The following is a 55796-nucleotide window of genomic DNA, read 5'->3' as shown; positions in this document are numbered from 1 at the left end:
CCCCCGACCCCCGACCCCCGACCACAAGACCGGCGAACTGCCGAAGATCTGCCACCAGCACACCATCACCCTGAACAAGGACGACCTCGGCCACCTCGACAAACTCCGCCAGGACCTGACCTACCTCAGTCCCGCCTGGATCGGGACCTACAAGTCTGTCCGCGCCAACACCGAAGGCATCAACGGCCGTCTCAAGGGACACGACCTCGACCTCGGCGACCCCAAGATCCGGCTCGCCCACGGCCGCGTCGCCCAGACCATCCTGGTCGCATTGCTCGTCACCGTCGCCAACGACCACTTCCTCGACCGGTGGCGCCACACCCACCAGCCCCAAAACGAGCCGATCACACCCGCCGACACCCCGCAGACTCCAGTCGAGCCCTTCGACGACACGCCACCCGCAGGCCAGAGCAGACCACCACCCGCCCCATAAGCCGCAAAACCCGCCACCCCACCGCAGCGCCCAGCCCACCGTCGGCTTCGCCATGCCCAACGGCCGGATCTCGGTCCTCCACCAGCGGCCTGACACCACCCGGGCCTCCCCAGGCACCTGCTCCGCGGCCCCCAAACCAGGACGAACCCGATTCGAAAACCCCTGAAACGACAAGATCCCGCCTGATCTCGATGATCAGACGGGATCCCGTCAACTTCAGTCCAGCCGTCTCATGAACGGCCCTGGGTGGAGATGAGGGGATTCGAACCCCTGACCCCTTCGATGCGAACGAAGTGCGCTACCGGACTGCGCTACATCCCCAAGGACTCGACCAGATTAGCAAACTCCGGAGGGTCCTCGCGCCACCGTTTCAGTCGCCCACCGCTCGCTTGGGCGGTTCGGCGTACTGATCGAACAGCACATCAGAGTGGTGCGAGGCGAGATCGATGATTTCGGCCTCCGCCTCCTCGACGACCCGCCGCTGCTCACGTGCCCGCCGCAGCCGCTCGGCGCGCGCCTGGCGGGCACGTTCGCGCCGTTCCCTGTCGACCTGTACGGCGATGCGGAGAAAGGCCATATACGCCAGCATGATGACGACGGAGGGGGCGACCCCCCACCATGGGATCATCTTGACCGCTGCCGTGACGACCGAGGCCAGCACCAGCAGGGCGGTGAAGAAGAGGAGGCGGCGCCGGCGGGCCACGATGATGGCGCGGCGGCGGAGCCGGAACTGGCGGACGTCGACCTTCTCGACCTCCATCGGCACCGCCCCGTCGTCCTCGTCGGCGTCGGAGGGGTCGAGGTTGTCGAGGTCGGGCAGCTGGTGCTCGCCGGTGTAGTGCTCTTCGAGTTCGGCGAGTTCGGCGAGGTTGGTCTTGTCCCTGCGCAGCCACATCGGGATCAGGACGCAGAGCCACATCACGACGATGGCGAAGTAGAGGAGGATGCTCATGGGCACCTCCGGGCAGCACGAAGACGCGAGTGTGCTGGTTGCGTCTTCAATGTGCTCACGTCACGCACCGTAAGACCGCGTGTCACTAATTGACGAGCATTCGGTGCGGTGTGTCGCGAGATCGTCAAACCTCTTCGACGGGAGAACCGCCGTGAGTTGCCGACTCACGTGCACGACGCCACTGCACGAGAAGGCCGCCAGGAACGTCCTCGACGGTCAACGCGTAACAGATGTGGTCGCGCCAGGCTCCATCGATGTGGAGTTGGCGCCGCCGAATGCCTTCTTCCCGGAATCCGAGCTTCTCAACCACCCTGCGGCTGGCTTGGTTCTCGGGACGGATGTTCGCCTCCAGCCGGTGCAGGCCGGTGGTGAAGAAGCAGTGGTCGACGGCCATGGCGAGCGCGGTGGGGGTGATGCCCTTGCCGGCCAGCGCGCCGTCGATCCAGTAGCCGACCTGGGCGGAGCGGGCGGATCCCCATACGATCGCGCCGACGGTGAGCTGCCCCGCGAAGCGCCCGTCGTACGTGACCACCCAGGGCAGCGCGAGCCCCTGCCTGGCCTCGCGGCGCAACGTGCCGACCATGGAGATGTAGGGGCCGAGACCGGTCCTGAACAGCGGCGTCTCCGGGTTGCTCGGCTCCCATGGACGCAGCCAGTCGGCATTGCGCAGCCGGGTCTCGCGCCACATGCGCACGTCGCTCAGCCGCAGCGGCCGCAGGCCGACCGGACCTTCCCTCAGAGTCGCCGGCCAGCCACGAAGTCGATCCACATTCTCATCATCCCCCTATCGGCCATGATGTCGCCACGGGGTCAGCGATCGAGGATGCGGATCGTGGTCAGCGCGGGTGATCGCCGCCCTGGATCTGGTCGACCGCGTGCCGCAGAATCGGCGCGAGTACGGCGATGCCGTCGCGTACGCCGCCGGAAGATCCTGGCAAATTTACGATCAAGGTTTTGCCCGCCTGTCCGGCCAATCCCCGGGATAGTACGGAAGTAGGCACTTTTTCGCGATTTGCCTGGCGAATAGCCTCGGCTATCCCCGGAACCTCCCGGCTGATCACTTTGGCCGTCATTTCGGGCGTCAGGTCGAGCGGCGTCAGACCGGTGCCGCCGGTCGTGACGATGACGTCGAAGCCTGCCGCCACGCCGTCGCGCAGCGCCCGCTCGACCGCCTCGCCGTCGGGCACCAGCACGGGGCCCTCGACGGTCTCGCAGCCGGCCTCGCCGCGCAGCAGGTCGACCAGGATGGGGCCGGATTTGTCGGCATAAACCCCGGACGACGCCCGGTTCGACACGGTGATCACGAGAGCCCGGATCACGCCGGATCCCGCGTCCAGCGGCCGGTCTTCCCGCCCAGCTTCTCCTCCACCCGCACGTCGGTGATCACCGCGCCCGGATCGACGGCCTTGACCATGTCGATCAGCGCCAGCGCGGCCACCGAGACCGCCGTCAGCGCCTCCATCTCCACGCCGGTGCGGTCGGCCGTCTTGACCCGGCACGTGATCGCCACGCCCCAGTCTTCGACCTCCAGCGTGACCTTCACGCCGTGCAGCGCGATCGGATGGCAGAGCGGGATCAGGTCGGGGGCGCGTTTCGCCCCCATGATGCCCGCGATCCTCGCCACGCCCAGCGCGTCGCCCTTGGGCACCTCACCCGACCGCAGCAGCGCCACCGTCTCGGCCGTCAGCAGCACCCGGCCGCTCGCCGTGGCGGTGCGGGCCGAGACGTCCTTGGCGGAGACGTCGACCATGCGGGCGGCGCCGGTCTCGTCGATGTGGGTCAGCTCGCTCACAGCTTGATCACCTCCACCGTGGCGCCCGCAGCCACCTCGGTGACCTCCTCGGGAACCACGATCAGCGCGTCAGCCACCGCCAGGGCGGCAAGTTGGTGGGAGCCCTGCCCGTGCACCGGCGTCACCGTGCCGTCGGGCGCGAGCGCCCCACGCAGGAACGACCTCCGCCCGGACGGCGAGCGCAACGGACCCGCGGCCCTGGCGGTCACGAGCTCCGGCATGCCGCTGGGCAGGCCGCGCATCTTGTCGAGCGCCGGGCGTACGAACAGCACGAATGACACGAAGGACGACACCGGATTGCCCGGCAGAGCGAAGATCGGCACCTGGTCGTCCCCCAGGACGCCGAACCCCTGCGGCATCCCCGGCTGCATGGCCACCTTCTCGAACCGGACCGTCCCCAGCGGCGACAGGGCCTCCTTGACCGGTTCGTACGCACCCATCGAGACCCCGCCGCTCGTGATGATCGCATCGGCGCGCACGAGGTGGGTGTCGAGCCGGTCGAGCAGCTCGGCCGGATCGTCGGCGACCGAGCCCGCGCGGTAGCCTTCGGCGCCCGCCTCCCGCACGGCCGCCGTCAGGGTGTAGCTGTTGGACTCCCAGATCTGCCCGGTGGCCAGCGGCGACCCCGGCTCGACCAGCTCGGCGCCCGTGGAGAGGACCACGACCCTGGGCCGCGGCCGCGCCAGGACCCGGCGCCGCCCCACCCCGGCGATGATGCCGAGCTGCGCGGGGCGGATCACGGTGCCCGCCCCGAGCACCACGTCGCCTGCCTGGACGTCCTCTCCCGCCCGCCGGATCGCGTTGCCGGCCTCGGCGCGGCGGTCGATGCGCACGGAGACGGTGCCGCCGTCCGTCCATTCCACCGGCACCACGGTGTCGGCCCCGGCGGGCAGCGGCGCCCCGGTCATGATGCGTACGGCATGGCCGGGCCCGACGGCCCGCAACTCGGTCGACCCGGCCGCCACGTCGTCGATCACCGGCAACGTAACCGGAATTTCCGACAGATCCTCAGCGCGTACGGCGTACCCGTCCATGGCCGAGTTGTCGAACGGCGGCAGCGGCACGGGCGACGACACGTCCTCGGCCAGCGTCGCCCCCAGCACCTGCTCCAGGTCGAGCTCCAGGGGCGCCAGCGGACGCACAGTGGCCAGGATCTCGGCCAGATGCGCGTCAACCGATTTCATCGAGGAACTCCCGCAGCCACGGCACGAAATCCGGCGCCAGATCCTCCCGGTCCGCCGCGAACTTCACCACCGTCCGCAAATAGTCGAGCTTGTCGCCCGTGTCATAGCGCCGCCCTCTGAACAGCACGCCGTGCACGGGCCCGCCCTCCGAGGAGCCGCGCGCGGCGAGCGTGCGCAGCGCGTCGGTGAGCTGGATCTCGCCTCCGCGCCCCGGCGGCGTGTCCTCCAGCACCGTGAACACCGCGGGATCGATCACGTAGCGGCCGATGATCGCCCAGTTGGACGGCGCCTCGTCGGCCGGCGGCTTCTCCACCAGGTCGGTGACCCGCACGACGTCGTCCTCGGCGGTCGCCTCGATGGTCGCCACGCCGTACTGCGAGACCTGCTCCTTGGGCACCTCCATCAGCGCGATCACGCTTCCGCCGAACGTGTCGCGCACCTGGATCATGCGCTTGAGCAGCTGGTCGCGGTGGTCGATCAGGTCGTCGCCGAGCAGGCAGGCGAACGGGTGATCGCCCACGTGCTGCTTGGCGCAGAGCACCGCGTGGCCGAGACCCTTCGGCTCGCCCTGGCGCACGTAGTGGAGCGTCGCGAGCGAGGCGGGCTCGCGAACCTGGGACAGCCGATGCTCGTCGCCCTTGGCCTCGAGGGCCCCCTCCAGCTCGAACGCCCGGTCAAAGTGGTCCTCGATTGACCGTTTATTCTTGCCGGTGACCATGAGCACGTCGAGGAGCCCCGCCGAGGCGGCCTCTTCAACGACATACTGGATCGCGGGCTTGTCGACGATGGGCAACATCTCTTTCGGTGTCGCCTTGGTCGCCGGGAGAAACCGGGTGCCCAGACCCGCGGCGGGCACGACGGCTTTCGTCACAGGGTCGAAGTCAGCCATGAGTAGACCCTAGTGGAGGCACCTGTGGACAAGTTCAACCTGCGCCGCGAGCTTAACGCGGCGCGTAGTGCACTCTCCCCAGAGCAACTACGGGCAAACGCCGTCAAGGTCCGTGAAACCCTGCTCGAACAACCGTGGGTCCAGATGGCCGGTCTGGTGGCCTGCTACTGGTCAACGGGGTCGGAGCCGGATACGCACGGGCTGGTGTTCGCCCTGTGGAAACACGGCGCCACCGTGATCCTCCCGGTGCTTCGTGAGGACGACGACCTCGATTGGGCGGTCTATGACGGGCCCGGCACGCTCGCCCCCGGCCGCTTCGGCATCATGGAGCCCGTCGACACCCGCCGCGGCGTCGACGCCGTCCGCACCGCCGCCCTCGTGATCGTGCCCGCCCTGGCGGTGGACAGGAAGACGGGCGTACGCCTCGGCCGCGGCGGCGGCTCGTACGATCGAGCCCTGGCCAGAGTCGGTCCCAATGTCCCCACGGTCGCTCTTCTCCACGACGGGGAGGTGATCGACGATGTCCCGTCCGAACCACACGACCGCTACGTCCGCTATGCCATGACACCGTCAGGCCTTACTAGGCTTATGTGACCACAGGGATGAGAGAGGGCTGAATGACGCTCAATGTCTGGCTCCTTCTCGGAGCCGCGATCGTCATCGCCGCCATCGCATCCGTACGCCTCGCCCATCGCACCGGCCTGCCCAGCCTGCTGGTGTTCCTAGGCTTCGGCATCCTCCTTGGCGACTCCGGATTCGGCATCCCTTTCGACAGCCCTCAGGCGGCCCAGCAGATCGGCCTGACCGCGCTGGCGGTGATCCTGGCCGAGGGCGGGCTCACCACCAACTGGTCCCATGTGCGGCGGTCCGTCCCCATAGCCGTGGTGCTGGCGACCGTGGGCGTGGCGGTCAGCATCGTGGTGCTCGCGCTGGTCGTCCAGGGCCTGCTCGGCATCGACCAGAACACCGCGCTGATCCTCGGCGCGGTGCTGGCCTCCACCGACGCGGCGGCCGTCTTCTCGGTGCTGCGCAGGCTGCCGCTGCCGCCCCGTCTGGCGGGCGTGCTGGAGGCGGAGTCCGGCTTCAACGACGCGCCCACCGTGATCGCCGTGGTGCTGCTCAGCGGGGCGGCGCACTCGTCTCCCAGCCTGGGAACGTTCCTGCTCGACACCACGATCGAGCTGCTCATCGGCGCGGCGGTCGGCCTCGCCGTCGGGCCCGCGGGCGCGTACGCGCTGCGCCGCGTCGCCCTGCCCGCCTCGGGCCTCTACCCGATCGCCGTGCTCGCGCTCACCTTCGTCTCGTACGGCGGCGCGGTGCTGCTGCACGGCTCGGGATTCCTGGCCGTCTACCTCACCGGGCTGATCCTGGGCAACTCGCGGCTGCCCCACAGGGCGGCGACCAGGGGGTTCGCCGAGGGGGCGGCGTGGCTGGCGCAGATCGGGTTGTTCGTGATGCTGGGGCTGCTGGCCAGCCCGAAGGAGATGCCGTCGGCGATCATCCCCGGCCTGATCACCGGCACCGTCATGGTGCTCCTGGTGCGTCCGCTGTGCGTCATGGCGAGCTCGGCGGTCGCATGGGTGCTGCGGATGGGCTGGGTGAGCTGGCGCGACCAGGCGTTCCTGTCGTGGGCGGGGCTGCGCGGCGCGATCCCGATCGTGCTCGCGACCATCCCCTGGGCCTCAGGTGTCGAGGGCTCCAAAGAGATCTTCAACCAGGTCTTCGTGATCGTCATCGTGTTCACCCTGCTCCAGGGGCCGACACTGCCGTTCGTCGCCCGGCGGCTCAAGGTGACCGCACCGGCCGAGGCGCACGACCTGTCGGTGGAGTCGGCGCCGCTGGAGGAGCTCCAGGCCGACCTGCTGCAGATCACCGTGCCACCGGGCTCGCGACTGCACGGTGTGGAGATCTTCGAGCTGCGCCTGCCCGCCGGAGCCGCCGTGACGCTGATCGTGCGTGACGGCAAGTCGTTCGTGCCCGCCACCACCACCAGGATCAGGGTGAACGACCAGCTCCTGGTCGTCGCCACCGCCTCCTGCCGCGACCAGGTCGAACGCCGCATCCGCGCCGTGAGCCGCAGCGGGAAGCTGGCGGGCTGGTACGGCGAGCGGGGGCTGGAATAGGTGATTGACGGCATCGGTTAGCATTAGCAGTCGCATCCCTCGAGTGCCAAACCTGAAGGAGAAGCGCGTGCCGACCTACCAGTACGCCTGCAACGACTGCGGTGAGCAGCTCGAGGTCGTCCAGAAGTTCACCGACGACGCCCTCACGGTCTGCCCGAGCTGCGAAGGAAACCTGCGCAAGGTCTTCTCCGCCGTCGGCATCGTGTTCAAGGGCTCGGGGTTCTACAAGACCGACAGCCGCTCGTCGACCTCTGGCGCCTCGACCTCCTCCGCAGCGTCCTCGTCGTCGTCCACGAAGCCGGCCGACTCCTCGTCGAAGTCCTCGGAGAGCAAGTCGGGCGACTCCGGCTCCTCAGCCCCGGCTCCCGCGCCGGCCGCCGCCTCCAACTGACCGCGCCGTTCTCCTGGGCGGGTCCGCCCGGGCCCTCGGCATGCTCCGGCCGCGCCCGCGGTTCCAACCCGTGCGGCGGCCGTACGAGTCGCGGGCCGGGCCCTCTGCCGGCGACCAGCCGACAGAGTCCGTCCCGCGCGCCGTTCCGGCCCGTGCGTTGCGCGCGCAGCGGCCCGTCCGCGTGCCTGTGCGGGGCGTCCCCCCGTTATCCACAGAACCGCATTCTGCTCCCCACCGCCCTTCCCCGCTCCGGATACTCTCTGCGCCATGGTCACTCGCGCAGACATCGGCGTCATCGGCGGTTCGGGCTTCTACTCCCTCCTCGACGACGCGGAGGAGATCGAGCTCTCCACCCCCTACGGATCGCCCAGCGATGTCGTCACGGTCGGGCGCATCGGCGCGCGTTCCGTGGCGTTCATCCCCCGGCACGGCCGCAACCACCGTTTCCCGCCACACCGCATCCCCTACCGCGCCAACCTCTGGGCGCTGCGTTCGCTCGGCGTCCGGCAGGTGCTCGCGCCCAGCGCCGTGGGCTCGCTGAAAGCCGAATACGGCCCTGGCACCCTGGTCGTCCCCGACCAGCTCGTCGACCGCACCTCAGGCCGCGTCCAGACCTATTACGACACCGACGGCGCCGTCCACGTCTCCTTCGCCGACCCCTACTGCCCGTCCGGCCGGGCCGTGGCCGTGCGGTCCGCCAGAGCCGGCGCCTGGGAGACCGTCGACGGCGGCACGCTGGTGGTGATCGAGGGCCCGCGGTTCTCCACGCGGGCCGAGTCGCGGTGGTTCGCGTCCAACGGCTGGTCGATCGTCGGCATGACCGGCCACCCCGAGGCGATCCTGGCCCGGGAGCTGGCCCTCTGCTACACCTCGCTGTCCCTGGTCACCGACCACGACGCCGGGGTGGAGACCGGCCAGGGCGTCACCCACGACGAGGTGCTCAAGTTCTTCGCCCAAAACGTCGCCCGCATGCGCACCCTCGTGACCGAGACCGTCCAGGCGCTTCCCGAAGAGCGCACCTGCCCGTGCCCCACCGCCCTCGACGGCATCGACCACCCCTTCGAGCTGCCGTGATCCGGGCCTGGCTGAGCCGCTACGGCCGTCGCCGCCGTCTCATCGCGGCGGCGCTGGCCGCCGTCGCGATCCTGTCCGCCTACCTCGCCACCCGCCCCGCCTCCGGCCCCGCGGTCCTGGTGGCGGCCCGCGACCTGTCCCCAGGCCCGCTCGACCCCGACGACTTCGACCCCGTCCCGCTCGCCCACCCTCCGTCAGGAGCGGTGCGCACCGCGCAGACGGGCCAGATCCTCGCGACCCCCATGCGCAAGGGCGAGCCGCTGACCGACGTCCGCCTCCTCCACTCGTTCCGCCTGCCGCCCGGCATGGTGGCCGCCCCCGTGCGCATAGCCGACGCCGCGGCGGTCGAGCTCATCTCCCCCGGCTCCACCATCGGCGTGCTGGCGTCCTGGCAGGAAGGCCGGCCGGCCAGCCAGATCGCGTCGGAGCTGACGGTCCTGACCATCCCGGCGGCCCCGAGAGACTCCGGCGACGACAACGGCGCCCTGATCGTGCTCGCGACCACCCCCACCCAGGCGGCAGAGCTGGCCGCCGCCCAGGCCGGCGGCCGTCTTTCGATCATCATCAATCCGGGCGGCGGCCCGTGAGCGTGCGGCTACCATCCCTCTGCATGAGTGGATTCAAGAAGTTCCTCATGCAGGGGAACGTCATCGACCTGGCCGTGGCCGTCGTCATCGGGGCGGCCTTCAACTCGATCGTGCAGTCGTTCGTGAAAGACCTGCTCACACCGCTGATCTCGGCGTTCGGCGGCCTGCCCGACTTCTCGTCGCTGAGGGTCACGGTCGGCCGGTCCGACTTCATGTACGGCAACTTCATCAACGCGGTGGTGTCGTTCCTGATCGTCGCCGGCGTGGTCTACTTCCTCGTCGTCAAGCCCTACGCCCACGTCAAGGACCGTCTGACCGCCAAGGTCGAGGCGACGACCCGCGACTGCCCTGAATGCCTGTCAGAGATCCCCAAGGCCGCGTCCCGCTGCGCCTTCTGCAGCGCGCAGGTGGTCACCGTCTAGAGTGCCGAGTCGATGTCGGGATCATATTCCCAGTGCCACGGCTCGAACGGATTGCTGTAGGCCCAGGATGGGTGGAACCACCCATACCTCTTGGAGTTCTTCTCCATCCAGACAAACTCCGCCGACCCCGACCGCTCCACCCCGCCACACAGGTCGACGGCCAGCCCGAGCCCGTGGTTGCTCCGCCCCGGCACGGCGGCGAACCCCGGCCGCCGGTAATAGACGGACTGCTGCTCGCCGAGGCTGCGATAGGCATCGGTCACGCACATCGACTTACCGAACTGCTTGCGATAGGCCTCGTTCAGGCTCACGAACGCGATGGTGGCGTCGGCCCTCAGACTGTGCCCCTTCTGCTGCAACGGGCACAACATGCCCTTGGGGATCAGCCCGTTGGGATAGTCATCGGCCGTCGCCGCCCGCAGCGGATTGCACCCCAGCGCGTCCCGTCCCACCTTGTCAACCTTGATACCCAGCTTGACCAGCGCCGCCGTCAGCGACTTCACGATCTTGTCCGACCGCTTCCGCAACGTGTCCACCTCGGCCGCTATCTGCGCCTCGGCCAGCAGGTTGCCGGCCCGCAGTTCCTGCGCCTCGGCGGCCAGCCGCTCGGCCTCCTTGTAGAGCACGCTGGTCTGCTCGACCGCCTGCTGCCGCATGCTCACCATGTGGGTCGCGTCCGTCAGTGCCCGCAGCTTCCGCTGGTCCGACCCTCCGGACAGGAACGGAAGCACCCCATCCGCCGCGACCGGCTGCTCGTACATCAACTCGACCATCTCGGCCACGGGCCTGCGCATCACCGCGAGCCGCCCTTCCATCTCCTGCAGGGCGGTGAGCTTGGTCTTCAGCTCCTTCTCGGAGGCGGCGATCTGCGACCGGCGTTCCTCGAGCGCCTTGGTGGCGTCCTCGAGTTCCTTGGCCGACTTCTCGGCCTCTTTGCGCAACGCGGTCAGGCCGGCGGGATCACGCGGCTCCCGTTCCAGAGCTTGAGCCTGCGCGGACGGCGTAACAAGAGAAGCCATGGCCATGACGACCGCGATCAGACCCGCTGACCGAGGGGCTGGCACGTTCGACTCCTCCGTTTGCAAACTCGTTACCGGGGTCAGGCACGCACGTTACTACAGCCCTCAGAGAGTCCGGAGCGAACTCCGAAGAGCTGTTATGAGACAAAAGACCCACTTTGTACGGTCAACCCCCACAACACGCCACACCACGAACGCCCCCAACACACAGGAGCCCTCAACACGCCCTACCAACGGGTACGCCGCCCACCGGGCCACGGTTCAGATCCCCGGCAGCAGATCCCCGCCGTCCGCGTCCGAATCCGCAGCCTGCTGCCGCGCCCGGCACAACTCCCACAACCAGGTGTCCGCCCACTCCCCCGGACACGACGACGTCTCCGTCCGCACCGGCGCAGGCGTCACCGGCTCCTCAACCACCACCCGCTCGGACCCGGGCTCCGGCCCACCCTCAGACCCAGACGTGGCGACAGCCGGAACCGGCCGAACCGGCTCAGGCGCCTCCCGAACCGGCGCCGGCACCACGCCCTCGTACACACGATCCGGATGCGCCGGAGCAGGCAAGCGCACCGGCGCCAACACCACCATCCCGCCCCCGCGCTCGACCCCGGCCGCCCGTACGTCCCGCTCGAGGCCCTTCATCTCCCCCGCCAGCAACCCACCGGCAAGGATCCCCGGCGCCAGCAACGCCCCGAACAACACAACGGGCCGCCGGCGGGCCCGCGCGCATCTCCTCCTGGTCACAGGCAGACGCTATCCACGCTTGCCGAGGCACAATCCGATCACTTGCCATGCCTTTACCGCAGCTCAGGACGCCCATAACCAACCCGACCAAACTCACCCCGGCTCCATGTCACACGCAGCGCCAGACTTTCGCTAGGCTTACCAGGGTCCGCCTCCGTAGCTCAGGGGATAGAGCACCGCTCTCCTAAAGCGGGTGCCGCAGGTTCGAATCCTGCCGGGGGCACTCATCTGACCAGGCGTTTTGGCCCCTGACCTGCGGTTCTACGGCCGCAGGTCATTTGCTTGGTGGACCTTCATAGGCAGCCGAGAGCGCCCGGATGCAACCGTAGGACCATGATCAGGGGACATAGTCGGAATGATCTTGGCAGTGTTTTCCCAGGTCAGACCCCGATTCTAGGCGACCAGGCCTCTCGTAACCCGCTACGACGGCTCGGCATGCGACGAACATAGCCGTTGACCATGCCGAATACATGCGTAAAACTGAGCGTCATCCCTCCATGCGAAGCCCGTCCGCACCCGTCGCCGGCAAGAATGACATCGCCCGGCATGTCGGTGCCGCTCGCCCCCTGCCCCAGCGCCGGGTCTTCCGGGTGATTCACGTGTGGGCGCGCCGGTACGCTTCCCAGACCTGCGGATGAAGCCGCCCCTTAGCCGGCACCTCCAGACCGTTCTCGCGAGCCCATGCACAGACCTCGGCCGTGCTGGGCTCCGGCATCGTCGCAGGCTCATCCATCGTCGACACGATCGGCGCCGCCTCGGGCGAGTGGTCCGCGGCGACCCTGCTCTATCGACCTCGAAAAACAAGGGCATGAGCTGGGCGGTCAACGACACGACCACCGCCTTCGGCGCACTCGTCAGCTGGTTCGTCGAGATGGGCCACGAGCGCATCGTCTGCATCCGCGGCCCGGCGGGCTCCTGGCAGGACCGCCGGCGCCAGGCGCAAAAGGCCACCGCCCGCCCACCAGACGCTGCCTCACCGCCCCATCAGCCGGGCCAACCGGGCATCACCATGGCTCGTCCCACGTCCCCTCGGGGATCCGGTACGCGGTCCGGGTCGACGCGAACCATTCCCGATCGAGGAAGCGCCCTGTGATGCGGCCTACCATGCACAACATGCGGTGGATGTCATGCTCGAGGCCGGAGCCCTCGCCGAGCGCGAGCCCGCTCGCGTAAGGCCGGTAGTCAGCGAATTTCATGTATCCGCCTTCCTCGTACGGCGGAGTGACGTGGCCGAGCTGCTCGCCGTCGTAGTAGAGGTACAGCGGATCGAGCCTGCCCAACTCCTCGTCGCAGTGGATCTCGAAGACGCGGCGCTTTCCCAGATTGATGACGCCAAGACGGTAAGGGTCCATCCCGAAGGCGAGGACATGTGTCCAACCGGGCGCGTGCGGGCCGATCCAGACGACCATCTCCGGCGGCCCCGGGTACATCCCGACAGCCGTTTCGAGGTCGCAGTCCAGACGCGAGCCCGCATCCGCGCGCAGCAACCTGGGGAGTTCAACGGAACGAATGCGCGCGTCTTCAACTGCCCACGTGCCTCGCTCAGAAATGCCACGATGTCGGCGTCGTCGGAGATGAACGCCGGGATGACCCGGTCCACCCCCGCCGTGCGCCCTCCCTTGTTACTCCGCACACTCCTCCAGGCGACCGTGAGGAAGTCCGGGTGATAGATGAGGTTGAACAGATCATCAAACCGGCGACCGGGATCATCGATCGCGCCGGCTAAGCCGCCCCCTCGCGGGGGCGGCTCGCCTACAGAACCGGACGTGAAACTCTAGCTTCATCCGGCTCCTCAGTCATGCGGTTCTTGTCGTGAACACCCTGGCGACGTTCGCGAGAGTGGCTTCTCCCGCTATGTCGCTGACTTTGCTGTGGCAATGTCGATGCACGGCACGCATGCCCGCCAGATCAGTCAATCCCTTCCAGTTTGGAGGGGAGAACCGCTTGACGGTGATGGTGTCGGCTTCGGTGAACAGCAGTCGGCAGTGTGCGCAGGCCCCTCGTTGACGGCGAAGCAGGATAGCAATTCTGCTTGTGGTCAGCGGATGGACCCGTAGCCTGGTGGCCCAGTAGACAAGGTTTCCGTCATAAGGGCTGGCGTCACCGCGCACCTTCACATGGCGCTTGATGGGAATGTCCGCGTGAACGGCGAGGCGTGGACCATCTGGGATGGAAAATTCCCAGCGGCCCCGTTCGCTTCGCCGCCAATACTTCGCGAACACCCAACCCGCGCTCTTCTTCGGATGGCGGCGGCCTGCCCAGTGCATCAACGTGGAGAACAGCCGGTAGTCACAGGAGGCAAAAACCTTCTTGGAGACCACCGTGCGGTAATACATCGACCACCCCCGGATGACCGGGTTAACGTCGCTGATCAACGCCTCATGCGGAACGGTCTTGCGTGCACGGACGATGTCCCGCATGGCTCGATGATGCCGTTTGATAGATTCCTTGCTGGGTTTGATGAGCGTCTTGATGACGGGCTGCTTCCGTCCATCGCTACCTGGCCGGTATTCTCCGGTCACGTATCGACGCACATGAAAGCCGAGAAACTCGAATCCGGCTCGCCCGTCTAGAGCAATCCGGGTGTGAGCAATCCGGGTCTTGCTCGTCTTCAAACGCAGCCCGATGCCCTTCAACCACTCCTCGGCGATAAGCCGGGCCCTTTCGACGCCTTCCCGAGTTGGATGCAGGACCACGAAGTCGTCGGCGTAGGTCACAACCTGAGGACGGTCGCGACTGCCAAACGCTGATGTGATCCTCGTCTCCAGCCCATGAAGCGCGATCAGTGCCAGCAGCGGAGAAATGACCCCACCTTGCGGGCTGCCCCGCCAGGTGTCCTCCATGACTTCGCCCTCCATGACCCCCGCAGTGAGCCAGCCCTTGATGAGGCGCCTCAGCATGGGGAACGTGGCGAGCTTGTCCAGAAGAGGCTCATGAGCGATGTTGTCGAAACAGCCTTTAATGTCCGCGTCCAGGACATACTTGTCCTTCTTGCATGTCGCATCGAAGATTGCCGCGATCGCATCATGAGCCGAGCGGGCCGGGCGGAAACCATAGCTGTTGGGCTCAAACCTTGCTTCCCATTCAGGCTCCAGAGCGAGTTTTACTAGCGCCTGCAGCGCCCGATCCAACATCACAGGAATGCCCAGAGGGCGCTTCACGGTTTTCCCGGGCTTGGGAATCCAGACCCGTCTCACGGGCCTGGGTTTGATCGTCTCCGGTTCTCGCAGGCGCTCCACCATCAGCGAGCGCTGACTAGGTAAGACGGAGGCGACTCCATCAATCCCGGCCGTGTGCTTGCCTCGATTGTCCTGCGTCACCCGGCGTACTGCCAGACAGCGGGCAGCTTCCGATTTCATCAATAGGCGTTGCAAACTCCACACCACCGACACATCGCCACGGCGCGAGGCTCGGAAGATGCGCTTTTGCAGGCGGTACACCGTGGTCTCCAGCTTCCGCCAGGGAATCGATGCCCAGTCTTCGATCGTCCGGCCCTCATCAGGAACGTCGTCGCTTCCGTTACTTCCCACTACTCACACCCCTTTCCGTCCACATGACCGTGCCCGCGTCGGCTTATCGTGGGCATTACCCCACGCGTTTGCTTCTCGGGCAATCCTTCCCTGCGCGGGCATACGGCCCGGTCGCCTGCTCACCGTTTTGATGAGAGCCCACACAGGGTTACTCCGTTCCGATTCATCCGTTTGACGCTGCCCTTAGGTCCGCACTGTCTGCCGGGCCACCAGGTGGATGCATGGGCGGACACCATTGGACCTGTCCGCCCCGATGACCATGCCCTCTCGGGCCAGACCCTCTACCTCGCGTGGGTCTGTCACTGCTAACGACAGTTCGGGCGTGCGTTCGTCTCCTGACCATAGGCAGCTTGCTTGGGGCGTCACGAACGTCGAGGTCGCCGCTTATCCCCTTTACATCCTTGCTCCCATAGCGTTGATGACCAGTCGCAGCCATGAGGATGTTGCTTTTCCTCCATGCATCATGAGGGGCCGGGATTACACCGACCATCGGACAAATCAGTTGTGACCGGGAAGAGAATCCCCGGCCCCCTCCATCCCCCGCCAAAGGCGGTTTCGGAGGAACGGATCACAGCCATTGGCGCAGCTTGGTCTGCATCCGCCGTACCCGCTGATAGGCCGACCCAGGGTCTGGCCACAGCAGTTCACCGGTATTCACCAGCGTCTCCGTCCCTTGCAGTACGTCGCGTGCGTGAACCCGCTGGACCCCTTGGCCATGTACACGGCTTTGTCGGGTAGCCCCGGCGCATTGCTGCGCCGAGGCCCCCTCAGAACCGGACGTGCGGCGCCAACCGCATCCGGCTCAAGCAAGCCCTTGAAGGCTCACAGGCGTTGCAGAGCTGGGCCTCTGCTTCGGTCGGCATGGTGCCGACGGCGGCAGGAAGCGTGCACGAGGCGGATGGCCATGTCCGACGTTCCGCGCCCGCGATCGACGGCGAGGCTGTGCCTCGTGATCGCCTGGCGGGTCACCATCGCCCAGCGTTCCCACTCGTGTGGATGCTGGGGCTGGTGATCGGCGTGCAGCAGGAAGTCTCCGCAGAGTGGGCAGCGTCCAGCTTGGATCTTGAGCATTCGCAGGCTGAAGGCGTCCAGCGGTGGAGGTGGTCCCTTGTGCCGCCGCGCGGACCAGTATTCGGTGAGGGACGGGTCGTCCGGGGACGAGGTTCCCGCGACCATCTGGTGTCGGACTATCTTCGTCCAGGAGAACTTGCGCAGGTGAGCGCCGGTATTCCGGTCGCCGAACACCCACCGGTCCTGCCTGTAGAAGTGAACCGGCCGAAGTACCGATCGACGATCCAGCGCCTCGGCTTGTTCTGATGGCCGTGTTTGGCCCACTTGTAGGTGAGCTTCCACATGTAGTCATCCAGCGCCGTGAAGGCGTCGCTGGAGACCACTGTCCGGTAATAGGCCGACCAACCCCGCACGATCGGGTCGATCTTGTGCAGCACCGCACTGACGTTGGCCCCACGCAGGGCTTTCATCTCGGTGCGCAGCCGTTCCCGGATCCGTCTCAAAGCCGCCGGGCTCGGCTTGATCAGCAGCTTGCCGTCATAACGGCGGACGCGAAATCCCAGGAAATCGAAACCGGCATCCACGTGGACGATATGAGTCTTGTCCTCGTTGAACGTCAGTCCCCGGGGCGCCAACCAGGCAGCGAGCCGGGCCTTGACCTGCTCGGCCTCGTCGTGGCTGTGACACAGCGCGACCAGGTCGTCGGCATATCTGATCAGCGCCGGAGAGCCTTCGACCGACTCGGCGGCGTGCGTGCCAAGCTTGCGATAGCGGACTCCGGCGGCTTCTTCCATCCCATGTAAGGCCACGTTCAGCAGCAATGGGCTGACGATCCCGCCCTGCGGGACGCCCTCCTCGGTCGGGGCGAACTGCCCGCGGTCAAGCACGCCCGCCTTCAACCAGCCCGCGATCATTCCCCGTCCGGGGAAAGTGCCAAGCCGAGAGAGAAGATGGGCGTGATCGATGCGGTCGAACGCCGCTTTCAGGTCCGCGTCCAGCACCCACACACGCTGCGGGTTCTTGCCCTTCAGCGTGAGATAGATCGCTGAGATCGCGTCCTGACAGCCGCGCCCGGGCCGAAAGCCATACGACTTCGGCTCGAACCGCGCCTCCCACTCGGGCTCCAGCGCGTTGACCACCCGCGCTTGAAGCACCCGATCGGCGATCACCGGGATCCCGAGTGGACGCTGTTTCCCGCCTGCCTTGGGGATGAACACCCGCCGGACCTCCCGGGGCGTCCACGACAACGAGCGGTACTGCACCCAGTCGGCCAGATCGGCCTTCATCTGCGGTAACAGCGCGGTCCGCCCGTCCACTCCGGGGGTCTTGCGGCCAGCATTGATCTCCGTCACCCGACGCACGCTGACCAGCGTGTTCGCCCGCGAGCGGAGCATCAGTTTCTGCAGGTTGCGCACCCGTTTGAGATCGCCCGCCTGCGTCGCCGTGAAGATCCTCTGCCTCAGACGCCGTACTTGCTCCTCGGCCTTGCGCCAGTCGATCGACGGCCAGTCGAGGAGTTCGCCCTCCGGTCCGTTCACCACGCCGTCGCCGGCCGCAGCCGTAGTGGTCATGGCGTCCAACTTGCCCTTCGGTTCCGATGTCGTCCTCATCACCTCTTCACAGGCTCACCTGGCCCGCGTCAGCACCCTTTCGGGTTCGAGCAGCGCTCGTATCCGGCCGGTTATCCGAGACAGCCAGCGGAGGAGCTGGCCATGACGTCCCGGTTTCCCGCTGCCTTTCGGCCACCGGCATTGGCTTCTCGGGCCATCCTGCGCCCGCTGGGGAATCGGGCCTTCCTCACGGTCGGCTTGCCGAGCGCCTTGCGGCTCTCGGACCCCAACGGGGTTGTCACGTTCCGCACGAGTGAGATCCGACCGGGTTGGGTGCCCCCTATACCCCGAGGACGACGGTGTCCTCCCGACCGGCTTCGAGTCTTCCGATCGGCGCCCGCCGCTTCCCAGCGGCCAGTCCTTGACCCCGCTGCTGCAACCCATCTGCGGGGCTTCCGATGACGAGGCATCATCAGGGGTTCACTCGCGTTCACCCGTCCGGTCTTCCCCGTGGCCTGTGACTTCCGGATGGAACGGAAGTCCTTGGGCTTGATCACCTGGGCTTCGCACCCCACCGTTACCAGTGACGCACGCCAGGCCGGGGACAGATCCACGGACACTGATCCGAAGCTGCACCTACGGCCCCACGGCCGACCTCCCTTGATGAAGCTCACTCACCTCGTGCGACCTCGTGTCGCACCCCGCGCTCGGACTACTACGGGTCCTCCGCCCCACCTCCAGGTCATCGGCGGACGACGCGCCAACCCGCCCCGATTCCCACTGGTCGTGGGGCTGGGACGGGAACTTGGGGGTGGTTCCCACGTTCACTTTGAACCGATCGTCGGGGTAGGTGGCCAGCTATGCCCCTGCGGGCCTCGTCACGGCTACGCGGCAGACCTTCACCGTGACCTCCCGGACGGAAGGACGATGGTCTGGGATCTCGAATTCGACCGGCACACCTTGCCCGGCACGCTCACCGAGCTGATGATCGCCGATCTGACGAGCAGGCTGGCCCAGCCGCTCACCTCGCTGGATCCGTCAGATGACGGGCCCATGATGCGGCCTTGAGGGCGAGCACGCATCAAGCGTTCTACTGCTGGCGCCGGTCAGCCCAGGCGAACCCTGGCGAGCGCGGAAGCCCGCTCCCGCCACCATGGCCGAACGTCGCGGGTGGTAGCGGTCGATCTGCGCGAAGTCATGGTCAGCCGACTCGCCCCCGCCGTGGACCACTTCCCGATCGCGCGGATGGTGGTGTCCAAGTCGAGGTCGTAGACCTGCGGGTCCTCCGCGTACACATCCGACTGGCTGAACCCATACACGACGAAGCCCTCGACGGCGTCTTCCGGTTCGGCCGAAGGGTCCAGCTCAGGCTGGATGGCCCTGGGCCAGGGCGATGAGCGCTCAGCCCTTCTCACCAGGACGATCGACGATCGCCGACGCCAGCAGGGCAGTGCTCCACACCGCTCCCTTGCGGGCAGAGGGCGTGGAACTGCCGCTCATGAACTGGTCGCGCAACCAGAGCGTCTGGCGGCCAAGGTAGCGGTAGGTGCGCGCATCCAGGATGTCGTAGCGACGGGTGGGCGCATCGCCGGGCCCTTCCATCCAGACGCCCAGGCCGCTACGGCCTGCGGCGTCGCGCACTCCCTGATCGATGCGGACGCCCGGGACGAGTGCCAGGGCGCGGAACATGGCCGCTTCCAGTTTGGGCGGCATCGTGCCGTAGCGGCTCAGGTAGAGCATGATCACGTTGTAGGCGCGGAGGTTGGCGGGCACGTCCTGTGCGGCGACGCCCTCCTCGCGGGCTCCTTCGATCCAATGACGATCAGCCGTGATCTTGGCCAGCAGCTTCCTCGGATCGGTCGGCAGATCGCGGAGCTTGGCATCGTACTGCTGCGGCGACAGGTCGTCGTCGTTCGCATCCATTGGATTCCATACGGGGCCGACCTGCAGTTCGCCGTCCTCGCCGAGGGAGGCGGCCTGCATGCCGTCGTAGCGCCTCCAATGCTCGTCGGTGGTGGTCGTGTCCGAGTTCGGCTGCTTATCCAGGGTCTTCGTGTAGTGCCACTGCGTGGGCAGGGGCACCGGGGCGTTCATGCGCCTGCTCGCCACCTCGGCCGCGCCCGCCAGCACCACGCTGGAGTCGAGCCGGACGACCGACTGCGTGCTCGCCGGGCCCGGGGCGAGCGGTTCCGGCCACAAGGTGGTCAAGGCGAGCGCGGCGGCGGTCCCCAGCGCGCCGACCACGAGCAGGCGGCGTACCAGCACCCGCCTGCGTCCCCGGATCCGTGTCAGCAGCCGCCGACGCTGCGGGACGATCCACTCCTGGCCCGGCTCGGGGACCTCGGCGCGCCACTCGCGCAGTGATCGCAGGTCATCCATCGAAAGACTCCTTCCCGATCGCCATGGGGTTGGCTCCGCCGAGCGCCTGGCGCGTCCTGGCTCTGGCCCGATGCAGGCGGGACCTGACGGTGCCGATCGGGATGTCCAGCGCGCGGGCCACGTCCTCGTACGACATGTCGGCCCAGGCCACGAGCAACAACACCTCACGGTATCCGTATGACAGCTCCGCCAGCGCCGCCGCCAGCCCGGCCTGCTGGGCGGCGACCCGATCGTCGACGCGGTCGGCGTACGGCTCGGCGATCTCGTCGATGCCGCTGCGGACCCGCGCCCGGTAGAACCGGACCTCCATCCGTCGATGCCGGCTGATGAGCCGGGCGGTGATGCCGTACAACCATGGCCGCGCGTCCAGATGATCGGCGTCGTAGCGGTGGCGGCGCCGGAAAGCGGTCAGGAAGGCATCGGACACGATGTCGTCGGCCAGGGAAGGTCCCAGCCGCCGAGCGACATAGCGCCGTAACGCGGGCGCGTGCCGGTCGAAGAGGTCGGCGAAGGCCTCTGGGGTTCGCTCCGAGCGCCGGATCAACTCGGCGTCGTCGGCCCTGCCGGATTCTTCGGCTGTCACATCACGCTCCCGTTCCTACGTTGCGGTTCATCGGCTTTCGCCCGTACGACCGATGCGGGTTCACGCTGCAGAATGTGATTTACGTCATATAGGCTCGCGTAGGCGATGTCCGCGGACGCCAAGGAGCTCGCCGAAGAACTGCGCCGGGCGGCCGAGCTCCGAGCGCTGCACAGCGTCCGGGCAGACAACGGCAGCAAGCAGGCACAGGCCGCGGCGACGCTGATCCAGGTGCTCGACGGCACCGAGCAGGCGGTGGTGATGGTCGGGTCGGTCCTGGTCATAAAGGATGCGGGCGATGACCCGCGCCGACGTGAGAGCGCTCCTGCCATCCGGGCGAAGATGATGACTGATCTGAGCGGTGTCGCGTTCGGCAACTTCGGCGACGACGGCTCTCTGCGGTGAAGCGTCTGTTCCTAGCCGGGCAGGTTAGCGTACGCGGCTCGCGCCGGCGTCTGGACCATCCGCTGCCGCCCGAGGTGTTCCCCTACGCCAAGGCCACCGTCGGCTAATGGGAGCTACCGGGTCGGTTGATCGGGCAGACTCGGTGCCTGGTAGCCGCTGGTGAGTGAGCACTTTCGTCGGCTGGACCGATGGTCGAGTCCTGAGGTCAGACCGTACGGAACGCGACCGGCGTCCAGATCGCGCTTGAACCGCTCGAACGCCCCCGGAACGGTGAGATCGACGCCCTGACCGAGAGCCGTGTGCGCCCAGAACGTCGCCACCAGCAGGTCCTTGGTGGCCTCGAACTCCTCCGCCTCTTCGGGCTCGAACCAGGTACGCACCGTCCAAGCCTGCCATTCCTCCAGGGTCACCGTCTCGCCTGTCGAACCGATACGGCTCGCCGCTGTCGTGCGGGATGCGGGAGGACGGGGCGCTGAGGTGACCTGACCGCCGGACGGCCGGGAGTGCCCGCCTTTACCGGCGGTTCGCGAAATCTGTGACCGTTGCCGACCACCGATCGGCTCGCGGACCCGCGCGATTGCCGTTGCCCGGACAACCCTGGCCGACGATTTGGCGGATCGCCCACCACCGCCTGTACGAGGTGAGGCAGCGGGTGCACGCCGTGGACCTGCGGTGGGTAGAGAACGCCATCAAGCCGAATCGGTGTCTGGGAGAGGGCTGGGATGAGGGAGTACTTCGTCTGGGTGACGACGCGCCGCATCAGGCCGGGCACGTTGGAGGAGTTCGAGAGGGCCTGGCGCCCCGAGCCGTACCCGCCGGGGCTGCGGCAGGCGTACGCGTACTGGTCCGAGGACGGGCTGGAGATCACCGGGGTGTCGTTCTGGGACACGAAGGAGGCCTGTGGCTCCTGGCGGGGCTCTCAGGCTGAGACCCGTCGCCGTGAGGCGATGTCGTCCTACGTCGTGGAAGAGCGGGAGGGCTTCTACCTCGGCCGCGAACTCGGCATCCCCGCTCGCTAGCGTCAAGCCAGAACACAGGTAACGCCATTCCTTCCCGTCGGGTGCGGTAACGCCGGTGAGACGGTCGTCGGAGCTCCAGGTGTACCGCCACGTTTCCATACGCCCCGGTGACCTCTCCGGCGCTGTTACCTTCTTCCGTTGACACTCGTCATAGGGGTGCGACCGAGACGAACGGTCGTCGCACCGACGAGTGAAGTGAGAGCAGGATGCTGACCAACATCATGTACACGACGGTCTACGTCACCGATCAGGACCGCGCGCTGGAGTTCTACACCGAGGGACTCGGCCTGGAGAAGCTGGCCGACTACGCGGGTCCCGACGGGCGGTTCCTCACGGTCGGCGTTCCCGGCAGCCCGGTGCAGATCCTGCTGTGGTCGCATGCGGCGGCCGCGGGCCAGCCGGGCGACACGGGCGCGACAGGCCGGCCTGTCGCGCCCGGTCCGTTGATCCTCGAATCCGATGATTTGCGCAAGGACTTCGAGATCATGCGCGAGCGCGGCGTCACCTTTGAAGAGTGGGAGCCCGTGGACTATCCGTTCGGGGTCCGCATCGAGGCGGTGGACCCAGACGGCAACCGGGTCTCGCTGCGTCAGCCGCGAAAGCCGCGCCAGTCGTGACCACCCACCCCTCCGGCCTCGCGACCGAGGCGTTCGAAGCCCAGCGCGATCGGCTGCGGGCGCTTGCCTACCGCGTGCTGGGCTCGCACGCCGATGCCGAGGATGTGGTCCAGGAGGCCTGGATGCGCCTGGTCCGCCAGGACGAGGCGGCCATCGGCAACCTGGCGGGGTGGCTGACCACCGTGGTCGGCCGGATCAGCCTGGACCTGCTGAGATCCCGCCAGGCCCACCCCGAGACCGGCTACGGGCACGAGTTCGTCGATCTTGTGGTGACGCCCGCCGACGAGCCCGCGCCGGACGAGCAGGTGGCGCTGGCCGATTCGGTCGGCTTCGCCCTGCTAGTGGTACTGGACTCGCTCAGCCCCAGCGAGCGGCTGGCGTTCGTCCTGCACGACATGTTCGCGGTCCCGTTCCAGGAAATCGGCCACATCCTGGGCAAATCCGCCGACGCGACCAAGATGATCGCCAGCCGCGCCCGCCGCAAGGTCCAAGCCACGGACCGGCCGACGGGCCCCCGCCGCGAGCACGAAGAGGTCGTCCAGGCCTTCCGTGCTGCCGCCCTCGGTGGCGACTTCGAGGCGCTCCTGCGCGTCCTCGACCCGAACGTGAAGCTGACCGTCGACACCCCCACCGGCATCGTCGTCACCCTCGGCGCCACCGAGGTGGCCGCCGGTGCCCGGATGTTCTCCGGCGAGGTCGCCCGCCAACGGCCCGTGCTGGTCAACGGCGTCCCCGGGCACATGTCCTGGCGCTCGGACGGAACGCCGCTGTCGGTCATCGCCTTCACCGTCGCCGAAGGCCGGATCACCGGCATCCACATCGTCGTCGACCCGGCGAAACTCGCCTCGATCCAGCTGCCCGCCCCGGCCTGAGCCGGTGTCGTCCCCGGTCGGCCCGTGCATGGCAACGCATCCCGGGCCGACCGACCGAATTCCTCACTGCCTGTCTGAGATGCCGATCTTGGAGAGCTCGAGCCGGAGCGAGGTGTCAGGACGCGGAATCCTCGCCCCGCTCCCCCCTTCGAGGTCGCGCTACGCCGCCTGTCCCGCTGGCCCGCACATGGAGGCATAGCAGCTCCGGCTACCGCGGCCTCGGCCGCAGCGCTGGCCACTTCCTCGGCTGCGCCGACCAAGGCCAGCAACGTCAAGACCGAGGTGTACAGCTACAGGAGCGGTCTGGGCACGCTGCAGATGCGCTACGGCAAGTACAACAACAAGACCTGGATCTGGGCCCATGTCGAGAAGCCGACGAAGCTGGCCAACGACAAGTATGAAATCACAGTCGCCACCCAGGGCACGTACCTCCACAAGAACCATCAGCGGTACAGCTGCACCACGGCGTTCGAGGCCAAGGACGGCGTGAAGTGCAAGGTGTGCATCGCCAAGATCGACGCGCAGCTGTGCACAGGCCCCGATCTCTCGTGGGTCTACTGACTCGTTGAAGATCGGGGGCCAAGGGCGAGGTCAGGACGGCGGAGAAGCGGGGCTGGATGCGTCACGCCTTGTGCATCCGCCGGGAACACGCCGGGCGCGGGCTGCTGCGACACCAGCACCAGCCCCATTTAGCGCTTGCGGCCGCTGCGCGCCCCGGCTTGCCACGCGCGACGTCGACGGACGCCGACGCGGGATCGATCCCGGTGACCGCAATCCCGGCGTTCGGCGAGTAGCAGCGCGAGTACGCCCGTACCGCACCCGATGTCCAGCACGGATCGCGCGCCGAACTCCTCCGCCATCGCAAAATACGCGTCGAGATCGCTGCGGTCCGGATCGAGTGGGTCGTAGATGGCGGTGAGGCGCGGAGCCCGAACGTTGCGTCAACCATGAGGGCGAACGTATGTGGCCCCGAGCCCGCGCGCGGCCACTGCTTTCTCGGGCTACGGCGCCAAGCGGGCACGGCGAAGTGCGCCGCTGATCCCGGCGCCCTTTCGAGCACGGCCGTACCGGCCAGCTGTCCGTCTACCTACCCTGACGGCGGCAGATCCCCGCTACGGACGTCGGCGGGCGAAGGCGGGAGCATGCTCCGGCAGGGGACCGAAGCCCACCGGCCGAGCCGGCAGTGCGCGGAGCCCTGGAACCACCCGGCTGACGTAGAGCAGCGCCTTGGGCGGACCCGCGAACTTGCCCTTGAACGCCGACTCGAAGACGGCCCGCTGGAACGCCTGCATGATCGCGGTGGGTCGCTGCCTGCGCCGCTGCACGGCGGCCAGGTCAGCGCGAGTGATGGCGTGCCGCCGCAGTGGCCGGGCCAGGATGGTGGCCGCGGCAACCGCGTCCTGGACGGCGAGGTTGATGCCCACGCCGCCAGCCGGCGACATGGCGTGCGCAGCGTCGCCGATGAGCAGCAGGCCGTCGGTGTACCAGCGGTCCAGGCGGTTCAGCTTCACATCAAGCATGAACACCTGATCCAGGCTCTCCAGGTGGTCCACCCGGTCGGCGAAGTCAGGACGCAGGCGGGCGACGCGCTCGCGGAACCACTCGATTCCCTTGGCCCGCAGCTGCCCGTCCGCGCCCTTGGGGATGAAGTACGCCACCTGGTAGAAGTCCTCGCGGTTCAACGAGAGCAGGATCTCCTTGCCCTGCGCGACCGGCAGGATGCCGGCAGGCGCGCCCCCTTCGCTCTCCCACTTGGGCAGGCGGAACCACCAGACGTCGAACGGCACGGGGAACTCCTTGGGCACCAGCCCCGCGTCCCGCCGCAGTGTGGAATGCCTGCCGTCGCATGCCACCGTCAGCTCGGCACGGATCTCTCCCTCGGCGCCGTGCGCCGTGCGATACGCAACGCCGACGACCTTCCCGTTCTCCCTGAGCAGTGCGGTCACCTCGGTGTTCATGTGCAGGGCGAACCTCGGCTCGTCGCCTGCCGCCTTGGCGAGGAAGCTGAGCAGGTCCCACTGGGGCACCAGCGCGATGTAGTTGTACGGCCCGGGCAGCCGGCCGAACTCGGCTAGAGGGCTCTGGCCACCGTCCGGGGTGGGGAACGCCACCCTGTTCAGACGGCTCTGCGGCAGGGCGCGGAAGCCCTCGCCGAGGCCGAGCTCGTCGATGATCCGGATGGTCGAGGGATGAACGGTGTCCCCCCGGAAGTCGCGCAGAAAGTCGCCGTGCTTCTCAAGCACGGTGACCTGGACCCCCGCTCTGGCCAGCAGCAGGCCGAGCATCATTCCCGCCGGACCGCCTCCGGACACCAGCACGCCGGTACGTTCGATGATCATGGATCTCCTTCCCGTGCCTCTAATTCATCGTATGGTGAAATGATGCGAAAGCAAGCCCGAAATCTCTTGCGAGATCCCCGCCCGCGCACCGCGAGCGCACGTCGCCCAGCATTACCGGAGAGGGCGTTGCCTCCCGTACCTCGGCTCCGTCATAGCCTTTGAGCGCGATATAGCAGGTGAGGATCACAACAGGGCTCACTGCGCCGGCTTCTCCCCGTTCGGCGAGTCGACAGGACGGATCACCGGGGGGTACAGGACCTCGCGTGGACCGGCCCTGAACAGCCGAGCCGGTCGCCCGGTCGCAGCCTTACGCGCCGAACCGGCCGGGACGATGAACCCGTCGGTTTTCTTGATCTTTCGGTAGAAGTTCCGGGGGTCGAGCGGCATCCCCCACACCGTCTCGTACACGTCCTGAAGATCGGTGATCGTGAACGTCGGCCCGCAGAAGGCCGTGGCGAGCACGGAGTGCTCGAGCTTGACGCGGACGTGCTCGATGCCGTCGCTGACGATGCGCCGGTGATCGAACGCGAGGTCCAGCTCACCGGCAAGCCGGAGTGTCTCGACGTTCAGGTCGGCCAAACTGACAAGAAGTAGCGCTGTGGTTCGCTTTAGCCATCCACCGGTGGTGCGCATGGCGCACGGTGATCATGTCCGCCTCGACCCGGCGGGCACGCTGACGCTACGCCCGCCGCTCCGCATCTCGGCCGCGCTCGACGTGCCGCTGCCGATCGGGCACGACGACATCATCCGGTACGCCACCGCCCGTCCGCTCGACCACGCCCCGGGCACCGAGATGGTCTACAGCAACTACGGCTACCTGCTGCTCGGCCGGATCGTCGAGAAGGTCTCAGGGCAGCCCTACGAGACGTACGTCAAGACCAAGCTGCTCCAGCCGCTCGGCATCACCCGCATGATGCTCGGCAGGAGCCTGCGGAGCGAGGCCGCGGCCGGCGAGGTTCGCTACGAGTCGCAGTACACGAACAAGACCGTCCTCGACACCTCCGGCGCCACCGTCCCCTACCCCTACGGCGGTTTCAACATGCCCAACGAGGACGCCAACGGCGGCTGGCTGGCCTCCGCCGTGGACCTGGTCCGCTGGACCCTCGCCTTCGACCGGCCTGGCACCGTCCTGAGCTCCACCTCGATCGCCAAGCTGGTGGCCAAGCCGGAGATCGGCGTCAACGAGTACGGCTCCTGATACGGCGGCGGCTGGTGGTGCCGCCAGGTCACCGGCCACCCCAACACCTGGCACAACGGCTCGATGCCCGGCACGTTCGCCTACCTGGCGCGGCTCCAGAACGGGTTGAGCCACGCCCTGCTGTTCAACCGGCGCGAGGAGAGCGGTTCGCTGATCTACGACGGGATCGACGACGACATGAACAAGGTGACCGTGTCCTCCTGGCCCACCACCGACCTGACCTCGAAGCACTTCTGACCTGCGCGATCGGCTCCCCGAGGTCCGGTGCGGAAGTTCTGTCGTTCGCCGCTGCTATAGATGACGCCAACACCTGATCTCGACGACAAGCGGATGGCTGATGGCATCGGTGACGTTTCGCGACGAGTCCGCGACCGGCCGGGCGTTGGAGGAGTTCTCCCCGCCCGGCCTGCCCGACCGGATCTCGGCCCGCGAGCTGGTACGGCTCCGCGTACGCGAGGAGGTGGCCCGCCACAACTCCTGAGCGTTCTTGACGGCGTCCTGTCCCCTCTCGCGCAACGCCTGCTCCACCTGATCACCGGCACCACGAACGATCCCACCCACTGGCCCGCAGCCTACCGTCTGAGCGTCGGCCTCGTGGGCGTGGGCTTCGGAGCGCCCATCGCCACGGTCGGAGCCCGGTACGCGCTCGACGAGCACACCAGGCGGCGGCTGGTCGAGCCGGCCCGTGAGCTGGTCGAATTCCTGCTGGAGGAGAACGGAAGGCACGCGTACCACCGCCTCCCCGTGCTGGTGGCGGCGGGGCTGGCGGGCATGGACGCCGACGTGCGCGCCGCGCTTGCCGAGGGCTGTGGCCCGATCGCGGTTTCCGAGATGGACGTGCTGCTCAGCTGGGACGTGGAGCTCCGGGCGCTGTTCCATGAGGCGCAACGTTTCCCCGAACTGGTGCCCAGCCTGCCCGAATGGCTCGGCGGGCTGCCCGGTTATCCGGACTTCGCCCGTACGGCGCTGGACATGGCGCGGGCCCGCGTCGCGGCGATCCACGCGGGCGAGATCCCGTACAAGGCGGAGAAAGCCTTCGACGACGGCGAGAAGCGCGCTCTCGGCCGGGCCGTGCGGCTGGCGCTCCACCGCGACGAGACCTGGCTGCCCGAACTGCTCGACGAGCTGGTACGCGGCATCGCGGTCGCGCCCACCCAGGCCAAGACGCTGCCCTCGCAGGCACTGCTGTTCGAGATCGCCCGCGCGGTCGAGCAGTATCCGACGCCCGAGGCGATCTCAGCGCTGCGTACCGCCCGCCGCATCACCCGGCACGGCGGGGTGCCCATGCAGCTCGACCGCAAGTTCAAGCGTATGGAGCCGGCTCTGGCCGAGCGGCTGGAGGTGGCCTTCAGGAGCCCCCGACGGGCGGGTACGGCAGGCGTTCGGCGAGCACACGGCGGTGATCTCGACCGACGGCGGGGTCGAACTGTCGTGGTGGCACGGCGACAAGAGGCTCAAATCGGTCCCGGCGGTGGTCAAGCGGGAGCACCCCGACGAGGTCAAGCGGCTGCGCGAGCTGGCCAAGCTGACCCAACAGCAGCAGGTGACCTTGGGCAGGGCGCTGGAGGCCGGCTACACCGGCGAGACGCCCCCGCCGTACCGGCAGCTCGAAGGCCATCCGATCGCCGAGCGGCTGATCTGGGAGTTCGAGGTCTCGCCCGGCGTGTGGCGCGCCGAGCTGGGGCTGAACGTGCCGGACCTGCCGGTGCGGCTGTGGCATCCGGCCCGCGCGTCCGTGGACGAGGTACGCGGCTGGCGGGAGGAGGTGCAGGGCAAGGAGCTGCGCCAGCCGTTCAAGCAGGCCTTCCGCGAGATCTACCTGCTCACCCCCGCGGAGGAGACGACCGGCTGCTGGTCCAAGATCTCGTACTCGGCCCAGCTCAGCCCGCGGGCTGTCGGGCCGGATCTGCGCCGTGGAGCGTCTCGCTGCCCTGACGGTCGACGGCCTGGGCGATCAGAACTGCGGCGAAGGCCAGCACCGCCATCGCGGTCCGCACCGTGTGCAGCGTCCACCAGCGTTGGCGGATGTCCGCCCAGTCGGCTGGCGGCTGATCAGCGTTCCAGGAGGTAGCGAGCTGGTTGAGCGGCTCCAGTTGGGTAATGGTGAGCACGATCGTGGCCGCCAGCAGCAGCAGGCTGGCGACGCTGAGCCCGAAGGCGAGCCAACCACGCTGGTAGGACATGACGCACGTTGTCAGGAGTAGCGCGACGCAGGTGAGCAGGATCACCGGCATGGCGCGGCCGTAATCACTATTGAGCGCCTGCCAGTACCGCACGTAGGCGGGTCCGGGCAGCGAGCGCAGCGACGGAGCGAGGACGGTGAAGACGACACCTCCGGCAAACAAGCCGAGCAATAACGCGGCCGCCGTCCGAATGATCACCAGTGGCAAGGGGGGCATGCTCGCCTACTTCCGGTGTTGAGTCTCACGATTTGGCTAGATAGACACCTTTTCATTTGAACGTAATCTAGTCAATTGTCTGGCACCATGGTCCCGATGAACGACAAGCCAAAGCGTCGATACGTCAGCCACCTGCGGCGCGAGAACGCCGAGGTGACCCGGCTGCGGATCGCCGAGGCCGCCCGGGCACTCATGCTCGAGCGCGGCTATGCCGCCACGACTATGGCCGACGTGGCGCAGGCCGCAGGCGTCGTCGTACAGACGCTGTATTCGTCGTGCCCAGGGGGCAAGCCAGGTCTGGCTAAGCTCGTCTACGACGTCAGCTTGGCCGGCGATGGGCAATCCATCCCGCAGAGCGCACGACCGCAAGTGCAAGCGATCATCACTGAGCCTGATCCGGTGCAGAAACTGGCCAGGTTCGCGGAAATGGCCATGACGATCTTCCAACGGATCGGCCCGGTACATCGCGTTCTTCGTGCCGCCGCAGCGGCCACGCCCACCGATGCCGGATTGAATGATCTGCTGGCAAGCGCCGAGCAGCAACGATTGGCCGGCAGCCTGGGACCGGCCGAGCACCTGGCGGCGGTCGGCGCGCTGCGCACTGGGCTGAGCATCGAGCGGGCCGCCGATCAAATCTATGTCTTGACGTCGATCGAACTGTTCGAGCGATTCACCGAGATTTGCGGTTGGAGCGTGCGCGACTGCCAGGACTGGCTGGCTCGGACACTGGCCGAAATTCTTCTCGACCCCGCTCAGCGCGGACACCGCTAAGTGATCAAGACTGGGCAATCTTCCCGTGGCCGGCGAGCCGACGCTCACCTCTGCTGGCCTGCCTCATTTCGCCAGCCGCGAGACTCCCGACCGAAGCTCCCAGCTGCTGTAATCCAGAATTAAGCACCCGCACCGCAGAGCGGGAACGCCCTGCAAGGCCCTCGCCGCGAGTATCGTTTTGACCAGGCCAAACTCCCGTCAAGCGATGGGCGATGAGAGGTCGTTGTCGAGGAGCCGATACACGTCAGGTGTTCCTCGCAGAACAGCGTCTGCAGCCGTTCGGCCCAGGTGCCGATGTTGCGCCGGCGTCCGGATGAGCGCAGCAGGGCGTGCAGGCGGCGGGTGGTGAGCTTGACGGCCGCGGCCGGGGTGGGTGCCGCTTGCAGGACGGCGCGGGCCTCGGCGGGAGATCAGGCCGATGTTCTTGACGTGGAAGGAAGACCCGAAGTCCCTCCTGCGCGATCACTGCCGGCTCGCCCTGCTGGATCTTCTTGTTGAGCGAAGTGTTGGGTGCGCCTACAGCGCCTGGTCGCCGGTTTCCGCCGACGCCGGTCGACTGTGGCGGGCGGGAAGGGTGGTCGCCATCCTTCTGTACGCGCCGTCGTACCTCATCAGAGTCTCGTGCCGACCCGCTTCCAGGATGCGGCCCTCATGCATGACGAGGATCAGGTCCGCATCGCGGACCGTGGCCAGGCGGTGGGCGATGACGAAGCATGTCCTCCCCCGGAGGAAGGGCTTCAAGGCGTCGTGCACCCGCATCTCCGTGACCGTGTCCAGGTGGGATGTCGCCTCGTCGAGGATGACGACGCCGGGATCCGTGAGCAGCAACCTGGCGAGCGACAAGCGCTGACGTTCTCCTCCCGACAGCCTGGCGCCGCCGGCTCCGACGACCGTGTCGAGGGCGTGGGGCAGGGATTCGATCAGCGGCCAGATCTGCGCGGTTCGGCAGGCCTGCGCCAGCTGGTCGTCTGTCGCATCCGGACGCGCCATCAGCAGGTTGGCGCGGATCGTGTCATTGAAGAGGTGACTCTCCTGAGAGACCACTCCGACGGCGGCCCGCAGGTCGCCGAGCCGAAGGTTACGCAGGTCCACTCCGTTGATCGCGATGCTTCCCGTGGTGGGATCCCAGGCTCGGCTGATCAGCCGGGCCAGCGTGCTCTTGCCCGAGCCGGTGGACCCGACGATTCCCACCGTTGTGCCCGAGGGGATGCTGATGTCGAGATTCCGGAGTGTCCGGCGTTCCTCTCCTGTGAGGTCCCCGGCCAGGGATCTCAGGACGGTCGTGTCCGCGGACGGATAGTCGAACGAGAGACCGGAGATGGTCACGGACATCCCGCGGGCGTGCCTCCCGGGCAGGGGGACGGCATCGCTCTTCTCCCTCACCAAGGGCGGGAAGTCCAGGACTTCCTGGACCCGCGAGAAGCTCACCCAGCCGGTCACGAGGTCGGCCTTGACGCTCGGCAGGATCGTGAGATGTCCGTACAGGCGTGCCAGAAGGGTCAGGAGCGTGACCATGGTGCCCAGGCTCATGTCCTCCTTGATGACCCAATATCCCGCAGCGATGTTGACAGCAGCTGTCGCGGTGGTCATGAGGATGTTCAGTGAAGAGCTCAGCGCCGCAGAAAGGGTGGCTTTCCTGACGGCGAGGGAGCGATTGCGATGTGCCTGGTCGAGAAAGAGTCCGATCTCGTGGCGGGTGTCGCCATACAGATGGACGAGGTCGATGCCCCCGGGGGTGCATCGCTCCGTCACCAGCGAGTTCAGGTCTGCTTTCGCCTCCAGTTGCCGGCGGCTCACGGTCTCGAGGACGTGCCCCATCCACGCGGACAACGCGTATGCCGCGGGAGCGAGGACGACGACACCGAGAGCCATGCGCCATTCCAGCAGAAGGATGGCGCAGAAGGAGACCACGATCATGACCGTCGCGTTGGCGACCAGCGGCATGGACACCGTGACGATCCGCTGCACACCGGCCACGTCCCCGTCCAGACGGGACACGATCGCCCCGGTCCTGGCCGCCTTGAAGAAGCCCGGCGCCTGCCTCAGCAGGTGCGCGTACATATCCGTCCGGAGATCGAGGATCATGTCCTCGCCGAGACGTGTGGCGAACCGGCGTTCGATCACGAGAGCGGCCGCCAGCGCGACTCCCGACACGGCCAGGGCTCCTCCGAAGAGCCACACCGCGTCGAGGTCGCGGCGCGCTATCCCCTCGTCGATGATCTGCTGGCCGAGAAAAGCGGGGACCACGGTCAGGACGGATTGGACAAGGATCAATATGGCGTGCACCGCGATCCGGCCGCGATACGGGCGAAAGAACGCGACGCGCCGGCGGCGGCGCCTCGATCGCGAGGTCATCTATGCCTTGAGGTCATGCTTGTCACCGACGAGGACAGCGGTGGCGGCGTCAGGCCGGAGGAACTCCCTCGCGAAGTCGCGCACGTCCGCGGGGGTCACCTTGGACACCTCGGCGAAGTGCCTTCGGGGCCACTCCGGTGGCAGCCCGTTGCGCGCGAGTTGGAAGACGAGTTCGGTGAAACCGGCCTGCCCCGCCGTCTCCAGCCGCATCCCGCCCAGGAGGTGTCGCTTTGCGTGATCGAGTTCGTCCGGGGAGGGGCCGGTGCGGGCGAGCTGCGCCAGATCATCCCTGATGATGTCCAAGGCCGCGCCGGCCACCGAGGGCCGGACGTTGGTGGCGATGGCGAGAGCGGGGCCGAGAGGGGCGGCGGTCAGGGTTGACTTGACCCAGTACGCATACCCCTTTTCCTGACGTAGCCGGTGTGTCAGCCGCGAGGAGAAGTACCCGCCTATGACCAGATTGGCGAGGGCTGCCGCGGGGAACCGTGGATCGCCGCGACTCACGCTGGGCAGCCCGACGATCAGGGCGGTCTGGGCCGCTCCCGCACTGTGGACCGCACGTGTCGTTCCCCGGGCAGGAGGCTCGGCCGCGCCCGGCGGTCGCACCTGTTTCCTCGGCAGGCCGGAGAAGGCCAGGTCGGCGACCTCGAGCATCTCATCCAGCGGCCGCGGGCTGGAGACCACCAGGACGGCTCCGCCGGCCAGGACATGGTCGCGCTGGAAAAACCGCACGTCCTCTCCCGTCACCTTGCACACGGCGTCCACCTCTGGAGACAGCACGGCCAGCGGGTGATCCCCGTACATCTGGGCCAGCAGTTCCTGCCATGCGACACGACCGGGCACGCCGTTGCCGAGCTGGAGGCCTCGGGCCAGCTCCTGGCCGGCCCGTCGTACGGCTTCCTCGTCGCAGCGGGGATCAGCCAACGTCTCGCTCATGGCCGTCAGGCCGATGTCGAGATCGTCTGGGAGCCCTACTCCCTCGATGGTCAGCGCGTCGGTGGCGCAGGCCCCGGAGAGATGGAACCTCGTTCGCTCGAAAAGGTCGTCGTCGAACATCGCGGCCGAGGCGATGGAGCCGGCGGCCAGGTCCGAACCCCACACGGGGATGGACAGGTGTAGCAATGCCAGCGGGAACCGATCCCGGTGCACGGCGGTGACGGTCAAGCCATTGTCCAGCTCCACGGTTCTTGACCGGGGGTGGACGATCTCGTCCGTTGTCAATGCTGCCCCTCGTTGACGAGTTCGATCGACAGCTCCGGCTGGCTCAGGAGAAGCGTCGCCGCCTCGGCCAGGTCGCCGGCTGTCAGTGATCGCTGGATGTCGCTTGCCGCCAGCGCGGTGGCCGCGTCATCGTGCAGGAACTCCGCACGGGCGAGCCGCCGGGACCGCGTGAGCGGGGAGTCCAGCGCCTGATGCAGGATGATCCGCTCGTGCGTGCGCAACGTCTCCAGCGTGCCGTCGGGCACCCCACCGGCGGCGACGTTCTCCAGCTCCTGCTGTAGCAGCTCCGCCACCCGGCAGGCGTGGATGCCGGGACCGATGCCGTAAGCGGCGAGCATCGGAGGAGAAAGGCAGTACGACTCCTGACCGTACATGCCGAGTGAGATTTGGAGGCGGGTGTCGACGGCTGGGCTCGATCTCCAGCGGTTGTTCGCACTCAGTTGCAGCACGGCCGCGAGCACCTGGAACGCGCCGTCGAGGTCTGGGCCGGTGCGGGTGGCGGCCCTTCGCGCCACGGCGCAGGCGGGCAGGGGTACGGACGGCTCGAAGAGACGGTGATGCCCACAGGCGTTCGGGTCGATCTCGATCGGCCGCGCTGTCGGCTCTGTCCCCGGGGGAATCTCGCCGAAAAGGCGTTCGATCGTGTCGGGAAGGTGGTCGTCCAGCTCTCCCGAAAGGGTGAGAATGGCGTTTGCGGGCGTGTAATGCTCGGCGAAGAATCTCTCGGCTTGCCGCAGCGTCAGCGCGTCGATGTCCTCGAGAAGTCCTGCCGGTTCGTACGCGGCGGCCATGTCGTCGAACAGCAGAGGGGCGAGCCATCTCCAGGGCAGGTGCCGGAAGGGGTGGTTCTGGCCGGTCCGCACTTCCTCTTTGACGACGTCGCGCTCCGTCCGGAAGGAATCCTGCGAGACCGTGAACCCCTTCATACGGTCGGCTTCCATGGTGAGGATCTGCCGGACGCTGTGGGCGGGGATTTCCTGGTAGTACTCCGTGAAGTCGAGGTGGGTCTGCCCGTTCACGCGCCCGCCCAGCCCCAGGACGGTGTTGAAGTGCGACAGCGGGCCGAAGTTCGCGGATCCCTGGAACATCAGGTGCTCCACCAGGTGGGCGAGACCGTTCTGGTCGGGCCCGTCCCACGCGGCGCCGACACCGTACACCGTGGTGATCGCTGCGGCGCCGAGCCTATCGTGCCGGTCGAGGACGACCCGTAGTCCGTTCGGGAGGACGATGCGCTCGACATGGGCCGCTTCGGTGATCGCCTTCATGTCACTTCCCCCTGGCGATCAGGTAGTCGGGGAGGAAATTGCGGTTTCCACCTCCGTCCAGCAGTCGTGTGATGAAGAGCAGCGCTCCGGCGGATCCGGTGAAGAGGTCGGAGCTGACCGTCCGCAGATTCTCGCCGGGCATGTGAAGCAGCCCGTCGTACTCGACGCGGTACAGCGTCAGTACGCCGGCGGCCTTCTCGGCGGCTCCGTGCCAGAGGCTTTTCTCCTCCGGCAGGAATTCGGCGCAGTCGAGAAGATACATGCCGAGCCCGGCCAGGCCCGATGCGAGGGTGGGCCAGAGCACCCACCGGTTCGCACAACCGTGGGCCAGCGCTCTCGCCTGATCGAGCATCTCCTGGTCGTCCAGGGCCACCCCGTATCGTAGACACGCGGTCCCGAGGCCGGCTGAGCCGGACTCCCAGTAGGGTCCCATCCGGGGGGAACCGGTGCTCGCGGGGTCCATCAGTGCCTGGAGGCCGTCGTCGTCCCGGATCGACACGGTGTGAGGAAGGACCTTCGCCAACCCCTCCCGTCCGATCTCCGCGTGACGCTGATCGCCGTCGACGATGCTCAGGTAGAGCAGGAAGAGCGCGATACCCGGGGCGCCACCGGTGAATCCGGGAATCACATTGTCGACCGTCTGGCTCCGCAGCCCGCGTTCGGCCAGCTCCGCCATCTGCCGGGCATGGTCGAGGTAGCGCTCATCTCCGGTGCGCTCATAGAAGTGCAGACAGGTGAGCCCGGTTCCGGCCGCTCCGGAGCCGAGGCTCACGTCGCCGCCCACCTCCGTGGAACGGCTTCGTACGAGCTCCATCAGCTCCTTCGCGTCGCCGGGGCGCTCGAGGTCGAGGAAGGTCCAGGCGATGCCGGCCGTCCCGGTGTAGAGCCCCGAAGAGAGGACCTGTGCTTCGAGGTCCTGCCGGCCGAGCCAGTCAGCGAGCTCACCCCCCGGCCCCGCGGGCAGCGCTCGGAGGATGCCCGCCGCACCGTAGGCGACGCAGTACCGATTGGTCTCGAACACCTGCTTGGCCGCGGGGGAGACCGGTATGTTCGCTCTCTCCGGGTAGCGCAGGGACTTGAGGATGCCGTCCTGAAGCCGGTCCCGGAACTCACGCAGGTCGAGCTGCTGGGCCCTGCTGGAGCCGTCCCTGTCGTCGATCGAGAGCTTGGGCTCCAGCAGTGAGACACGAAGTCGTTCGATCTTGGCCGGGTCGGGGCGGTCGCGTCCGGCGACGACGTCGATCAAGGGCTTGACCTGCGCGTGAATGCCCAGGCGCAGCGCGGCGGAGCCGATCAGCCGCTCGTACGTGCTCTCCGACCAGGTGACGAGCTGGCTCGTGCTGATGATCCGGGACAGAAGTGCGGCTGCCAGCCCGTAGTAGTCGTCCGCGACATTGGCCGGATCGCCCTTCTGGTCGTCCTTGCTGGCGAATCCCGGCGTCCTCATCGCGGAAGAAGGCCGGCCGATCCGCGTGGCACCCTCGAGGTCGATGAACCGGACAGAGTCGAGTTCCTCGTCGACGACGATGATGTTGCTCGGCGACACGTCCCCGACGACATAACCGAGGCTGTGAATGCGCTCCATCGCCTCCAAGGCGGCTCGCCACAGCCGCGCGCTCCGGAGGAGGAAGTCACCTCTGTGCTGCTCGACGTCGCGCAGGAAGTGTGGCGGTTGGTGCCATCGGCCGAGAGTGGAGAGCGGGCGCCCCGTGACAAATTCCTGCACGAGAAAGAAGTTCTCCCACTCGTGGAACGAGTCGATGTAGCGCGGCGTCACCTTGCTGCCGTCCAGCTCCTGCAGAATGTGCGCCTCTCTGCGCAGCTGCTCGACGGCATCGCCGATCCCGTCGATCCAGTTCGTGCCCGGACGCGCCTCCTTGATGACGACGCGTTCGCCTGTGAGCGTGTCGTCGGCGAGATAGGCACCGCCTCGTGATGTCTGCGCCATCGCGTGAGTGACCCTGTATCGCCCCGCCCGCAGGTGGATCTCCTGCGGTGGAGCATCCAAGGAGTCGTCCTGCCCGAACGGATCGCTCACCCACGGAGGCGCGACGTAGTACGGATTGCGCTCGTCGACGTAGTCGGCACCGTCCGGCGTTCGGATCACTGCCACCTCGACGCCGCCGACGCCGGTCTTCTTGGTGGACTTGATGCCGCCGTAACGGTAGTAGAGACATCTGCTGTCGCGATATCGACGGTCGGACAGGACGTACGGCCCTCTGAATTCCTGGAGCTCCGGATGGAGGTCTTTGAGCACCTGCTTGAAATGTGCCTCGTCGACGGGGTAGATCGTGATGAACTTTCCTGCGCCGCCACGCGGCCACATTTTGCCGTTCATGAGGCCGAGAATGGTCGGATCCAGGGCGAACTTGAACGCGACGTCGTGGTCCCCGCAGTAGCGGCTCACTCTCCTCAGGACGTCTTCGGCGTGTGGCGGGATGCTGGAGACGTGGATCTTCCAGCCCTGCTCGACCGTTCTGGTGCGCGGCCCGTAACACGAATACCAGGAATTTTCCCTGAAAATGGTCCAGCTGTCTCCGAGAATATCGGAGACGATGTCCCGGTAGTCCGGGGAGATGGTGAACATGTTCGGGGAGGAAAACTCCGGCGGAGGGGCGACCTGACGATTCATCTGCACTCTCCTGTGACGGAAAACTGGATATGTCGACGTGAAGAGAAGAGACCTATGAACGGCCTTCGCGTTCGGGAGCGGGAAGCACGCGACTCCCGCAACACCCGAACGCGAAGGCCGTCACACGCCTACGGTCGTCCCGTCACGCGCGGCGGGCTCGGCGGCGGATGATCATCGTGAAGGGACGATGTCATGTCCGTGCCGGCGAAAGGAGCGGCGTGCTACAGGGCCAGCGTTGTGACGTTGGCGCCGTACCGCTGGCCGTCGTCGCCCTCCGCTGCGAAGTACGACCGGTCACAGCATGCGGCAGAGCTTCCGCCGCTGGTGCAACTGCCCAATCGCGTCTCGATACCGCTGATGTGATCCTGGAGCGACGCGTTCTTGATGCCAGCCTCCGGCTCGATTCCCAACCTCTGCAGGGCGAGTACCTGTGTTCCCACGGTTTTCCTCTCGTCATGGCCCGTGGCGTGCCGGCGCCGTATGACCGGCGCCGGCCGACGGGCGGTGTCGTTGTGGAGCTGCGATGGATACTTGCTCGCCCAGCTATATGCCGGATATACACCCCATTTATCCCGCGCGCTGAAGAGTCACGCGAAACCTCCGCTGCACCGCAGAACAATTACAGGACTTCTCGCATCAGCTGCCGACGCGAGCACGCCGCACCAGCGATCTCTGGTCCCGCGTCGCCGGGGGCATAGGCGGCCGCCGCGCCGCACTCCTACATCAGGGCCGGTGAGCGCTTACGGTCGGGGGCGGCTGTCAGGCGGGGTGGCGGAGCGGGCTCGCAGGGCGAGGTCGAGGGTGTCGAGCGTCCAGGCCCAGGAGGCGTCGGTGTCGCGCGGGGTGTGGCTGAAGGAGCCGGCCGCTTCCAAGCTGACGTATCCGTGGATGGCGCCGCCGAGGAAGCGTACGGCGTCGGTCTGGCAGGGTTCGGGCAGGTCGTAGCCGCGCAGCAGGGCGCGCAGCATCTCGGTGTGGCGAGGGCCGGCGCTGCCGGCGGCGGTTTCGGGATCGAGTTCGTGACGGGAGGCGGCGTAGCGGCCGGGGTGGGTTCGGGCGTAGTCGCGGTAGACGCCGGCCAAGGCGGTCAGGGCGTCCTTGCCGGCGCGGCCGGCGATCGCGGCGGCGGTCTGGTCGGCCATCTCCTGCAGGGCCAGCAGCGCCACCCGTACCTTCAGCTCGCGGGCGTTGCGGATGTGGGCGTACAGGCTGGGCTCCTTCACGCCGAGGCGGCGCGCCACCGCCGAGCCGGTCACGTGGTCGAAGCCGAGCTCATCGGCCACCTCGGCCGCCGCGCGGGTGAGCCGTTCGGCGGTGATGCCCGCGCGTGCCATGACGACCTCCACTAAGCAAATTAATGTTTTGCCTAATTATATTAGGATGGCATAGCGTGCGGGACATGAGACCGATGGCAGAGAGCGATATCCGCAGTTCGTTCGTGAACTGTTCCAAAGGCGAGGCCAAGCGGCTGGGCCTGCCGGCGGGTCTCGCCGAGCAACCATGGCAGGACCTCGACTTCCTCGGCTGGCGCGATCCCGGGGCACCCGACCGCGGCTACGTGGTGGCCGAGCGCGAGGACGGCCACCTGGTGGGGATCGCGTTGCGGGCGGTCCAGGGGACAGCGCGGGGCTTCGCCTCGCGCAGCATGTGCTCGTTGTGCCTGACCATCCGCCCCGGGGGCGGGGTGGCACTGATGAGCGCGCGGCGCACCGGGGAGGCGGGGCGACTGGGCAACACCGTGGGCCAGTATTTCTGCTCCGACCTGGCCTGTTCCCTCTATACACGAGGCAGGAAGCAGACGGCGGGGGGCGACTTCGGGGAGACCCTGACGGTGCAGGAGCGGGTGGCTCGCACGCGGGACAACCTGGCCGCCTTCATCGCGAAGGTGGTCGCGTAGGCCAGGCGGCCGCCGTCAGCGGTCCCTTCCGGCTCCCGTGCGAGGGCGGCGAGGAGACTTCGTTCTGCCCGGAATGTCACGGGTCACGAGGCATGTTCCGCGCCGACCAGCATGGCCAGGTGGGCGGCGTCGCCGAGCAGGGTCCCCCCTGCGCTTCCCCTGTAGCCTGGGGCCTGACTTGCAGTATCTGCACATTTGCAGGAGGTGGGCGTGCGGTTCAAGGTGCTGGGTCCCATCGAAGTCGAGACTGAAACCCGCTTCATTGACCTTGGGCCGCCGAAGCAGGTGCTGGCAGCTGCGGTGTTGCTGTGCCGAGTGGGCCAGGTGGTCACAGATGACCTGTTGGTGGACGTGCTGTGGAGGGATGAGCCGCCACCGAACGCACTGGGCAATCTGCGCCTGTACATCATGCGACTGCGCAAAAGCCTCGGGAAGAGTGTCATCGAGCGCAGCGGCAACGGATATCGGTTGTGCTGTGAGCCCGGCCAACTGGACAGCCAGGAATTCTTGACGCTTGTCGACCAGGCGAGGAAGGAACGACGACCAACCGAGGCAGCCGACCGGTACAGAAAGGCGCTTGCCCTGTGGCGGGGCCCGGCCTTCGGGCAGCATGCTGAACATGCGGTGCTGGCATCGACCGCGCGATGGTGGAATGAGCAAAGACTCACCGCCATCGACGAGTGGATGCAGGTACGTATTGATTTAGGGGAGCATGTCGCACTACTCCCCGAACTGAGCCATCTGGTCGCGCAATACCCGCTGCGTGAAAGCTTTCACGGCCACAGGATGCTCGCCCTGTACCGGTCCGGGCGGCGGGCCGAAGCTCTTGACGCCTACCAGGCGGTGCGAGAGACGATTGCGGACGAGCTCGGTGCGGACCCCTCCCAGCAGCTGAAGGAGCTCCATCAGGCCATCCTCACCGACGATCCGTCCCTGGCACCTGCGACGGAACTCCGCGCGGAAGCAGATCGAGTGGTGCCTCACCAGTTACCAGCCGACCTACCCAGCTTCACCGGCCGTGCAGGTGATCTCATACGGCTGTGCAACCGGCTCACGCAAGAGACCGGGACGATGGTGATCTCTGTGCTCAGCGGCGGTGGCGGAGTCGGCAAGACCTCGCTCGCCGTACGCGCCGGTCATCAGGTCGCCGAACATTTCCCCGACGGAACACTCTACGTGAGCCTGCAGGGGTTCACTCCCGACAGCAAACCGCTCGAACCGATCCAAGCCCTGGGGTCGATGGTGCGCTCCCTCGGTGTGGACACCGAGAAAGTACCCACGGACCTGCATGAAGCAGCGGCCCTGTTTCGGTCGCTGACGTTCGGCAAAAGACTACTGATCCTGCTGGACAACGCTTACGACAGCGCGCAGGTCCGTCCGCTGCTGCCGGGCAGTCCCACGTGCGCCGTCCTCATCACCAGCCGGCGGACCCTGTCCTCCCTAGATGGGACAGACGGCCATTCGCTGAACGTCCTACCCTGCGCCGAGGCGTTGGAGCTGCTGACTCGGCTGCTCGGCGACGAACGGATGGACGGCCAGGAGGAAGATGCCGCCCGGATCGCAGCATTGTGCGGATATCTTCCGCTGGCGCTCAGCATCGCGGCAGCCCGGCTGAACGCGCGCACGGAATGGCCCCTGAAGAAGATCGCCGACCGGCTCGCCGTGGAGGACAGGCGGCTCACCGAACTGCAACTGGAAGATCGGGCCGTCCGAGCCAGTATCGCCGTCAGCCACCAGGACCTGAATCATCTTCACAGCAGAGCATTCCGGCAATGCGCCCTGCCCGACGGCCCCGACCTGCCAGTGGACGCCGCAGCAGCGTTGCTGGATATGCCCGAGCCCGACGCCGAGGACCTCCTTGATGATCTCGTCAGCCTGGGGCTGGTCGAAAGTCCCTCTCCGGGCCGATATCGCTATCACGACCTCGTCCGCCTGTTCGCCCAGGAACAAACCGCCGAACTGGACTCCCAAGAGGACCGGGACAAAGCCCTCCACCGTGTGCTGGCCTTCTACACCACCAGTACGGTGGCCGCGGTCGGCATGGTGTCCCCGAACTGGGTCATGCCCGGCTCCCTCCTCCCAGCCGAGCACCCCGGCCGGGCCCACCGAGACCCGGCTGCCGCGCGAAAGTGGCTGCACGAGCACGCTACGCACATGATCGGTGCCGTCGCGCACGGGGCCAGACGCCCTCGCTCGTTGCCCCTGGCCGCAGACCAGCTCTACCTCCTCAAGTGGATGGCCTATTCCGGAGCAGGCACGACCGGTATCGTGTCGACCGCTCTCGCCGTGATCGAGAGTGCCGTCCGCACGGGAGACACCCGCAGCGAGGCACTCGCACGTCGGATCCTCGGCGGCGTGTACTCCGATCGGCCGCCTCTCGCCGAAGCCGAACCTCACTTGAAGCGGGCAGCCGAGCTCTCCCGCGTTATCGGCGATCAGCAGTTGCTTGCTGACACGCGCTACGGTCAGGGGCGACTTCACCTCCGCCAAGGGCACCTGACGGACGCAGTCGCGGCACTGACCGAGGCTGCGGAGCTCTGCAAGCATCTCGACCGGCCATACGGCGAAGCCGTAGCTCTTTCCATCCTGGCCCAGACCTATGTCAGAAACGGCCAACATGACCGCGCGCTGGACGCCATCGAAGATGCCTATGCTGCGAGTCACCGTAGCGGTTCCTCCTCCGCGCTCGGGCTTGCCGCCCATATGCGCGGCACCCTTCTGAGCGAGATGAACCGCCCCTACGAGGCCATCGAATCTCTCAACGAGGCGCTGCGGGTCTTCGCTGCGGAAGGTGCGCAGTACAACGAGAGCGACGTACTGATCGATCTCGCCAAGACGTACCGCCAGGTGAACCAGCACGATGCGGCCATCGACACCGCGACGCGGTGCGTGGCGCTCGGCCGTAATACCGGCAACGAACTCGTCATCGGACGTGCCCACGCCGCCATCGGGCAGTCTCTCAATGCGCAGGGCCGGCGAGAAGAAGGGCACGCACACTTGAGAGATGGCCTGGCAATCCTCGAACGGCTGGGCGCGCCAGAAGCAGACCACATTCTCACGCTTCTCGCCACGGCGGAATGAGAAGCCCGGTCCCGCGCTGTACTCTCGGGCCCGTTGAGGCGCCCGGATGCCAGGCGCACTCCTGTTTGTCGGCCAACATCGCGATCCTGCCCACGTCTCTCAGGGCGTCCCGTCAACCTGTGGTCGCCCTGAGAGCTCCAGTACCGAGACCGGACGAGGTCGTGCGCCGGCATGGCACCCGTACCTCAGGAGGCCTTCCACGTCACGGGCTCGGCTCCCTCGGCGGTGGAGGAGAAGGTGACGGTGACGGGCTTGTCGCCCTGGTCGACGAGGTACACGCCGCACTGCTGGACGCTCTTGCCGGGCTGCACCATGCCGTAGGGCGCGGAGGATGGGCAGCCCTCGGGGCCGTTGCTGCCGATCGCGATGAGGGTGAGCTTGCGCAGGGTCTGGCCGCTCTCGGTACGCAGGAAAACCGCGCTGTCCATGCCCGGGTACAGCTTGGACGTGCCGTTGTTGCGGTACGCGAGCGTGACGAAGTACACCGTGGCGGCCTTCTGCCTGGCGCTCAGCTTGTACTCGGCGAGCGCGCCTGCGCCGGCCTTGCGCACGCTCTTCAGCGTGACGGTCAGCGGCACGTCCTTGTCCTTCGTGTCCTTCCACGTCACCTGGGCCGGCTCTCCCGCGGCCAGCACGCCACCGCCGATCTCGCCGCCCTCCACCTTCCACGTCCTGGTGGCGGACTCGTCGCTGTAGGAGACGGTGGCGGGCTTGGCGTCCTCGGGCAGCATCACGACCCGGCACTCGGTCGCCGCCTGGCCGGCCGTCAAGGTTCTCGGGGCTTTCGTGCCGATGCACGCCTCCAGCGGGCCGGTGCCGGGCGAGGCCAGGGGGTTGCCGCTGAAGAACGAGACGGCTTTGCCGGCGGTGCCGTCGGCGAGCGCCAGGCGGAAGTTCCTGACGGCCATGGCGGGCTCGACCGTACCGGAACCGGTGTTGGTGATCGACACGGTGAGATAGTGCGGCACCATGCCGCGCATGTCGTCGTCGAGCCGTACCCCGTCGAGGTCGTCCACCGAGCCACGCGTGAGCAGGGTCGGGTTGAGCGTCAGCTTGTGCACCTTCTTGGCGCGGTCGGTGTAGTTCACTCGCCGCGGTGCGGTGTCGAGCGTCAGCGGGGTACCGGGCGACGCGGGCTTGTCCGCCGCCTGCGTCTTGTCCGCCGCCTTCGGCTTCTCGCCGCTGGCGCTCTCGCTGGTGCCGGCGCCTCCACAACCGGCCAGGAGCAGTGCGAGAACACCCGCCCCGGCGATGGTGCTGATCCGTCGGCTGACGCGCTGCACTACGAACCCCCGTCGTTCCTGACTCCCGTTGCGAAGGACCACCCTAAACGTGACCTGCACCGCTCCTCCGGTCGGTGCCGACACCGCGGCATGACCAGCCACCTCGACACCCAATCACCGCACGGCAACCGCCGCCTGACCAGCTCCACCTGCTGGCGAGGGAACCTGTAGGCGTACCGCTCCCCGCTGTCCACGACAACCGGCAGAGCCGCGACCCCACAAGCGCGCGCGGGCACCACGCCGCGGCGCGGGACGCGGGTCGTTCGACAGGGCGAATCATGCTTGACCGAGACTGTGCTCTGGCCTTCGATCACGCGGATTCGCACATGCAGAGTTGAAGCGGCGTATCCACGGCAAAGGGTCGCCCGGACCAGTCGCCGAGGCGCTCGACGAGCCGAAGGCCGCCGAGGGAGACGAGCAGCGGCAGTTCCTGCGGGAAGTTGCTCCTGATGTCGAGCGGTGCGACGACGAAGTCGGGCTCGGAGTCAGCCGAGAGGTACCACGTCCCGCGTGTTACTTGCGCGGGCGCGTCGTAGATCTCAGCGACATCGACGCTGACGTTGCCACGGTCAGGATCCATGAACGACTCGCGGGTGCGCCGCACGCCGTCGGCTTCGGCAAGCAGGCGCACGCTCGGGTTGAACACATCGAAGACGAACCGTCCTCCAGGCGCCAGATGTCTTCGAACCGACCGGAAGCAGCTCACCAGATCCTGCTGATCCAAGCGTGTGCGCCGACGGCGTGTCTGCCGGTGGCTGCGTAGCAGGATACGGGCCTGGTAGTGCCGGTGGTTGCGGTAGCCGCGTCCGGTGCGCTTGATGTGCCCGACCGCGGTGTTCGCGGCCTCGGTACGGGCGTTGGTGACCCGGGTTTCGACGAAGGTCTCGATCTCGTCCCACCAGTCGTCGATGGTCTCCCACTGTCGCCAGGCCTCGGGCAGGTCAGCGGCCACGGCGGTGATGCCGAACAGACCCCGGCCGGGTGTCGGGGGTGTCGAGGTCGGCATCCCGAGACTCTCGAGTGGCACCTCGACGAGGTGTTCGTGCGCACGTAGGCCGAACACCCGAGGAACAGCCATCCCTGGATGATGTGCCCTGGGGACTGGTGGAGAGTCTCCGGCATGCGCCGAGTTCGATGGAGGGATCCTGCCTTCCGGCATGTCTGCCGGCACGCCTCAAGAAGCCCTCGATCGTGCCTGCGATCTCTATCTCAGTCGCTGACCCCGAAGGACTTACGGGCAGGACCACTCAGCGAGGTGCTGCGAGGACATCCCGGAGTACATCCTCCAGCGTGACGCGGGCAAGCTCGCGCCGGAGGGTCTCCTCGATGCCGTCGTAGATGCGCTGCATCGCCGGCTGGATGCCGTAACCCACCACGCATCCCGGGTCCGGGGCGGCGCGGTGCAGCGCGAACAGCGGGCCGGGTTCCACCGCCTCGTACACGTCGAGCAGCGTCATCGACTCCAGGTCGCGCGCCAGCGACCAGCCCGCACCCACCCCGCGCCGGGACTCCACGAGCCCCGCCCTGCGCAGGTCGCCGAGCAGCCGCCGGATCACCACGGGATTGGTGCTCGCGCTGGTCGCGATCTGCTCGGAGGTGGCGACCTCATGGCCCTGGCGCTGGTAAAGGCCGACCCAGGCCAGCGCGTGGGCGGCGATGGTCAACCTGCTGTTGGCGCTCATGAACTCGTTCCCCTCGATCGCAACCTCGATCTTACGGCTCCTGTCGTAACAACTAAGGTTGCAACAAGCTGTCGTAACCATTATGGTTGCGACAGTTGGAAGATGGTCAACCGTGAGGTGAGAAGAATGAACAAGCCGCTGACGGGCAAGGTCGCCTTGGTCACCGGAGGGTCCCGCGGGCTGGGAGCCGCGACCGTACGACTGCTTGCCGAGCAGGGCGCCGACGTCGCGTTCACCTATGTCAACTCCGAGAAGCTGGCGCAGGCCGTCGTCGACGAGGTACGCGACAGGGGAGCGAAGGTCGCCGCGTTCAAGTCCGACCAGGCGGACACGAGCCAGGCGCCGGCGCTGATCGACGACGTGGTGGCGCACTTCGGTGGCCTGGACATCCTCGTCAACAACGCGGCGATCGGGGTGAACGGCACGGTGGACGACCCGGATGCCGACACCGCCGCGCTGGATCGGATGCACGCCACCAACTACCTCGGGGTGATCGCCGTCATCCGGGCCGCTTCCCGAGTGTTGCGCGAGGGCGGCCGCGTCATCACGGTGAGTTCCGGGTTCGGCACTCGAGTCGGCGTCCCGGGCGTGGCCGACTACGCGGCGACCAAGGCGGGAGTCGAGCGGTACACCATGGGCGTCGCCCGCGACCTCGGCCCCCGGGCCATCACCGCCAACGTCGTGGAAGCCGGGCTGATGACGGGCGGCATGGAGCCGCCCGACCCCGAAACCCTCAAGGCCCTGCTCAGCTCGCTGTCCCTGCAGCGCATGGGACACCCCGACGAGATCGCCGCGGCGATCGCCTTCCTGGCGAGCCCCGCTGCGTCGTACGTCACGGGCGCCGTGCTGGACGCCCACGGCGGCTACAACGCCTGAGCCGCAGCGCCGTCGGCGCGCCCCATGCTGGAACGTAGGGGGTGGTGGTGTATCCCGGTTCACAGTAGGCGAAAAGCGCGACCCCAGCTGCCATCGAACCTGCCAGAGCGCTCACCGCCGTCCAGTTCAGGCGCGAGCCTGCACACCCCCCCCCGCGCTGATCCGCTTCCGGTCATGTCCTCATCGTGGCCGAGCCGCCGAACTCGGTCCAGGATGACTCCTGCAGAACTTCTCGATCTGCTGACAGCGCCCGTGCCGGCTACGCCCTGGTCGCGGGACCATCCCGACCCGGCGGCCACTATCCCGCCGCTCCTTCCCTGCTGGAGGGCCGGGTTTCAGCCGACCGGAATGGTGCCGTCAGCAGGGCCAGCTCGTACATCACCTGCGTGGACGCGACCATCCACTAATCCGCTGCGGGCAGAAGAAACGAAAGGCGTTAACCTATGGGGTGTCCACGCCTTGGTAGTCGTCGGCGAAGGGCCCGGCCAACCACAGGTCAGAGTTATTCTGCCTGCATTCTGGCACGGAACAGGCCGAACGGTTGCGCGTTCAGGACGCTGTGCGGCTGATTTGATGCAGGCACCGCTTCATGATGACGACGACGGCTTTTTGATCGTCGGTGAGATGTCCCATGAAGGCCTGGCTCGCGACCGCGTCCGCGGATCTGGTGGGGTCGTCTCCCAGCGCGTCCAGCAGCACCTTCACGGCCGCACGGCGCGGTGTCCAGTCGGGGCCAGGTTCTCGTGAGACGTCGTCGCGCAGTAAGGCGACCTGGCGGCGGACCTCCCGCCGCCGGGAGGTGTCGTCGTCGCCACGCAGGAACTCCAGCGCCTCATCCGTTGTGGGATGCAACAGCTGCGAACCCTGTACCACCGCCTCCGTCATCAGGTAGCGGATGGGAGCTACCTTGTCGGGCGACAGATCGTCGAGGATCGCCCGTACTTCGGGTCGGTTCAGTACAGGGTGGTTGCGTAATTGATCGGGGACGATGTCGTCGGGGAGCGGATTCTCGACGAGCAGGCGCGTGAGGCCGCCGTCCAGCAGCCACTCTTCCGTGAGGCGGGCACCAGTGATGTGCTCCGCCGCCAGGAGCGAGGCGGCTTGGAGCCCGATGACATCATCGGTGCCGACCGAGCCGATGACCGAGTCGATGACCGCGTCGGCGTCACCCGGAAGGCGGCCGGGGCGGGAGGGGGAGGACGTCAGCCGGACGGCGAGCAACCGCCCGGCGGCGGCGTAGCTGAGCCGGTCGTACTGGCCTCCGTTGAGCAGAACGTTCACCGCTCGCCCGCGGGCCGACAACGCCTTCAGCACTTCGGGTCTTGCTCCCTCGCATCCGTTCGGTTCGACGACCAGCGTCCAGTCGCCGATCGTCCCGGCGACCAGACTCGGCAGGATGCCAGGGATGTCCGCGGTGTACTGCTCGAGCTGGGCGTCCTCGAAGCTCAAAGACTCGGCCGCGGCGAGATCGGCGCCGAAGGCTCGCGCCACGCCGTCCAGCCCTGATGCCTCGCACCAGGTCAGGCAGGTTGGATCGGAGAACCACGCGGAGACGAGTCTCTCGTAATGAGTAAAGTCGTCTTCCCTCATGCCGCGGTCTCCATCGTGAGGAGCCGGCGGGCGTCCTGGAACGCCCGCCGGCTCAGCGCTTACCGAGCGGGTGGATGCCCGTCATAGATCTTCACATAGAACGTGTCTTGAGGGAGCACCCTGTACCGCACTCCGGCCGACGTCGCGCCCGCGCCCCCGGAGCGGCAGGTGACCGAGCCCTTATTCGATGGGGATCTGGAAGGCGAGCAGGCCCATGCCTAGGCTGTCGATGACGCGCGGGCCGGCGCGACGGTGGGCGACGTACGCCACAGTGGCGCGGGCGGGTGCCGGCCGGTCCAGCGTCAGCACCAGGCCGCGACCACGTTCCCAGACGACGGATTCCACGACGGCGTCCGGTACCCGAAAGTCCGACGCGGCGCCGTCCTCGACGGTCAGCGGGTGGGCGGGTGAGCGGAGTCGCACCACCAGTCGGTGCGGGTTCGTGTCGATCCGGTGGGCCGATCGAGGGTTCGGCGGTGCGACCCTGGGGGTGCCTGGGCGGTACAGGTCGTCGAGCAGCATGGCCGCGTTGTGCTCACCCAGGGTGCGGTAGCCGTCGATGTAGGCGAAGTGGCAGCCATCGTGGCCGTTGAGGCCGGTCGTCGACAGCACCCGCAGGTTGCCGACGGTGTCCGGCAGCCGCCGCTGGGCGTCCCGCAGCGCCACCGGGGTCGCCTGGTCGCATGGGGAGTTCCGGACCTGGTGGACGTGGACCGGCAGCTCGGCGCCGTAGTCCTGGCGCCAGTCCGCGACCAGCTCGGTGAACCCGGAGACATGTGCCTCGGCGTCGTCTCGGTCGGCCTCACCCTGGTACCACAGCATGACGTCGATGGCGTCCGGCCCAGTCAGGCCGGCCCGGGTGAGGCGTTGCAGCAACATCCCGTAATTGGTCGCGCCATCGGTGGGAGCGCTGTCGTTGCGGGCGAAGTAGCTGATCGGCCGGCCACCACGGGCACCGTTGATGATGGCGATCGGGATGCCGAGCCGGGCCGACATCAGCTGTCCCGTCCGGACCGCCCACTGGCCGATCGCCGCGACCCGCTGGATGTTGTCGCCCGTGGCATAGGTCCAGCCACCGATGGCGGCGGCCAGTCGCGGGTTGTTGTTGTTGGAGGTGCCGTAGGTGCGAACCCACCGGGACCGGTCCGCCTCCGACGAGGTCGAGTTCGGCTGTCGGCCGGCCTGCGCGTTCGACTGGCCCTGCACGACGATGACGTCACCCGCGACGACGTCGACCGCGCGGGCGATGCGGCGGCTGTCGCCGTCGACCGTGAGCGCGACGAGTTCCAGGTCGGTCGACGCCAACGCCACAGGCAGCGAGACGGTGAAGGAGAACCGCGGTGCCGCCGGTGACACGGTGGCCCGTCGGGTCGTCCGGCGGCCACCGCGGGTGGTCCGCAGTTCGACCTCGGTGACGTCCGGGTCGAGTGCCACCCCGCGGACCGGCACCGGCACGCTGGTGGCGATCCGGCCCGGGCGGGGCACCACCTGCCGCGAGATTGGGGCGGTTTCCACCCGGGCAAGCGAGGGCCGGGCGTAGAAGGTGAGCCGCCTGGCGGTGTGGTCGCCGGCATTCCTGGCGGACGTCCAGTCGGGGTTCTCACCCGGGGCGGCGCCGATGCCGACGTCCATCGCCTGAGAGCCGGCGGTGAAGGCGTTGACGGCCAGCACCGGAGTCGCGGTGGCGGCGTCCGCGGCCCGTGGGCCGCGGGCGTCGCCGGCGTCGGCGAACGCGTGTACCTGGAACGAGCCGTACCCGTTCGCCCACAGGACCGCGTCGTCGGCGTCGCGGGCGGTCTCGGACGCTCCCGGTACTTGTCCCGAACCCGTTGCGTCGTACTGGTTGGGCCACATCTCGACCCAGCCGGAGCCTCCGTCGACCTCCCGCACGCCGGGCACGTTGGAGGCGACCGTCAGGTCGTCGACGAACTGGTGCCGCGACTGCTCCATGCGAGTCGGCAGGCCCAGGTCGTCGGGGTTCGCGCTCAGCGCCTCCATCGAGGTCCACACCCAGGCCGTGCCCGCCTCGGCGGTGAGCTCCAGGCAGTAGCCGACCCGGTCGAAGCCGCCGACCAGGCCGGCGGTGTCGTCGAACATGTACGGCGGGGTCGTGTCCCGCCAGTTGGCGACGGTTGGCAGGTCGAGCACTCGCACCAGCCGGTAGCCCGCGGCCTCGGCGTCGCAGGAGGTCGGCGGGGCGCCGGTGGTGGCCGGTCCGGCGGCGGCGACACCGGTGATGGAGACGGTCGCCGCGGCGAATACCAGGGCAGCGCATCCGATGGCTGACATGCAGGTGTTGAGCCGATGGCGCGGCATGGGCACTCCTCCATGGGCTGGGGTCAAGGGGAGTGAGCCGGTCAGCCGAACGACAGCCAAGTATCGCGCAGCGGCCGCTGCCCGACTCCGGGCTTCGTCCAGTCGCACACGCCCGAGGGGAAGACCTCCAGCAGCCGGCGGCGCTCGGCCGGGCTGAAGGTGACCGAGTAGTCGCTCCAGTCGACGGCCTTGCGGTGGCAGGTCACCACGTCGTCGGTGAGCGGGGCGCCGGCTGTCAGCCGTGGGGTGGAGTAGGCGGGGAACAGCTGTCCGCACTCTCCGGTGTTGTCCGCGGTGAGCCGTTGCACGATCTTGCGAGGCTCGGCGTCGCGGCTCCAGCAGGCGTCAGTGAGATCGCCCGGCTTGTGGCGCACCACCTTCTGGTGTGCGGCCAGCCGGGAGCCGTCGCCCGCGATCGCGGTCAGCCACGCGTCCATGCTCGTCAGGGCGTACCGCAGGGTGGGGCTGGTCAGGCTGAACCCGCCATACCGGCCGTCCTCCACGAGGATGACGTGGTTGTCGGCGTCGCCGTTCGCCGCCTCCAACCGGGCCCTGGTGGCGTAACCGTGCGTCATCATGTGGATGTCGCCGTTCGCGGCGTCCTCGGAGTAGGTCCGGTAGTCGATGATGGGGGTGCCGGCGAGGCCCGCGCCACCGGAGAGGATACGTCCGGTGCGGTAGGCGGCGTTGCGCGCGATCGGGTCCGCCGCGGTGCGCCGGGGCGTCGGCCTGGCGTCGAGGTCCAGGCCCCCGATGCCCTGGTTGAGGTCGAGGAACTGCTGTGTGCTGATCCCGCCCGAGTCCAGCGCGGCCAGTCCGTACTGCACCCCCACGTTGTCCAGCGGCCGCCGGGCGAACCCGGTGGACGGGTCACGTCCATAGACGTTCACTGTGTGGTCGTAGACGTCCGCGCGCGCTCCACCGGGGTTGGTCCGCGGGTGATAACGCAGTTCCGCGGGCAACTCGGCGGGGAACTCGGCGACCGGGTCCAGCCGTTTCGCCCCGTTGCTGAGATTGCCGATGCTCTCCCACCGAAGGAAGCCGGCGACCTGGCGCTGCTCCTCCCGGCTGAACGTGCCCGGGGCGACCTCGGCGAAGTAGTGCTCGAGCAACCGGGCGTCGAACAGCGTGATGTTCGTCGCGGACGCGACGTCGGGAAACGACCGCCCGACCACGATGCCGTCCAGCAGGCCCGGGTAGTTGTCCGCGATCTGGTGGCTCTGGTAGGAACCTCCCGACGAGCCCCACCCGATGGTGAACAGCGGGTCGCCGTAGTGCTCGACGAACCGTTCCTTGACCATCATCATGGTCTCGGCCGCGAGCAGATCGTTGCAGTTGTTGCCGAAGACGTTCAGCGACGCCGAGGCGACCGCGTAGCCGCGAGAGAGCATCTGCTGGTCCAGTACGCCGCCGGTGTCCGTGCCCTGGGTGTACCAGCCACGCCGGCAGCCTCCGCCGAAGGTGTAGATGAGCCGGTCGTTCCAGCCGGGGCTGTGCCGGTAGAACGTGGGCTCCTCCGTTGCCGGGTCGTGCAACATGGAGATCTGGTAGATCGACCGGTTGAGCGTGCCGGTCTCGATCCTGATGAGGAACGGGACCGTCTCGCCGGAGACGGTCGTCGTGTACGCGAGGTCACCGGGTCTGACCGCCGGATCCGGCAGCGGCCTGATCCGGCCGGCGGTCGATCGGTACGCGTAGTCGACCTGGGTGGCCACCGAGCAGTCGGCGTCGAGCGGATCGCCGAGCGTGCCGCCGTCGACCATCCGGAACAGGTCAGTGGTGCAGGCGTACGGTGTCTCCTGCGGACCGCTGATCACCGGCCCGGAGGCCGGATGGTTGGTCATGACGAGGTGGTCGCGCAGCGGCCCGGCGGTCGCGACGAGGCGGTTGTGTCCGGGGCGTAGCCGGTCGGCCAGGCCGGTGAGGGCGTGCGCGGACGTGTCGGCCAGGAAGGAGCCGGTGATGTCCGCGCCGTTGAGCGTGATCCTTACGGCCTCCAGCGGGTGGTCGCGCGGCACCTCCGCGGTGACGAGCACGTCGTCCGCCGTCACCAGTTCGGGCCGAGCCGACAACGCCACCAGCCGCAGGCGGCCGTCGCCGGCCGCCGATGCCGATGCCGGTGCGGGCTGGGGCGCGACAAGCGTGGACGCGGTGACAGCGATCACGGCCGAGAGCGCGGCGAGGACGGATCGTGGAGAACGGTGTCCGGTGACAGAGCGCATCGTGAGCCTCTCCTCATCCGCCCGCGGAGTGGACGGCGAGCGCCGCCGCGAGGAGCGGAACGGCGACCAGACGCTCACCGGTCATCACCGGTCTCCGATCGCTCGCCGGGAGGCACGATGGCGTTCATCGGCAGGTGAGCGGTGAGGCCGGGAATGCGGTTGGTGTTGCTGGTACGCAGCCGGGCCAGTTCGGCGGGGCTCAGTGCGCGGTCGTAGATCCGGAACTCGTCCATGCTGCCGTGGAACCGGTCCGCCCCGTCGGGGCCCTGCCCGAGGTAGATCGGCGCGGGATCGTCGCCGATGACGGCACCGCCGGCTCCGGACGCCACCCCGGCCCGCAGGCCGTCGACGTACAGGGCGACCGTGCCGCCCTGCCGGCGCAGCGCCACGTGATGCCATGCGCCGTCGGCGTACGCGCCGGTGGACGTGACGGTCACCGATCCGTCGGCGGCGTTCACCACGCCACGGATCCGGTCGCCGCCCGGTTCGGCCCGCAGCGACACCCCCCGCTCGCCGTCCTGGCCGTACGCCGAGACGATGGCCTGGTCCCTGGTGCCGTCGTCGTACCTGATCCAGGTCGACACGGTGAAATCGCCCGGACCCAGCACCGGCGTGGTCCGGTACGGCAACTGCACCCGGCCCCGCTGCCCGTCGAACGCCAGCGCCCGGCCGTACATGCCGCGGGTGGTCGTGACACCGTCGAAGACCAGCGCCGAGCGGCCTCGCGCGTCCGGAGTGGCCGACGGGGTGTGCAGGTCACGATCGTCGAGCGTCACGAAGGCGATCTCCGAACGGTAGTCGGTGGCACCGCGCTCGTAGAGCAACGCGACGTCACCATGAGGCAGCTCCACCATGTCGGAGTAGCCGCCGTAACAGGCGCACTCCTGCACCGTGACGCTCCGATCGTTGGTGCCGTACACCTGCACACCTTCATCGGTGGAGTCCAGCGGCGTGTCCACGCCCTGCCAGGTCCGGCCCTCGTCGAACGACGCCCGGACCATCGGCCGGATCCGCGGCTCCTGGTTCACCGAGGGCGCGGAGGCGAGGATCCGGTTGTACGCATCGCCCTCGTCGGTCGCGTCAGTCCGCAACGACGCCGACTGGATCGGAGGCGCCTCGAACCCGGGCAGGTTGGTGTAGCCGCTGTGGTAGGTCTCGCCGCCGTCCTTGCTGATGGCGATCGACCGGTGCGGCACCCTGTGAGGATCGGCAAGTTCCTCCGGGGTTCCCGTGTTGGTGTTCTGCCGGCCCCACACGAGGATGTCGCCGTTGGCGAGTTCCACCAGGCTCAGCTCCCCGACGTTCTGCCGGGCGACGGGCGGGTACTCGACCTGGGCGCCCTTGCGCCAGGTGGTGCCGCCGTCGTCACTGTAGGCGATCATGAGGCCGAACTTCGAGCCGGCCCGGTAGTTGACGCCTACCGCCAGCCGGCCGGCGTGCGCGCCGCGGGTGAGCTGGATGCCGTGCACCGGGGCGGTCTGCATGTGGCCCCAGGAAGGGTCGTCCAGTTCCTCGTACAGGCTGCGCGCCGGGCTCCACGTCACCCCGTTGTCATCGCTGTGCAGCACGTACGGGGTACGCGGCGCGGTCCTGTGGTTGCTGCCGGGAGTGGCCGGATCCACGGGATTGTGCGTACTCATCAGCACGATCCGGCCGTCCGGCGCGTCGGTCGCCGGAGCGCCGGGTAACTTCCGGTACACCACCGGCCCCGGGTTGCCCCAGGTCGCCGGTGCCTCCAGGGTGGAGCCCTGCACGGTCTCCTCCGGTAACCACTGCGAGGCCCGGGGCGGCAGCCGCCGTACCACCAGGTCCATGTGGGATTTGTCGGCACAGGTGTGAATCCGGCGCTCGGCGAAGGCCAGCAACGAGCCGTCCACCGCCCGCACGATGGCCGGGATCCGGTAGCACCCGGACGGCACGTACGGGGTGGAGAACAGCACGGTGGTCCTCGCCTCCAGCGGCCCCGCCGACGGCGCGGTGGCCTCGGCCGCTGCGGTCCGGGCCGGTAACAGCGCCGTCGCCGTGGTCATCCCGACGGCGAGCAGCGCCGCCAGGTGTCTGGGCAGGCGAGAAACGGGCCTGCGATGGATCGTCACGATCGTCGCTCTCCTCGTGAGGGCGGGGGGTGCTCGGGCGGACCGAGCGTCAGGAACGGTGTCGTGCGACCGCGGTGGCGAACAGCTCCCGCCGCGCGGCGCGGTCGTCGTCGGTGGCCTGGACGCGGGACGGAGCGGCAAGATCCGCGTAGGTGGGTGGGGTCGCCTCGTGCAGCGCCCACCGCGCCACGGTGTCGCGCACCCGCCGGAGCACGTCGGCGTGGGACGGGTCGCCGGCGAGGTCGGTCATCTCGTAGGGGTCGGCGATCAGGTCGAACAGGGCTTCCCCGGCGGCGTCCGACCACAGCAGCTTGTACCGGCCGGCGCGGGCCATGCCCGCGATCTCATGCCTGCGGTCCTCGGCGAAGACGCAGTCGTGCCCCGCGGCCGGGTCGGTCAGGTCCTGGCCCGGCAACGGCGCCGCCGGCGACACTCCGCAGGTCGCGAGGACCGTCGGGGCGACGTCGATCAGTGAGGCGAGCCGGTCGGCGGCCTCGCCGGCGCGCCGGCCCTCCGGGAACTTGACCAGCAGCGGCACCTTCACCACCGGGTCGTACATCGGCCCGTCCTTGAGCAGCAGGTGGTGGAACCCGAGGTACTCGCCGTGATCCGCGGTGAAGATGATCAGTGTGTCGTCGTAGAGCCCGCGTTGCCGCAACGTGTCGAGCAAGAGTCCGACCTGGTGGTCCAGGTGCGAGATGGTGGCGTAGTAGTGCGCCATCACCCGACGCAGCAGCGGCACGGTCAGCGGCTCGTAGTCGAAGTACCTGCGCCGGTACCGTTCGTCGGCGGGCGGGATCGTGTCCGTCCATCCTGGCAGCGTCGTCAGCGCTGCCGGGTCGTACATCGTGTCCCAGCCGTCGGGCGGGTCGAACGGATGATGTGGCTTGACGAACGACACGTGCAGCAGGTCCCCACCGCCGCCGGACCAGTCGGCCACGACCTTCCGTGCCCGCTCGCCGATCCAGGTGGTGGTGTGCCATTCCTCCGGCAGGTCCGACCG

49 protein-coding genes, 2 tRNA genes and 2 pseudogenes (1 of these 53 running past the window's edge) are annotated in these 55796 nt (G+C 67.8%); 22 read left to right on the top strand and 31 right to left on the bottom strand.

Going from position 1 to position 55796, the window contains the following annotated elements; translation table 11 throughout:
- A partial coding sequence (locus tag ABGB14_RS22910) for a hypothetical protein (RefSeq protein ID WP_347645856.1) occupies nucleotides 1-433 on the top strand: 433 nt, incomplete at its 5' end.
- Between the two features lie 247 nt (nucleotides 434-680).
- On the opposite strand, the gene ABGB14_RS22905 is transcribed toward ABGB14_RS22910, so the two are convergent.
- The 7 genes from ABGB14_RS22905 to galU all read right to left on the bottom strand — a co-directional run bounded on the left by ABGB14_RS22905 (nucleotide 681) and on the right by galU (nucleotide 5250).
- A tRNA-Ala gene (locus tag ABGB14_RS22905) sits at nucleotides 681-754 on the bottom strand.
- 49 nt (nucleotides 755-803) lie between these two features.
- The gene (locus ABGB14_RS22900) at nucleotides 804-1385 is read right to left on the bottom strand and encodes a hypothetical protein (protein WP_347645855.1); all 582 of its coding nucleotides are present in this window, start codon (nucleotides 1383-1385) and stop codon (nucleotides 804-806) included.
- A gap of 124 nt (nucleotides 1386-1509) precedes the next feature.
- Nucleotides 1510-2154 (bottom strand): GNAT family protein, encoded by a 645-nt coding sequence (locus ABGB14_RS22895; RefSeq protein ID WP_347645854.1) that lies wholly within the window; start codon nucleotides 2152-2154, stop codon nucleotides 1510-1512.
- A 67-nt stretch (nucleotides 2155-2221) separates the two neighbouring features.
- On the bottom strand, nucleotides 2222-2704 hold the full coding sequence (locus tag ABGB14_RS22890) for a MogA/MoaB family molybdenum cofactor biosynthesis protein (RefSeq protein ID WP_347645853.1): 483 nt from the start codon (nucleotides 2702-2704) through the stop codon (nucleotides 2222-2224).
- Complete coding sequence (gene moaC / locus ABGB14_RS22885; RefSeq protein WP_347645852.1) at nucleotides 2701-3177, bottom strand: cyclic pyranopterin monophosphate synthase MoaC; 477 nt, start codon at nucleotides 3175-3177, stop codon at nucleotides 2701-2703. The genes ABGB14_RS22890 and moaC overlap by 4 nt, the downstream gene beginning before the upstream one ends.
- Nucleotides 3174-4361: a gephyrin-like molybdotransferase Glp gene (gene glp / locus ABGB14_RS22880; protein WP_347645851.1), complete on the bottom strand. Its 1188-nt coding sequence runs from the start codon at nucleotides 4359-4361 to the stop codon at nucleotides 3174-3176. The genes moaC and glp overlap by 4 nt, the downstream gene beginning before the upstream one ends.
- On the bottom strand, nucleotides 4348-5250 hold the full coding sequence (galU, locus tag ABGB14_RS22875) for a UTP--glucose-1-phosphate uridylyltransferase GalU (RefSeq protein ID WP_347645850.1): 903 nt from the start codon (nucleotides 5248-5250) through the stop codon (nucleotides 4348-4350). Before galU ends, glp begins: the two co-directional genes overlap by 14 nt.
- A gap of 24 nt (nucleotides 5251-5274) precedes the next feature.
- On the opposite strand from galU, the gene ABGB14_RS22870 reads away from it, so the two are divergent.
- The 6 genes from ABGB14_RS22870 to mscL all read left to right on the top strand — a co-directional run bounded on the left by ABGB14_RS22870 (nucleotide 5275) and on the right by mscL (nucleotide 9847).
- Nucleotides 5275-5844, top strand: coding sequence for a 5-formyltetrahydrofolate cyclo-ligase (locus tag ABGB14_RS22870; RefSeq protein ID WP_347645849.1), 570 nt, complete (start codon nucleotides 5275-5277; stop codon nucleotides 5842-5844).
- Nucleotides 5845-5867: 23 nt separating this feature from the next.
- The gene (locus ABGB14_RS22865) at nucleotides 5868-7373 is read left to right on the top strand and encodes a potassium/proton antiporter (protein WP_347645848.1); all 1506 of its coding nucleotides are present in this window, start codon (nucleotides 5868-5870) and stop codon (nucleotides 7371-7373) included.
- A 67-nt stretch (nucleotides 7374-7440) separates the two neighbouring features.
- Nucleotides 7441-7764, top strand: coding sequence for an FmdB family zinc ribbon protein (locus tag ABGB14_RS22860; protein ID WP_347645847.1), 324 nt, complete (start codon nucleotides 7441-7443; stop codon nucleotides 7762-7764).
- Between the two features lie 267 nt (nucleotides 7765-8031).
- Nucleotides 8032-8838, top strand: a complete 807-nt coding sequence (locus tag ABGB14_RS22855; protein ID WP_347645846.1) for an S-methyl-5'-thioadenosine phosphorylase — start codon at nucleotides 8032-8034, stop codon at nucleotides 8836-8838.
- Nucleotides 8835-9425, top strand: a complete 591-nt coding sequence (locus ABGB14_RS22850; protein ID WP_347645845.1) for an RcpC/CpaB family pilus assembly protein — start codon at nucleotides 8835-8837, stop codon at nucleotides 9423-9425. Before ABGB14_RS22855 ends, ABGB14_RS22850 begins: the two co-directional genes overlap by 4 nt.
- Nucleotides 9426-9448: 23 nt before the next feature.
- The gene (gene mscL / locus ABGB14_RS22845; RefSeq protein ID WP_347645844.1) at nucleotides 9449-9847 is read left to right on the top strand and encodes a large conductance mechanosensitive channel protein MscL; all 399 of its coding nucleotides are present in this window, start codon (nucleotides 9449-9451) and stop codon (nucleotides 9845-9847) included.
- On the opposite strand, the gene ABGB14_RS22840 is transcribed toward mscL, so the two are convergent.
- Both ABGB14_RS22840 and ABGB14_RS22835 read right to left on the bottom strand, forming a co-directional pair.
- Nucleotides 9844-10911, bottom strand: coding sequence for a D-alanyl-D-alanine carboxypeptidase family protein (locus ABGB14_RS22840; RefSeq protein ID WP_347645843.1), 1068 nt, complete (start codon nucleotides 10909-10911; stop codon nucleotides 9844-9846). The genes mscL and ABGB14_RS22840 overlap by 4 nt on opposite strands.
- A gap of 216 nt (nucleotides 10912-11127) precedes the next feature.
- The gene (locus tag ABGB14_RS22835; protein WP_347645842.1) at nucleotides 11128-11268 is read right to left on the bottom strand and encodes a hypothetical protein; all 141 of its coding nucleotides are present in this window, start codon (nucleotides 11266-11268) and stop codon (nucleotides 11128-11130) included.
- Between the two features lie 489 nt (nucleotides 11269-11757).
- Between ABGB14_RS22835 and ABGB14_RS22830 the strand changes: the two genes are divergently transcribed.
- Nucleotides 11758-11830, top strand: a tRNA-Arg gene (locus ABGB14_RS22830).
- Between the two features lie 781 nt (nucleotides 11831-12611).
- Here the strand turns inward: ABGB14_RS22830 and ABGB14_RS22825 are convergent.
- From ABGB14_RS22825 to ltrA (ABGB14_RS22815), 3 genes are all read right to left on the bottom strand, one after another.
- Nucleotides 12612-13094 carry a hypothetical protein gene (locus ABGB14_RS22825; protein ID WP_347645841.1) on the bottom strand — a complete coding sequence of 161 codons (483 nt, stop codon included), beginning with the start codon at nucleotides 13092-13094 and terminating at the stop codon, nucleotides 12612-12614.
- 309 nt (nucleotides 13095-13403) lie between these two features.
- Complete coding sequence (gene ltrA / locus ABGB14_RS22820; RefSeq protein ID WP_347645840.1) at nucleotides 13404-15137, bottom strand: group II intron reverse transcriptase/maturase; 1734 nt, start codon at nucleotides 15135-15137, stop codon at nucleotides 13404-13406.
- A 1187-nt stretch (nucleotides 15138-16324) separates the two neighbouring features.
- A complete protein-coding gene (gene ltrA, locus ABGB14_RS22815; RefSeq protein ID WP_347645839.1) occupies nucleotides 16325-17719 on the bottom strand; it encodes a group II intron reverse transcriptase/maturase in 1395 nt (464 codons plus the stop codon).
- Nucleotides 17720-18625: 906 nt separating this feature from the next.
- Here ltrA (ABGB14_RS22815) and ABGB14_RS22810 point away from each other — a divergent pair.
- Nucleotides 18626-18766 (top strand): hypothetical protein, encoded by a 141-nt coding sequence (locus ABGB14_RS22810; protein WP_347645838.1) that lies wholly within the window; start codon nucleotides 18626-18628, stop codon nucleotides 18764-18766.
- Nucleotides 18767-19099: 333 nt separating this feature from the next.
- Here the strand turns inward: ABGB14_RS22810 and ABGB14_RS22805 are convergent, their stop codons facing one another.
- A complete protein-coding gene (locus ABGB14_RS22805; RefSeq protein WP_347645837.1) occupies nucleotides 19100-20077 on the bottom strand; it encodes a CU044_5270 family protein in 978 nt (325 codons plus the stop codon).
- Nucleotides 20070-20660, bottom strand: coding sequence for an RNA polymerase sigma factor (locus ABGB14_RS22800; protein WP_347645836.1), 591 nt, complete (start codon nucleotides 20658-20660; stop codon nucleotides 20070-20072). The genes ABGB14_RS22805 and ABGB14_RS22800 overlap by 8 nt, the downstream gene beginning before the upstream one ends.
- A 105-nt stretch (nucleotides 20661-20765) precedes the next feature.
- Between ABGB14_RS22800 and ABGB14_RS22795 the strand changes: the two genes are divergently transcribed.
- Nucleotides 20766-21062 (top strand): hypothetical protein, encoded by a 297-nt coding sequence (locus ABGB14_RS22795; RefSeq protein WP_347645835.1) that lies wholly within the window; start codon nucleotides 20766-20768, stop codon nucleotides 21060-21062.
- A gap of 113 nt (nucleotides 21063-21175) precedes the next feature.
- On the opposite strand, the gene ABGB14_RS22790 is transcribed toward ABGB14_RS22795, so the two are convergent.
- Entirely contained in the window at nucleotides 21176-21472 is a 297-nt protein-coding gene (locus ABGB14_RS22790) for a hypothetical protein (protein WP_347645834.1), read from the bottom strand.
- Nucleotides 21473-21784: 312 nt separating this feature from the next.
- On the opposite strand from ABGB14_RS22790, the gene ABGB14_RS22785 reads away from it, so the two are divergent.
- The 4 genes from ABGB14_RS22785 to ABGB14_RS22770 all read left to right on the top strand — a co-directional run bounded on the left by ABGB14_RS22785 (nucleotide 21785) and on the right by ABGB14_RS22770 (nucleotide 24131).
- The gene (locus ABGB14_RS22785) at nucleotides 21785-22081 is read left to right on the top strand and encodes a hypothetical protein (RefSeq protein ID WP_347645833.1); all 297 of its coding nucleotides are present in this window, start codon (nucleotides 21785-21787) and stop codon (nucleotides 22079-22081) included.
- Between the two features lie 206 nt (nucleotides 22082-22287).
- Nucleotides 22288-22698, top strand: a complete 411-nt coding sequence (locus ABGB14_RS22780) for a VOC family protein (RefSeq protein WP_347645832.1) — start codon at nucleotides 22288-22290, stop codon at nucleotides 22696-22698.
- A complete protein-coding gene (locus tag ABGB14_RS22775; protein WP_347645831.1) occupies nucleotides 22695-23570 on the top strand; it encodes a sigma-70 family RNA polymerase sigma factor in 876 nt (291 codons plus the stop codon). Before ABGB14_RS22780 ends, ABGB14_RS22775 begins: the two co-directional genes overlap by 4 nt.
- Before the next feature lie 282 nt (nucleotides 23571-23852).
- The gene (locus ABGB14_RS22770; protein ID WP_347645830.1) at nucleotides 23853-24131 is read left to right on the top strand and encodes a hypothetical protein; all 279 of its coding nucleotides are present in this window, start codon (nucleotides 23853-23855) and stop codon (nucleotides 24129-24131) included.
- Between the two features lie 551 nt (nucleotides 24132-24682).
- Here ABGB14_RS22770 and ABGB14_RS22765 read toward each other — a convergent pair.
- Both ABGB14_RS22765 and ABGB14_RS22760 read right to left on the bottom strand, forming a co-directional pair.
- Nucleotides 24683-25909, bottom strand: a complete 1227-nt coding sequence (locus ABGB14_RS22765; RefSeq protein WP_347645829.1) for an FAD-dependent oxidoreductase — start codon at nucleotides 25907-25909, stop codon at nucleotides 24683-24685.
- Between the two features lie 195 nt (nucleotides 25910-26104).
- Nucleotides 26105-26542, bottom strand: a complete 438-nt coding sequence (locus tag ABGB14_RS22760; protein ID WP_347645828.1) for a hypothetical protein — start codon at nucleotides 26540-26542, stop codon at nucleotides 26105-26107.
- On the opposite strand from ABGB14_RS22760, the gene ABGB14_RS22755 reads away from it, so the two are divergent.
- The 4 genes and pseudogenes from ABGB14_RS22755 to ABGB14_RS22740 form a co-directional block, all read left to right on the top strand.
- On the top strand, nucleotides 26541-27107 hold the full coding sequence (locus ABGB14_RS22755; protein ID WP_347645827.1) for a serine hydrolase domain-containing protein: 567 nt from the start codon (nucleotides 26541-26543) through the stop codon (nucleotides 27105-27107). The two genes, ABGB14_RS22760 and ABGB14_RS22755, sit on opposite strands and share 2 nt — an antisense overlap.
- A gap of 63 nt (nucleotides 27108-27170) precedes the next feature.
- The gene (locus ABGB14_RS22750; protein WP_347645826.1) at nucleotides 27171-27344 is read left to right on the top strand and encodes a hypothetical protein; all 174 of its coding nucleotides are present in this window, start codon (nucleotides 27171-27173) and stop codon (nucleotides 27342-27344) included.
- A 100-nt stretch (nucleotides 27345-27444) separates the two neighbouring features.
- The gene (locus tag ABGB14_RS22745; protein WP_347645825.1) at nucleotides 27445-27588 is read left to right on the top strand and encodes a hypothetical protein; all 144 of its coding nucleotides are present in this window, start codon (nucleotides 27445-27447) and stop codon (nucleotides 27586-27588) included.
- Nucleotides 27589-27984: 396 nt separating this feature from the next.
- Nucleotides 27985-28896 (top strand): annotated as a pseudogene (locus ABGB14_RS22740) (DUF4132 domain-containing protein); the annotation flags it as partial.
- A 91-nt stretch (nucleotides 28897-28987) separates the two neighbouring features.
- On the opposite strand, the gene ABGB14_RS22735 reads toward ABGB14_RS22740, so the two are convergent.
- A complete protein-coding gene (locus tag ABGB14_RS22735) occupies nucleotides 28988-29488 on the bottom strand; it encodes a DUF1772 domain-containing protein (RefSeq protein WP_347645865.1) in 501 nt (166 codons plus the stop codon).
- A gap of 114 nt (nucleotides 29489-29602) precedes the next feature.
- On the opposite strand from ABGB14_RS22735, the gene ABGB14_RS22730 reads away from it, so the two are divergent.
- Entirely contained in the window at nucleotides 29603-30277 is a 675-nt protein-coding gene (locus ABGB14_RS22730; RefSeq protein ID WP_347645824.1) for a helix-turn-helix domain-containing protein, read from the top strand.
- Nucleotides 30278-30793: 516 nt separating this feature from the next.
- Here ABGB14_RS22730 and ABGB14_RS22725 read toward each other — a convergent pair.
- The 5 genes from ABGB14_RS22725 to ABGB14_RS22705 all read right to left on the bottom strand — a co-directional run bounded on the left by ABGB14_RS22725 (nucleotide 30794) and on the right by ABGB14_RS22705 (nucleotide 39084).
- Complete coding sequence (locus ABGB14_RS22725; RefSeq protein ID WP_347645823.1) at nucleotides 30794-32551, bottom strand: ABC transporter ATP-binding protein; 1758 nt, start codon at nucleotides 32549-32551, stop codon at nucleotides 30794-30796.
- An 81-nt stretch (nucleotides 32552-32632) separates the two neighbouring features.
- Complete coding sequence (locus tag ABGB14_RS22720) at nucleotides 32633-33853, bottom strand: pitrilysin family protein (RefSeq protein ID WP_347645822.1); 1221 nt, start codon at nucleotides 33851-33853, stop codon at nucleotides 32633-32635.
- Nucleotides 33850-35118, bottom strand: coding sequence for a pitrilysin family protein (locus tag ABGB14_RS22715; RefSeq protein ID WP_347645821.1), 1269 nt, complete (start codon nucleotides 35116-35118; stop codon nucleotides 33850-33852). The genes ABGB14_RS22720 and ABGB14_RS22715 overlap by 4 nt, the downstream gene beginning before the upstream one ends.
- Nucleotide 35119: 1 nt before the next feature.
- Nucleotides 35120-37705 carry a class III lanthionine synthetase LanKC gene (lanKC, locus tag ABGB14_RS22710; RefSeq protein WP_347645820.1) on the bottom strand — a complete coding sequence of 862 codons (2586 nt, stop codon included), beginning with the start codon at nucleotides 37703-37705 and terminating at the stop codon, nucleotides 35120-35122.
- Nucleotides 37706-38490: 785 nt separating this feature from the next.
- Nucleotides 38491-39084 (bottom strand): WHG domain-containing protein, encoded by a 594-nt coding sequence (locus ABGB14_RS22705; RefSeq protein ID WP_347645819.1) that lies wholly within the window; start codon nucleotides 39082-39084, stop codon nucleotides 38491-38493.
- A 65-nt stretch (nucleotides 39085-39149) separates the two neighbouring features.
- Here ABGB14_RS22705 and ABGB14_RS22700 point away from each other — a divergent pair, with 65 nt between their 5' ends.
- Both ABGB14_RS22700 and ABGB14_RS22695 read left to right on the top strand, forming a co-directional pair.
- Complete coding sequence (locus ABGB14_RS22700) at nucleotides 39150-39647, top strand: FBP domain-containing protein (RefSeq protein ID WP_347645818.1); 498 nt, start codon at nucleotides 39150-39152, stop codon at nucleotides 39645-39647.
- Between the two features lie 210 nt (nucleotides 39648-39857).
- Nucleotides 39858-42728 carry a BTAD domain-containing putative transcriptional regulator gene (locus tag ABGB14_RS22695; RefSeq protein WP_347645817.1) on the top strand — a complete coding sequence of 957 codons (2871 nt, stop codon included), beginning with the start codon at nucleotides 39858-39860 and terminating at the stop codon, nucleotides 42726-42728.
- A 185-nt stretch (nucleotides 42729-42913) separates the two neighbouring features.
- On the opposite strand, the gene ABGB14_RS22690 is transcribed toward ABGB14_RS22695, so the two are convergent.
- The 3 genes and pseudogenes from ABGB14_RS22690 to ABGB14_RS22680 all read right to left on the bottom strand — a co-directional run bounded on the left by ABGB14_RS22690 (nucleotide 42914) and on the right by ABGB14_RS22680 (nucleotide 45693).
- The gene (locus ABGB14_RS22690; protein WP_347645816.1) at nucleotides 42914-44011 is read right to left on the bottom strand and encodes a hypothetical protein; all 1098 of its coding nucleotides are present in this window, start codon (nucleotides 44009-44011) and stop codon (nucleotides 42914-42916) included.
- Nucleotides 44012-44771: 760 nt separating this feature from the next.
- Nucleotides 44772-44978: pseudogene (locus tag ABGB14_RS22685) on the bottom strand (transposase); the annotation flags it as partial.
- 280 nt (nucleotides 44979-45258) lie between these two features.
- Nucleotides 45259-45693 carry an Rrf2 family transcriptional regulator gene (locus ABGB14_RS22680; RefSeq protein ID WP_347645815.1) on the bottom strand — a complete coding sequence of 145 codons (435 nt, stop codon included), beginning with the start codon at nucleotides 45691-45693 and terminating at the stop codon, nucleotides 45259-45261.
- A 126-nt stretch (nucleotides 45694-45819) separates the two neighbouring features.
- On the opposite strand from ABGB14_RS22680, the gene ABGB14_RS22675 reads away from it, so the two are divergent.
- A complete protein-coding gene (locus ABGB14_RS22675; protein WP_347645814.1) occupies nucleotides 45820-46569 on the top strand; it encodes an SDR family oxidoreductase in 750 nt (249 codons plus the stop codon).
- 549 nt (nucleotides 46570-47118) lie between these two features.
- On the opposite strand, the gene ABGB14_RS22670 is transcribed toward ABGB14_RS22675, so the two are convergent.
- From ABGB14_RS22670 to ABGB14_RS22650, 5 genes are all read right to left on the bottom strand, one after another.
- Nucleotides 47119-48159, bottom strand: coding sequence for a DUF6461 domain-containing protein (locus tag ABGB14_RS22670; protein ID WP_347645813.1), 1041 nt, complete (start codon nucleotides 48157-48159; stop codon nucleotides 47119-47121).
- A 180-nt stretch (nucleotides 48160-48339) separates the two neighbouring features.
- Entirely contained in the window at nucleotides 48340-50475 is a 2136-nt protein-coding gene (locus ABGB14_RS22665) for a sialate O-acetylesterase (protein WP_347645812.1), read from the bottom strand.
- A gap of 41 nt (nucleotides 50476-50516) precedes the next feature.
- On the bottom strand, nucleotides 50517-52697 hold the full coding sequence (locus ABGB14_RS22660; RefSeq protein ID WP_347645811.1) for a DUF6351 family protein: 2181 nt from the start codon (nucleotides 52695-52697) through the stop codon (nucleotides 50517-50519).
- 74 nt (nucleotides 52698-52771) lie between these two features.
- The gene (locus ABGB14_RS22655) at nucleotides 52772-54793 is read right to left on the bottom strand and encodes a sialidase family protein (RefSeq protein ID WP_347645810.1); all 2022 of its coding nucleotides are present in this window, start codon (nucleotides 54791-54793) and stop codon (nucleotides 52772-52774) included.
- Between the two features lie 49 nt (nucleotides 54794-54842).
- Nucleotides 54843-55796 carry the 3' portion of a sulfatase-like hydrolase/transferase gene (locus tag ABGB14_RS22650; RefSeq protein ID WP_347645809.1) on the bottom strand. It continues 498 nt past the right edge of the window, so only the last 954 of its 1452 coding nucleotides appear in the window; its start codon lies off the right edge, out of view; its stop codon occupies nucleotides 54843-54845.

The organism is Nonomuraea sp. B10E15, from assembly GCF_039871615.1.
Lineage (GTDB): Bacteria > Actinomycetota > Actinomycetes > Streptosporangiales > Streptosporangiaceae > Nonomuraea.
This window is presented reverse-complemented; position numbering and strand designations above follow the sequence as displayed.

Coding starts and splice junctions, on each gene's coding strand:
- ABGB14_RS22900 (WP_347645855.1), bottom strand. CDS start 1,385: ATGAGCATCCTCCTCTACTTCGCCATCGTCGTGATGTGGCTCTGCGTC.
- glp (WP_347645851.1), bottom strand. CDS start 4,361: ATGAAATCGGTTGACGCGCATCTGGCCGAGATCCTGGCCACTGTGCGT.
- galU (WP_347645850.1), bottom strand. CDS start 5,250: ATGGCTGACTTCGACCCTGTGACGAAAGCCGTCGTGCCCGCCGCGGGT.
- ABGB14_RS22865 (WP_347645848.1), top strand. CDS start 5,868: ATGACGCTCAATGTCTGGCTCCTTCTCGGAGCCGCGATCGTCATCGCC.
- ABGB14_RS22855 (WP_347645846.1), top strand. CDS start 8,032: ATGGTCACTCGCGCAGACATCGGCGTCATCGGCGGTTCGGGCTTCTAC.
- mscL (WP_347645844.1), top strand. CDS start 9,449: ATGAGTGGATTCAAGAAGTTCCTCATGCAGGGGAACGTCATCGACCTG.
- ltrA (WP_347645839.1), bottom strand. CDS start 17,719: ATGACCACTACGGCTGCGGCCGGCGACGGCGTGGTGAACGGACCGGAG.
- ABGB14_RS22810 (WP_347645838.1), top strand. CDS start 18,626: ATGGTCTGGGATCTCGAATTCGACCGGCACACCTTGCCCGGCACGCTC.
- ABGB14_RS22805 (WP_347645837.1), bottom strand. CDS start 20,077: ATGGATGACCTGCGATCACTGCGCGAGTGGCGCGCCGAGGTCCCCGAG.
- ABGB14_RS22795 (WP_347645835.1), top strand. CDS start 20,766: ATGTCCGCGGACGCCAAGGAGCTCGCCGAAGAACTGCGCCGGGCGGCC.
- ABGB14_RS22785 (WP_347645833.1), top strand. CDS start 21,785: ATGAGGGAGTACTTCGTCTGGGTGACGACGCGCCGCATCAGGCCGGGC.
- ABGB14_RS22780 (WP_347645832.1), top strand. CDS start 22,288: ATGCTGACCAACATCATGTACACGACGGTCTACGTCACCGATCAGGAC.
- ABGB14_RS22765 (WP_347645829.1), bottom strand. CDS start 25,909: ATGATCATCGAACGTACCGGCGTGCTGGTGTCCGGAGGCGGTCCGGCG.
- ABGB14_RS22755 (WP_347645827.1), top strand. CDS start 26,541: ATGGCGCACGGTGATCATGTCCGCCTCGACCCGGCGGGCACGCTGACG.
- ABGB14_RS22760 (WP_347645828.1), bottom strand. CDS start 26,542: ATGCGCACCACCGGTGGATGGCTAAAGCGAACCACAGCGCTACTTCTT.
- ABGB14_RS22750 (WP_347645826.1), top strand. CDS start 27,171: ATGCCCGGCACGTTCGCCTACCTGGCGCGGCTCCAGAACGGGTTGAGC.
- ABGB14_RS22745 (WP_347645825.1), top strand. CDS start 27,445: ATGGCATCGGTGACGTTTCGCGACGAGTCCGCGACCGGCCGGGCGTTG.
- ABGB14_RS22730 (WP_347645824.1), top strand. CDS start 29,603: ATGAACGACAAGCCAAAGCGTCGATACGTCAGCCACCTGCGGCGCGAG.
- ABGB14_RS22715 (WP_347645821.1), bottom strand. CDS start 35,118: ATGAAGGCGATCACCGAAGCGGCCCATGTCGAGCGCATCGTCCTCCCG.
- lanKC (WP_347645820.1), bottom strand. CDS start 37,705: ATGTTCACCATCTCCCCGGACTACCGGGACATCGTCTCCGATATTCTC.
- ABGB14_RS22705 (WP_347645819.1), bottom strand. CDS start 39,084: ATGGCACGCGCGGGCATCACCGCCGAACGGCTCACCCGCGCGGCGGCC.
- ABGB14_RS22700 (WP_347645818.1), top strand. CDS start 39,150: ATGAGACCGATGGCAGAGAGCGATATCCGCAGTTCGTTCGTGAACTGT.
- ABGB14_RS22680 (WP_347645815.1), bottom strand. CDS start 45,693: ATGAGCGCCAACAGCAGGTTGACCATCGCCGCCCACGCGCTGGCCTGG.
- ABGB14_RS22675 (WP_347645814.1), top strand. CDS start 45,820: ATGAACAAGCCGCTGACGGGCAAGGTCGCCTTGGTCACCGGAGGGTCC.
- ABGB14_RS22670 (WP_347645813.1), bottom strand. CDS start 48,159: ATGAGGGAAGACGACTTTACTCATTACGAGAGACTCGTCTCCGCGTGG.
- ABGB14_RS22665 (WP_347645812.1), bottom strand. CDS start 50,475: ATGCCGCGCCATCGGCTCAACACCTGCATGTCAGCCATCGGATGCGCT.
- ABGB14_RS22660 (WP_347645811.1), bottom strand. CDS start 52,697: ATGCGCTCTGTCACCGGACACCGTTCTCCACGATCCGTCCTCGCCGCG.